Here is a 48,090-nt window from a genome sequence, read left to right as displayed (position 1 = left end):
TGGAAAGCTCCGGGCCTACGCGCGCTGACCCCATGCAACCATAGGGAGGGGTTCCTTTTGGGAGCCGATAAGGGGTCCCGTTACGACGCCGATTGACACCGCAAACGCCAACATCCAGAATACAGAGGCGCAGAAGCGGGTTCAGGAAGCGAATGTGGAAGAGGCCAAGGCTCAGGTCGCGCAGGCCCAAGCCAATCTCGTCTTCGCCCAGCAGCAAAACGACCGCTATCAGGGGCTGGTAAAGAGCGGCTCCGGCACTCTCCAGGAAGCGCAGCAATATACCTCGCAATTGCACCAGCAACAGGCTGCACTGAACACCGATCAAGCCTCGCTGACCGCTGCGCAGCGTCAGCTCGATGCCTATGACTTCCAGATTGCCAACGTTCAGGCCACTCTCAAGCAAGATCAAGCCCAGCTCGACCAGGCCAAGCTCAATTTTTCCTACACGACGATGACAGCAGCTCAGCCCGGTCGAGTAGTGCAGCTGTCGGCCGGCGACGGCGAATATGTGCAGACGGGCACGAATCTGGCGATGTTCGTGCCGGACAAGCTCTGGGTCACGGCCAACTTCAAGGAAACCCAGCTCGATCATATGCGCCCGGGCCAGCCGGTAACGCTGACTATCGACGCTTATGGCGGCCGCACGATCTATGGCCATGTCGCGAGCGTGCAGCCGGGATCGGGAACGGCATTCTCATTGCTTCCGGCAGAAAATGCCACCGGCAACTATGTAAAGATCGTCCAGCGCGTTCCCGTGAAGATCGAGCTTGATGACGTGCCGAGCGATGTCGCATTGGGCCCGGGCATGTCCGTCGTCCCGACGGTCCGCACCGACGCCAGCCCCTCCTTATGGGAAAGCTTGAGGAACGTGTTGTGAGCACGAACGCTGTCGTCAGATCGGTGACAAACCCCTGGATCATTGCGATCGTCGTCGCGCTTGCCAGCTTCATGGAAGTGCTTGACACAACCATCGCCAACGTCGCCCTGAATTATATTTCCGGCGGCCTCGGCGTCAGCCAGGACGAAGCGTCCTGGGTCGTCACCACCTACCTCGTTTCCAACGCCGTGATCGTGACGGCCACAAGCTATCTCGTGCGTCTTCTCGGGCGCCGTACTTTCTTTCTCAGCTGCCTTGCGCTCTTCACCATCAGCTCCGTCATGTGCGGCTTTGCGCCCAATCTGCAATTCCTGCTGCTCGCCCGGATCCTGCAGGGCATCGGTGGCGGCGGCATGGTGCCGGTTGCGCAATCCATTCTGGCCGACAGCTTTCCACCTGAGAAACGAGGGCAGGGCTTTGCCCTGTTCGGCGTCGCCGTCGTCGTTGCTCCTGTGGTCGGGCCGACATTGGGCGGGTGGCTTTCGGATAATTTCTCATGGCACTGGTGCTTTCTGATCAACGGCCCCGTCGGCATCCTGACGCTTGCCGCCGTTGCCATGCTGATCAAGGAACCGGCAGGAGCAGCGCAAGAGCGCGCACAGAAGCGCAGCCACGAGCCCGGCTTCGATTGGATCGGCTTTGGACTCGTCGCCACCTTTCTTGGAATGCTGGAGCTGATGCTCGACCGAGGCTTGGAAGACGATTGGTTCGGCTCCAGCTTCATCGTTGCGGCAGCCGTGATCTGCGCGCTTGCCTCCCTGCTGATGATCCCCTGGGAACTGAAGCACAAGAATCCGGCCGTCGATATCAGGATGCTGGTCAGCCGCCAGTTCGGCACCTGCTTTCTGGTGATGATGGCGACGGGCGCGCTGCTGCTCGCCACGACGCAGTATCTGCCGCAGCTGGTTCAGCAGAATCTCGGCTACACCGCAACCTGGGCGGGGCTGATGCTGTCTCCCGGCGGTGTGGTCACCATGGTGATGATGTTCGTGGTCGGCTTCCTATCATCGAAAGTACAGCCGAAATATCTGATCGCGATCGGTGCCGGCTTCGTCGCTCTATCGATGTATCAGGTGACCAGCGTCTACAGCGCCGTGGGCTTCTGGTATCTCGCCGAGGCCCGCATGTTGCAGGGGATTGGCCTGCCATTCATCTTCCTGCCGATCACCTCGGCTTCCTATGACGGGATTCCTGCCAGCAAGACCGACCAGGCGTCCGCGCTGCTGAACGCCGCTCGCAATACCGGCGGATCAATTGGCGTGTCGCTCATATCGAACGTCATCACCCATCGCGAACAATTCCATCAAAGCCGCCTGGTCGAACATATCATCCCGTCGAACGGCGCCTATCAAGATACCTACGGCCAATTAAGCAACTATTTCATGGCGCAAGGAAGCTCGCTTCCGACTTCACACCAACAGGCGCTTGCCTGGATCAATCAGCAGGTACAGAGCCAGGCTTCGTTTCTCTCTTATGTCGATGCTTTCTGGGTCCTGACGCTGATCTCGCTCGCCGCCATCCCTCTCGCCCTGACGCTGCGCAACGTAACGCTCGGCAAGAAGGCATCCATGGGACATTGACGGACTGACATCGCCGGTCGGAGCTTTCGATACAATGGAAGTTCCGACCCTGAAGGAAGCGCGCGTCCTACGGCAATCCATCCCGCGCTTGCGATGTTCGGATAGAACCTCGCAGACTAAAAACCCTGACAACTGTCAGGCTTTTCGCCTGCGTTTGTGGGAGGGATAGCACGACGTATATTGCCTCTCTGCCAGTCACCGGACGACACAAATCTTCGCAGAGCTCCTCAGCGACATCCGTTACTTGGAAAACCCTGACAGCTGTCAGGGTTTCGCGGCGAACACCGAAAGCAGGCCAGGCTGGCTCCCCTTCCCGATTGGGAAGATCGTCCCATCTTATCCGCAAAGATCGTCACTTGTGGATATCGCCATTGCCGCTGCCTTGCACCCTAAGAACCTCCGACATGTCCGGCGAATTATACGCGGCTTTCATCGCAGCAACGGTAGCCTTCATCCTGATTATTTTCGCATGGCAGGATGTGTAGGTAGCCGACGAATAATAGCTAGCATCAAGGAGAGAAAATGACGACTGCTTCACAGTTTCTCATCGCCGAGAGCGACGAATGGCTTGTGAGCCATCGAGCAAATTCGGCCCTCCCCGGCTATCTCATCATTTCGTCCAAAAGATCCGCCAATGATCTCTTCGATTTACCCGATGGCGCCCTCCGCGAGATCGGTCCATTGCTGGCACTATCTCAAGCAATCTTGAAACAGGAGTTGGGCGCTCCACGTGTTTATCTCGGTCGATATGGTCATATTTCCGGACCTGCCTTTCACTTCCATATCATCCCCATTTACGAATGGGTGGAGAAACTGTTCTGGCAAGATGCCCGGTATCGGATTCTCGAACAATTTGCCGAAGGGGAAGGGGAGACGGACGGTGCGGAACTGACCCTGTTCGTCTGGCGGGAATTCTGCGAACGCCGGCAGCCGCCTCCGATCGAAGGACCGAGCGTACCCGAGACCGTTGAGCTCTTGCGCAAGGCGATGCATTCCCGTCTGCAGCCCATTTGACCGAGCTTGTTGACCGACAATTCTCTTGACTAATCGGTCCGCGTAGCGTGCTATATTGCATGAAACAGACAAAATGCTTTGCTTTTCATGCCCAACTTCGGCGCTGTCTAAATATCGAATATTTCAAGGAAAATTTTTGATTGTGAAGCTATATTGGTATTAGCTTCCACCAGCCGTACAGTGTTGCTGGAGCTTTCGAGCCGGGGGAAAGGCAGCGTTCCGCAAGAGGCGATCTTGCCTTTAGGAACAGGGTGAAGCATCCTCCGGATGAGCGTTTTGATCAGCTTTTCGGATGAGTTTCCCGCCAAGATTTGCCATCACAAGGTATCCCGAGCCAATAAGATCTCCAGGGAGCTTGCGATCGCTCGTAACTACGACCCCTGACTGATGGGTAATGGCGAGAATAGCGCAACAAATGTGCTCGGCTGAGCCGCGCCTGGTCTATCTAGCTCAAGGCCAAGGCTAGCTGCTCTCGCATTTCCCGCGAACGGGCTCTTCAAATGGCAACGATCTCCGAAACGCATTACAAAATTGTAAGGGTGCTATTCATTTTCGGTTAAGTCTCAATCGGTCATCAAAGTCATGCGTAAACACGCAGCATCAACCCCCAATGCTTACGAGGTTTAACATGAAAAGCCTGCTTCTTTCTTCCGTTATCGCCCTTGCTTCGGTTGTCGCCGTCAGCGCTCCCTCTCAGGCAGCTCCCTTCCATCGTCACCATCACGATTGCTTTGTGAAGACCGTGAAGCACAAGGTTCATGGCCACTGGGTCATCCGTAAGGAACGCGTCTGCCGTTAATCCAACGCGCAGGTCACGCCGCCGACAATGTTCGACGGTCAATGGACGGCCATAGCTGAAAGATTGGCTTTGGCCGTATCATTTTATGGAAACAGCATGTCTTGCTGTCTGTTCGTTCGGTAGCGCCTGAGGCTTATTCCAACCGTGTATTCCAGATCGGCGATATCCTGAAAACCAAGGCAATCCCATCATGAAACCCTTAATATGACATCGCTGTCTCCGCCATTCGCTCGAAGTAATGCCATAAGCGCGGGCCCGAGTGAAAATTCACCGCGTTTCGCCTTGGATGTAAGATCTCGCAGATAAGCACCAGCCGAATTGATATGTCCTGATCGCTCGAGAATACAAGCCATCGTCGCGGCAGCGTTTTCCGGCCCCATTATCTCGCAAGCATGCTGATAGGCTGAAGGACTGACGCCCAGCATTGATCGTACGACGACAGCCGCAGACATCAGGTCCCGCCAATTGTTGATAATGCGCGTCGGCCCATAGGAACTTATTTCCGGACATGCCTTCAACACGAGAGCTAACGGGAAGATCTGCATGGGTTCTTTCTGCGACCCACCTCTTTCCGTGGATTTCGTTTCCGGCTTTGTTCGAAAGCTTGGTTCAAGTTCATTAAGGGATTCGGGATTCGAACTCTGTATGTGCTGCTCATTATGGGCATCATTGGTGCTACAATTTTCAATTTTTTGCTGGGTTTCCAGAAGGTTGATGATCTCGCCACGAAGAAGTTTCATCTCTTCGAGAACGGAGATGATGTCGGACATTGTTGGGGAACGAGGAATGCGTGCCACAAGGGCGTCATAGCTGTCTTCGATCAGCGCCCACTTGCCCCCGATGCCTTCCGTGACTGCCGCCGTAATCAATTTGCGGACGTCGCGCCGGCAGATTGTCAGGCTTTCTTTGGCACGGCGGAATGCGATCCGCTCTGCTACGACCTGCTGAGCCATGATTGCAAGCTCTTCAGCACGCAGCAGCAGCGGTGAGACATCGAAGCCGAATGCATGCTCGATCTCGCCGGTCCTGCCTTTTCTCGCGTAGCGCTTGCCGTTAGCGCTATCCTTTCTGACGATCAGGCCAGCCTCGACAAGAAGCGCAAGATGCCTGCGAAGTGTAGCGCCTGCAATGCCGTGAGCACGCAAGGTCAGCTGCGCATTGGACGGAAAGACAACGAGCTGCGCGTCCGGCCGGAGTTCATTTTCGGGATAGAAGCTCAACAGAGCGTCAAGCACAGCAAGGCTACGATCCTGCAATCCGAGCTTTTGCCGTGCTTCGGATGCATCGCGAAAGACCTTCCATTTATCGACCGACTTGTTGGACTCCATCCTGGTCACGGCGATCTGTTGCCGAAGCAGGGCAAGCGTCATCGGCCGCCGCCCAAAAGGCGTCGTTACACTTCCATTCTGCATTTTCCTCACCTTCAAGAGGCAAAAGAAATACGATCACCAAAAACGGTGCCAAAGACTCTTGACTGTGATTCGGGGAAATGCGATTCTTCAGTTGCTACATTGAAGAGAAGGCTTCCACGACGGCAACGTTTGGGGGCCTTTTTTCTTTTGCTAGGTTTCCTTTCCAATCAGAAAACCCTGACAGCTGTCAGGGGTTGCGTTTGTTTCTGGAACGAGTGAAGCGCTCGACAAGATCGGGCAGCTCTTCCTCGATAAATCTTACGAATTCCGTACCCAGTTTGCCCTCGGCAGAGATCCGAACCTCCCGAGGCGACGTCATAAACACACCCAGCCTGGTTCCTGATGTATCGGAAATCGCGATCTGGGTGTTGCGCGCTTCAGGCGGAGGCTTGATTGCCTTCAACGCCACCTGAAAGCGTTGGTCAGAAGTTTCATTGGCCTCATTCGCGTCTGAGAGAGCGGCGCGCACCACTTTAAGAGCATTGGGCGCGGCGGATATTGTCTTCGCTAGGTCCAGCCAACGCGGCCGACCGACCTTCGGAGCCCTGCCGATCGCTTCAATGATATCCGCCGGAATCGTGCGGTAGACGCTCCGCATTCTCGCGAGCTCCGCATCTTCGATAGAAAGAGCCGCATAGATGTGGCGTGCCTTGATGCCCGCATCGTCCATGCGCGAGGCAAACAAGGCCCGTTCAATCCATGTCAGATCTTGACGGCCCGCATTTTCAATACCCTGAGCCAGAACCAGATCGAGATCGGATATCTCGACCTCTATGGCACGGACGGTACGGCCGAGCTCCAGAGCGGCCCGCCATCTGCGATGGCCATAGACAACCTGATACCGATCGCTTGAAGAAGGGTGCCGTCGAACCTGGATCGGAACCTTCTGGCCTTCCTCCTCGATGGAGCGCTTGAATCTCTCGAAATCATGGGGATCGTCGTCGGGCAGGCGATCCGGATAGGGCGACGCATCGATCACATGCGGATCGAGATCCTGAATCCAGCCTTCGCCGGATTCGACAATGGCGCGCAGCCGATCGCGCTCGGCGCGTATGTCGCCGATTGCGCGATGTGCGGCGCCGATCACGCCAGCACCGACGCGTCCTGACTGCGCAGGGGAGGGAGTGGGGGGCGCCGGGTCTGGTTTGTTTTCGCTGCTTTCCAATTCGGCTGATAGCAGGCCGAAACTGGCGACGATGGATTTTCTCGGGCTTTTGCTCATCCACGCCCCCAACTTGTATTGATGAGATGAACGATGGCTTCGTTGACGGCGTCTACCGCCTCGCGGGCGCGCTTGTGTGTGTCTCGGCCGATCTGCCCCATTTCAAGTTCGTAGAGGGAGCGCTTGGCAAGCCCGGCAGCCTCGACCGCGGTGCTCTCAATTGCCGTCGGCAAGAGGACATCAGTGCCGAAGAGATGGCGCAGCATCGCAACGACTTGCGATTGCGGCGCATCGTTCGGGTCGTGGCGCGTGATCAGATAGCGGATGAAATCCTGATCGAGCTGCGCGCCGCTTTCGTCGAGCACGCTGATAAGGTCGCCCATCATGAGCAGGAACTGGCTCATCGATGCCACATCGAGCATGGCCGGATGCACCGTGATGATCATGCTTGTAGCGGCGTAGATGGCGCTAAGGGTCAGAAATCCGAGCGACGGCGGCGTGTCGAGGATGACGATGTCGTAATCCTCTTCGACCTCGGCAAGCGCCAGCTTGAGGCGCTCGAAAAAGATGGCGCCGGAGCCGGATCTTTGGGCAAGAACGCGTGGCGTCTCGTGCTCATACTCCATGACCTCCAGGTTGCCCGGAACGAGATCAATGCCGTCAAAATAGGTTTTACGGATGATTTCGCGGATCGAGCGCCTCTCGGTCGCGTCGTATCTGAGCGCCGCATAAATGGTTTCGTTGGCGCCGACATCGATTTCCGGCTGAGCGCCGAACATGGCCGAAAGCGAGGCCTGCGGATCGAGATCGAGTGCGAGCACGCGATAGCCATGCAGCGCAAGATAATGTGCGAGGTGAACGCAAGTAGTCGTCTTGGCGCTGCCACCCTTGAAGTTGGCGATCGCCATCACCTGCAGATGTTCCCCCGGTCGCCGGCGAGGCAGGAAGCGAAGGGCTTCCGCTGGCTTCTGCTTGGCAAACAGCTCGCGCAATTCGTTGATCTGGGCAAGCGTGTAGACGCGATGGTTGTTTTCCAATCGGCTGGGAACTGGGCCGCGGCCTTCGCTCGACATCAGCTTCAGGGTCGAATCCGGGATCGAAGTCAGCTTGGACACTTCGTTGGTCAGGAACTGGCGCAGCATCTTCTCGGATTTCGGCGGATACATGCGCGTTCTGAGCTGCTGGAGCTGACCAGACAGCACCGTTGCATGGCGCGCAATTTTGCTGGCTGCATTTTCCTTTGAAGGAGCTAAAGTCTCCGTGCGGTTCGCTATCGCCATTTGTCCCTCTTGGCGGCCTGTCGCCGGTTTGCCGACCTTTGCCCGCCAGAAGATAGAACACGATTCTGTCAGGCCGTCCAGAGATTAACGGTTAATGACCGGTTAACGTGTGACAGCCAAGACTCTGTCCTTCGCCACTTAATAAGCTGCTTTTCCTATATTTTCTGCAGTAAGTCGCCGAAGATGGCCGCAGCGATGACTCACACCTTTTGATAGCAAGTGCGATTACCATCGATCGCCCGACGCCTATCCGGCTAAGATTAGCGACGATCGTCGCGATGAGAATCACTATATCGGTCCGGGTGAGTCGACCCACTACGGGGGATCTCCCGCGAAATCTCAAGCCTTCCTTCTCGGCCGATGCAGGTGAAACGCATGGTGAAGAATCGCGTGGTTCGGCATCAGGGAAGCTCCGGCGCAGCAGTCTCTCTTTCTGGACCAACGGTTTCTCCCAACGGTTTCCCTGGCTATCAGATGGTTTCGACATCGCCTTAGTCGACGTATCGCGGAAATATCCGTTGTGGACGAATCATCACCATCCCTTGCCGAAAGGCGGGTCGGCTCTAGTTTGCGAATCATTAATGATTTGCGAGGGTTAGTGATTTTGAGTTATGATTGGAGCGGCGTCAGGACACGACGCATCAAAGCGATCAAGATGGCAGTTTCGGTGATGATTGCCGTGGCAATTCTCGGCACCCCAACAATGCTTTGGCTGCACGGTTCGTTTTGACCATCAAGTGGCTTGGATCGTCCGCCGATAGCGTCGGGCAGGTTCATTTTTAGTGCCTTTCGGACAATGGGGTTGGAATGCATAACCCCATTGCCGGCGATGAGAGCGATCGCTTGCATCGCAGAACGCCGATGCGTCAGGCCTTTATCTCGATTGCCACTCGGCCTGCGAGCGGTCGAATTCCAGATTCTTCGATACATGATCGATGAAGCGGGCCAGCAGGGGGCTCGCATGTTTGCGGTGCCAGCAGATTCCAACCGGCCATCTTGATTCTGGTCCTGAGAGAGACTGCTTGTGGCTGGATCCTGCCAATGCCTGCACGCCACGCCACGGCAGGAATGCGGCGCCGAGGCCGGCAGAAACGATAGCATGCACCGTCAGTATATCGTCGGCATATTGAACGATGCGAGGCTCGAAATCGGCAAACGAACACCAGCGTCTAATCTGATCATCCAGTCCCGGTCCGCGCGAGGGCGAAAGTGCCACAAAGCCGAGTTCATTCAGCTCCGTCAGCCGATCCTGGGTCGGCATTGCCATCCCACTCGGGAGTACAAGGGCCAGATGCTCTTCGAGCACGGGCATGAACGCCAGACCGCTATCGTCTTCCGGCGCCCGGCAGAAGCCGATATCAAGCCGGCCGTCGAGCAGGCGCTGATGCTGTTCCCGCGATGGCAGGTCGTTGAGCGTGATGCTGCAATCCGGCGTCGCCGCACGAAAGCCGGCAATCAGCTGCGGCGCGACGACGAGGGTCGATATTCCAAACCCGATATCGAGGTATCCGGTAAGGCCGGCCATCGCGCGATGCATCTTCCGGTCGACATCGTCGTTCAATTGAAGAAGCGGGCGTGCTTCGCGCTGCAGGAGCTCTCCTAGCGGCGTCAGCTTCGCACCATGACGACCACGTTCGAACAAGGCTCCGCCCATTGCGACTTCCAAAGCTTGAATCTGCTTGGTCAGGGTCGATTGGGTGACGAACAGTTTTGCCGAAGCCTTGCCGTAGTGGCCGGTGTCGATCAATTGAACGAAGGATCGGAGGAGCTTTATTTCCATTCTATCCAGGAATAGTTTCAATCGATAAAGTCATTTTACGAAAGAGAAGTCGCATGGTCAAATTGCTTCATGGCGAAAGGAGCAATCGACATGGCGCTCAAAATTTCATCCGTGCAGTTTCAGCATCGGGCCAATGACAAGGCCTACAATCTCTCGCGTATAGAGCATTTCACGGAAGAAGCCGTTCAGGCTGATAATCAGCTCGTCGTCTTTCCCGAAATGTGCATCTGCGGATATTGGCATGTTCCCAAGCTCGATGGTCCCGCGCTGCAGGCGCTGGCGGAGCCGCTCTCGGGGCCTTCGATCAATCGGGTCGTCGCCCTGGCGCGGGGGAAGGGCATCGCGATCGGTGCCGGTTTCCTAGAGTTGGGTGAAAACGGAAAGCTCTATAACAGTTACGCGGTCTGCATGCCGGATGGGAGCGTCCATTGTCATCGCAAACTGCATGCCTGGGAGCATCGCCTCATCTCCAGCGGCGATGCCTTCACGGTCTTCGATACACCTTGGGGAATTCGTGCTGGCATCCTGATCTGCTGGGACAATAACCTGGTCGAGAATGCGCGCGCCACCGCATTGCTCGGCGCCGAATTGCTGATCGCGCCGCATCAGGCCGGCGGCGGGCATTCGGTTAGTCCGCACGGGCTGAAGCGAATACCGGTCGAAAAATGGATCAATCGCCACGAAGATCCAGAGGCGATCGAGGCCGAATTTCGAGGTCCGAACGGCCGGGAGTGGTTCATGCGCTGGCTGCCGTCGCGCGCCCATGACAACGGAATGTTCCTCGTCTTCAGCAATGGTGTCGGCCAGGATGAAGACGAGGTGCGCACCGGTAATGCCATGATCCTCGATCCCTATGGTCGGATCCTGGCCGAAACCTGGGCGGCCGCCGATGCGAGGGTGAGCGCTGAAATCGACCTGGCCTTGCTCGACAAGTGTACCGGCCAGCGCTGGATAAGAGGCCGCCGCCCCGAACTCTATGGTATCCTGACACAACCCAACGCCAACGGCCTCGCGCCCATGGACGCGCGTTACTCGGAAGCGTCTACCCGCACCAGCGGGTAGGGCAGATTCCATGTGACTTCCTGGCCGCGGACTATTTCGCCGTCGTTCCTTCGAGATCGGCATAGACCAGATAGCGGAGCGGCCCCGAGGTCACGGCGTCGAAGGGAAAGCATGTCGCCAGCACGAGATGGATGCCGCGCGCATCGGGGTCGATTTCCGCTTCATCCCAGCGGGCAACGGCCATGTGGGTCACGCGGAAAGTGAAGGCCCTGCCATCGCGGCGTGTAATGCGGATGCGGTCGTTCTCCTTTATGTCTCTCAGGAAGGTAAAATGGGTATCGCGGTGTGCCGCATAGACCGCTGTACCCTCTTCGCCGGCCTGCGGCGTGTTGTCGAGATGGCCGGGGCCGAAGGCAAGCGCCTGACCGCTTGCACTCTTCAGAGCGATAGCTGAAACGCCAAGGCGCGGAACTTCGATACGTGCCACCGGCCATGTGTCGGCCCAGCTCCATGGCTTGACCGGTGCGCCTGATATTACACTCTCGGCAAAGGCGCGTTCCAGCAGGACTTGCGCCAAAGCCGCCTTGGCGTAGATCCATCCTCCCTGTGCGGCGAGGAAGAGACCGGCGGCGATGAAAATGCCGGCCGCAAAAGTCAGAAGGGAGCGCGCTGGCGCGCTCCCCATGGTATGGAGGCGAGTGGCGGCGATCATGCTCGGCTCCTTCGCGATGCGAAGGCCAGCAGCGAAGCCCCACACAGAAGAGTAAGCAATCCCTGGAGAATGAGAAGCATTCCGGGTGTTGCGGTCTGCGGCAGCGGAACGCTGGCCTGAGCCGGTGCGGAGATGGGTTCAAGCTCAGAATCGCCATCGGCACCCTGCAACTTATCAGCTGTCTGCTGATGTTTGCTGTCGGCTTTCGCATCCCGCGTTGCACCGATGCCGAGGAGCTTGTTGTAATCCCAGCCCGCGGGAAGCTGCAATGGAATGTCGGCCTGCGTTAGCGGCGCGTTTGTCGGTCGCAGGCGCTTGGTGTCGACTGCGACGAGACTTGTGAGGCGTGTGACCAGATGATGGTCGAGAGCCAATTGCAGGATGCGCTTGTCGGCATCGGCCTGCGAGATCTTGCCAAGCGTGAGATTGACCTCGGCATCCTCGATCTGGCGCCGTGCCCAGATCTTCGAGATACCCTTGGCATTGCTTGCCTGATCGAGCGGCAGGGAGATCGTCCACGGACGGTCACCGATCTTGCCGCTGACGGTCAGGGTTCCGGCTGCTTTTCCCATCCGGGCCGCCAGAACGAGCGGTTCGCCATGGTAGATGTCGGGCAGGAGGTTGGGTGACAGGCTGACATTCTTCTCCGAAAAGGCAGCGGCGAGATCGATGACGGCCGGGTTCTCCAGCTTGTCGAAGAGGGCGCGCATGCGCTCGTTCACCTCGGCGACCGAACCGATGTGGGTGAAGCTGCCACGGCCAAGTTCGGCGGCGCGGCTCATCAGGTACGTGTTCGGCGCCGAGCCGATGCCGACCATGAAGATGCGAGAGCGTCCACGCGACTTCGCGATCGCATCGAGAAGCTGCTGCTCGTTGCTGACTTCGCCGTCGGTCAGGAACACGACTTGGCGCAATCCGTTGGCCTGGTGGCTGTCGTCGAGTGCTGCTTGAAGCGGCGGCAGCATTTCCGTTCCGCCGGCAGCTTCCAGGCCCGTGACGAAGCGGCGGGCCGAGGCGGTATTTTCAGCCGTCGCCATGACCGAATCCGGGAAGAATTTGGTCATCGTGTTGTCGAAGCGGATGACGTTGAAGCGATCGTTCGGCTCGAGCCGGGACAGGGCATAATCGAGGCTCGCCCTTGCCTGCTCGATCGAGGTGCCGCCCATGGAGCCGGAATTGTCGATAACGAGGACCACTTCGCGACCCGCCTTCTGCGGCGTTGCCACCGCCGGCGGCATCACATAGGCAAGCATATAGTCATCCTTGCCGACATGCTCGCGGAAGAGACCGACGCTCGGCATGTTGCTTGCGACCGCGCTCCATTCGAGCACGAAGTCGCGATCGGCAGTCGCGTCGCCGTCGAGGGTGATCCGGCGCTCAGTGTCGCTGACTTTGTCGATCTTGACCGCGTGATAGAGGCTTTTTACGTCATCGAGAGGAAAGCCGGCGTTGAGATTGACCTTGAGAGTGACGGGGTTGGTGCGTCCGCCGCCAGAGGCCATCAGGGGCGCGGAGACAGGCTGTTCGCTGCCCTTGTTGCGCGATGGGCTCTGTTTGGACTGACCCCAGCCGGCTTTCAGATCGGCCTGCTGGGTGATGGGCGACGCGTCCTGCGGGCTGTAGCGCGGCGCGACGACCAGCGGCACCCGCAGGGAGAAGCGGCCGTCCGCCAGGCGGACCGACTGCTGATATTCGATCTGAACGACGATCTTTTCATGCGGGCCAATGTTTGCGACCGCATTGGTAAAGACATTCGGGCGCTGCTGTTCGACGAGGGACGCCTTTTTTCCTTCCCTGCGCGCTTTCTCGTAGATGGCGCGCGCGGCCTGCTTCTCCTTGATATCGGCGACAACGACCCGGTTGCCGACGATCATCTTCAGGGAATAGACGGCGCTGTCTTCCGGAAGAGGAAATACGTAGAGGGCTTCGACCCACTTGTCGGTCGTGTTCTCGAAGGCTTGCGTGAGGACTGCGCGTGCCGTCGGTCCATTGACGTCGAGATCGACATCGGTCGCAAGGCGGGGCGCCTCGATATATTTTCCGTCTTCCTTGGTCTGAAGAAGAAGGCTGCCGGTGCCCATTTCGTTCGGCGTGACGAAGGCTGTTGGTTGCGCGTGCGATTCCAGGGGATGCAGCAGTGCGAAAATGACGGCAAGCACCGGCAGCAGGATGGCATTGCTGAACCAGAGCAACAGGCCGAATCTGATGAGGAAATTTTGCCGCTTCTGGTAGCGCGAGACGTTTGGCGAGGCTGACATGACAGGCTCCTTATTCGCTGGTGGAATGACTGAAGCCATTGTGAACAAAGGCTATTTTCTCGCCAGCGTAAGCTTTGCCCTGTTTCGTCCGCATCTTGCCGCGAACGGTCTTGCCGGTTACGGCCATGTGTGGAATTGTGAAGAAAATTACGCAAACAGGAAACGAAGGAATGGTCCAGGGCGACCCCTATCTATCCGACAGCCAGAACAGCGCCGTGGCAGCGCGGGTTCGCGAAGAGATCGCCCGGCGGCGCATTTCCAGGCAGCGCCTGGCCAATGACGCGCGCATCAGCCTTTCGACCTTGGAGAAGGCTCTCTCGGGCCACCGGCCCTTCACTCTCGCGACCCTTATTCGCCTGGAGCAGGCGTTGGGCGTCGTCCTGCGGGAACCGAGCGGAACGCAAGCACCTGTCGTCAACGACAAGCCCGGCCATGCTCCTGAAGAACTCGGTGCCTATTCCCGCGCGTCGGTTTCCTGGCTGGAAGGTACCTACCTGACGCTTCGTCCGTCCTTCGGTGATGCGAAGGCGATTTTCGCCTATTGCACCGAGATCGCCTGGGATGGAGAACGGACCTGTCTGAGCTTCCGGGAACGCGAGCGCAGCGATGCCTCTTTTTCACAGCAGGGCTCGGTGTCGGTGCCGCACCTGTCGGGGCATATCTATCTGGTGACGAATTCCTCCGGGCAATATCGCATGGCGATATTGTCGAAGCCTAGTATCACCGGCGAAATGTTCGGTCTGCTGACGACATTGCGCGCGGGGCAGGGCTCACATCTCACACCCGTTTCGACGCCGCTCGCCCTCCTGCCTATGTCGGCTTTCGCGCAGCCGTCGCTGGGGCGTGTCCTGGCGGGCGACCAGAATCATGAGGCATACTCGGCCATCATGCACAGAATTACCGGAGAAAATTACGCCGGCTTCGTCGGATAGCGGCGCCCTTGGAGCAATTCCAGGAAAAGTGCGAAGCGGTTTTCCGTCCGGAATTGCGTAAAAACAAAGAGCTAGAGCGTTTTCGCGATTCGAAGAAAAGCCGAATTGCTCTAGCGGGCGTCGTGAAAGATGATGCCGGCGGTGTGGCGCATGCCTGAGCGGACCCGGCTTACCCCGTGCCTGAGGTTGACACGGTAGCTCCCTTTCGTTCCGCGCACGGGCCGATTATGGACCGCGAAGGCGACGGCATCGCCCTGTCGAAGCGGCACGACTTCCACACGGCTTTGCATGCGCGGCCGCTGCTCGGTCAGGACAAACTCGCCGCCGGTGAAATCCCGTCCCGGCTCGGAAAGCAGAATGGCCACCTGGATCGGAAACGCGAGCTCGCCGTAGAGGTCCTGATGCAGGCAATTGTAGTCTCCCGGCACATATTGCAGCAGCAGCGGCGTCGGGCGTCTTTGACCGAGCTCATGGCATTGCCTCAGGAAGGCTGCATGTTCATCGGGATAGCGTTCCTCGACGCCCATGCGTTCGTTCCACCGGTTTGCGATATCGGCGAGATGAGGATAAAGCGCGGTGCGCAATCCACCGAGAAGCCCCGGCAGCGGATAGTTGAAATAGCGGTATTCGCCTCTTCCGAAACCGTGGCGCGCCATGATGATGTGGCTACGGAAATGACGTTCCTCGGAGTAGAGCCCGGAGACCGCAGCGCATTCATCGGGTGCCAGAAGCTTCGGAAGGACGGCGCAGCCGAAGCCGTCAAGCTCTCTTGCCAGCGACGGCCAATCATAGGCGTCGATCCGAGCCTCTATAGAGTTTTCCGTGAAAGCCGGTGCGGAAGTGGAGATCGATGTGTTCATGTCGGGTCCTCGGAAGCCGTGATAAGCTGAAGCCTAGCGTCCGAACCGGAGCGGTAGCCACCCGATTTCCAATGAGCAGCTCACACGAATGGGTTTCCCTGGCTACATTGCGATACAATCGAGCCGTTTCCTGAAATTTAGCGGATACAATTCCCGGCGATCTTCTGCGGGATCATCCGTCAGGCAGGAGTCTAAAATGAAACTCGCATTCCTTGGCGCATTTGCCGTCTCAAGCCTTGCCGTCGGCATCGCCGCGTCTCAATCGGCAGGTTCCGCAACGCCGCCGGAAAATGCCTCGCCAATTTACGGCGTGACCATACCGGAAGGCTATCGGGACTGGAAATTCATTGCGCCGGCGCAGGAGGCTCCGCCGCTCGACGAGCTTCGCGCCGTGCTCGGCAACGATATCGCTGTCGACGCCTATAAGAAGGGCACCCTGCCTTTTCCCGACGGCTCGGTCCTCGTCAAACTGGCCTATAAGCGCAAGCAATCGACGGAGTTCGCGCCGGCAACCGTGTCGGGTGCGCCGACCACGGTGCAGGTCATGGTGAAGGATTCCAAGAAATATCCCGATAGTCACGGCTGGGGCTTCGGGCGGTTCGTCGATGGCAAGCCGGTCGATATTGCTCAACATGAAACCTGTCTCAGCTGCCATGTCGGCAACGTCAGGGATCACGACTACGTCTTTACGCGCTATGCGCCGTAAGGCGCTGCAACGCGATTAAGTGAAATTTGCCGGCCTTATCTCATCATATCGCGGCCGGCCGGCTATCCATGGTTTCTCCTCCCGCCAGGATAGCCGCCCCTATTTTACCCATAGACGAGCGCTGCTCGGAGCAGGTAGCCATCGGGCCGCAGGGCTTGGCAGCCCCGCATTGCCTCATCTCGCACCCCAAGATTCTCCAAAAATTCTTCTTCACTGGCTACTCGGCCAAGTTCCATATTTTTCGGGTGCATTTTGCCGCTGCCAAAGTCAAAGCGCGGAGTTCTATATTCTATTGTAGCCTCGGTCGATCCGGACACGGAAGGATACAATTTGGCTGGGTTGAGGACACAACCGGGATACACGCCGAAAGCAAAACTTCGCGGCATTCAACAAACCTCCCAAACATTTGGAGATTCTGATGTCGCCTTTATCCTTCTCAATGAACAGACGCGCCTTTGTGACTGCGGCCGCTGTCGCTGGAGCGGCCTCGCTCTTGAAGCCTGCCATGTCCTTTGCCGCATCGGACACCTTGCCCGACGGTGTGAAGCCGTTCAAGGTCCATATTCCCGACAGCGCGATTGCCGAGTTGAAGCACAGGCTTGCGACGGCACGCTGGCCGCTCAAGGAAAATGTCGCTGATGACTCCCAGGGCGTGCAACTCGAACGCCTGCGCGATCTCGTTGGATATTGGGCCGACGGCTATGATTGGCGAAAGGTAGAACAGAAGCTCAATTCTCTGCCGATGTTCATGACCGAAATCGATGGGCTGGATATTCACTTCATTCACGTGCGCTCCCCACACGAAAACGCAATGCCGCTGATCATGACCCATGGTTGGCCGGGCTCGATTCTGGAGATGCTCAAGGTCATCGATCCCTTGACGAATCCCACCGCTCATGGCGGCAAGGCCGAAGACGCCTTTCATCTCGTGGTGCCATCGATCCCCGGTTTCGGCTTCTCCGGCAAGCCGACGACGCAGGGCTGGGGTTCGGATCATATCGGTCGGGCATGGGGCACGCTGATGAATCGGCTCGGATATGAGAAGTTCGTCTCGCAAGGTGGTGATTGCGGCTCGGTCATCTCCGAGCGCATGGCGCATCAAAAGGTGCCGGGATTGCTGGGCATTCATCTCAACATGCCTGCGATCGTTCCAAAAGAAATCGTGCCGATTTTGGCTGCAGGTGCCCCGGCGCCCGCAGGTCTCACTGCGGACGAACGGGCTTGCTTCGACAAGCTCGCGATTTTCTACCGAGACAGCGCTGCCTACGCGCAAATGATGGTTACGCGTCCGCAGACGATCGGTTACTCGCTCGTCGATTCAGCGATCGGAATGGCCGCGTGGATGTACGACAAGTTTGCCGAGTGGACGTATAGCAACAAGCAGCCGGAAAAGGTTCTCACTCGGGACGAGATGTTGGATGACATTTCTCTCTATTGGTTCACGGAGACCGGTACCTCGGCAGCCCAGATCTATTGGGAAGACCACACCAACAATTTCAACGCTCTCGAAAGGATCCCTTCCGTGCCGGTCGCGGTTAGTGTCTTTCCGGGAGAAATCTATCAGGCACCCAAGTCGTGGACGGAGCGTGCCTTCGGCAATCTGATCTACTTCAACAAAACCGAGAACGGCGGGCATTTTGCGGCCTGGGAGCAGCCGGCGATTTTCACCAACGAAGTCAGGGCGGCATTCCGCTCGCTGCGTTAAGCGAGCCAAGGCTTCTGACTCGGTGAAAGCACTGCAGGCGAGCGATGCCCCACGCTCGACTGCGGAAGAGGGGGAAGCGTACAGCATTCCCCCTCACAACGAATAAGGGATCCCGGCGAATTTAATGCAGGAGACTTTTGCCGGATCGCAGAGTCCTTACGCGAAGGCGCTGCGACGGGCCGAAAGCGACCCGATGCCCATCACGGCGGCGAGGATGACCGGGATGCAGACAAGGTAGGCCGTGCGAATCCCCGCATGTTCGGCAACGAATCCCAGCAGCGGCGGAGCCAGGAAGAAGACGACGAAGGACATTTGTCCAAGTGCTGCAACATTGACATGGGCCGGACGGTCGGTGCGTTGGGCGGCCGCCGAAACCGCCAGCGGATAGACCGCGCTGCAGCCGGCGCCCATGAAGGCGAAGCCGAGTAGCGCCACATTGGGGTGCGGCGCCAGCCAGACGGCGCAGAGACCGGCAGCTGAAAGAAGCAGTAGGGAGAGTGCAACGGAGCGGGAGCCGAAGTGATCGACGAACCGGTCCGCAAACAATCTTGCCAGCGCCATGAAGAAGGTGAACAGCGTCAATCCGAGCCCGCCGACGAACGGTTCGACGTGAAAGACGTCGCGCATATAGATCGCCGACCAGTCGATGCCCGCGCCCTCGACCAGGAAGGCAGCAATGCCAATGATACAGAGAGGCAGCAGGCCGAGTGTCGGCAGCGCGACATGCCCGGCCTCCGGATGATCCTGTGCCGGGCGGGCGGGCGCATTGCGCATGCCGGCAATGACAAGCGAACCCACGATCAGCACGAAGGTAAATGTCAGGGCAAGGTGCAGCTGCATCGAAATGCCGGCCTGGCGGATGGCCGAAGAGGCGAGGGCGGTGACGAAAAAGCCGAGGCTCCAGAAACCATGGGCGCGGTTCATCACGCCCCGGCCAAGCTGCGCCTCGATGCGATCGATCTCGACGTTGAGATTGATTTCAAGCGCTCCGGCCAGCAGACCTTCACAAAGCAGGATGGCAAAGACAAGCGGAGCAACGCCCATCCAGGGCACGAGCGCCAGGGAGGCTGACGTTCCGAGCACGGTGATGAATGCCGTCTTGCGCGCGCCCAGACGTGCGACGATCGGGGAGGCGAAGGTGAGCGATATCAGCGCGCCGATAGCTGCGCCGATCAGTGTTAGACCGAGCTCCGATTTGTCGATCTGCAAGGCGTCCTGCAGATCGGGAAGGCGCGACAGCATTGCGCCCATCGATACCGCAAAGAGGAAGAAGCAGACATAAATTCGCTGCTGCGGTTCAAGACGCATTTTTATGCTCCGGAGAATCTGAACACAGATGAGATGGAGAGGGTCTATCCGAAAGCAACTAGTGCTGGCAATACGAGCCCATGTCAAATGATCAGACGGTTAGGGCCAAAAGCCGATTTTGTCAGCCTGGTCCCACGCCACCGGAAACAAAATCGACCGTCTGGACAAATAAGTTCGCCGACCTAACTCCCCCGGTTGGACACGCATAAATCGTATCGCCCGCTGCCTTTCAGCGGCATGGCAATTTGGGAATTTCATCCTTCGTCAACGGATCAGGAAACGGCAGATAAGATATGGGATTAGCACCGCTCACAAGGCCGACGGGCCAGACGCCGCAAACGGATTTGAACAGCTACAGGCTGATACCGCTCTCCAGCTGCCCCATCCTCGGGAGTAGTGCGGCATCGGGACTGCCGTCCGGCGTGCTTTTTTCCGGCCGGTCCTTCGAAGCGGTGAGCGACAACGCACTGTCCTGCTGCGGTCGCTATAATCTGAGGAACAGCCTGCATCAGGGCGTAGCCGCAATTGGCGATGACGGGCATCTGATCTTTGCCGTCAATAGCTGGGTGAGTGGCCAGCGCTGCACGGTCATGGGTGCCTTCGACCCGATGGGCAAGCCCGTTGCGCCGACCAAGCCTCAGCAGGATTTGCTTGGAAAATACTTCCAGTCGCCCGAGCGTCCGATCGTTCTCGATTCAAAGGCGAAGAGCGACATCGGCTTCAAGACGAATGGGCTCAATCCGAACGTCGGCGTCTATGTCGGCAACAAGACGATCATTTTCGACGTCAACGCACGGTCGTCCGATGGTAATATCGAAGGCAGCGCCACGATAACTACCGATTTCAACGGCAAGGTTCAGGATCAGCTCTATAAATTGTCGACCAAGGATAAAAATTCCTCGCTGAGCGGCAGCTATGAGCGCAAGGGCACCGAGACAACCGAAACCGGGGCGGCGTCATGGGAAAAATGGTCCTTGGCGGGCAAGCATTCCCGGGATGGTGCAAGCAGGAGCCGCGAGCTTGATCTTTCCTATCGCGCCACCGACAAAATAACGATCAAGGCGTCCTGGAGACCGGACGTGAAGCCGCCATCCACGCCTCCGCGCATAGCCGATTATTCAATCTTCTCGGCCACTAGCCCTAACCTCCCGCCGGCCCCGCCCAATTACAGCAACTATATGATCACGCTTGAAATCAAGCTGCCTTGAGCATGGTTTCAATTGGATCGAGCCGTCTGCGGCGATGGACGACGGTAGACGGCTCGATCTCTGTTGATAGGGCATCTGGAAACCCTGACGCCTTTAGGGGCCGCCGGCGGATTGATCAGGCACTGCAATTTGCCGGCAGCGACGATGATCTGCGCGTGCCGATCAACACCAGTACCAAGCCGGCGGCGGCGAGCAGCCCTCCGGCGATCGCAACCGCTGCATAGCCGAAGCCAAGGCTGATCACGGCGGCACCGGCTGCGGCACCCAAGGCATTGCCGAGGTTGAACGCCCCGACATTGATGGAGGAGGCAAGACCAGGCGCTTCGGCTGCCGCTTCCATGACGCGCATCTGTACCGGCGGAACGATCGCAAACGCTGCGCCGCCCCAGACGAGAAGACCGATGGCCGCCCCGATGTGGCTGGTCATTGCCAGCGGCAGCACGAACATGATCGCGGCAAGCAGGCCAAGGAAGATCTTGGTTGCGCCATCAAGCGACCAGTCGGCCAGACGGCCGCCCAGCCAGTTGCCGATTGTGAAGCCGACGCCGATCAACACCAGTCCCAACGTTACGAAGCTGTTGGAGGCGCCTGTCAGTTCGGTGAGCGCCGGAGCGACATAGGTATAGAGTGCAAACATCGCGCCTGCGCCCATGACGGTTGTTGCCATTGCGAGCAGTACCGTCGGATGGGTAAGCACGGCGAGTTCCCGCCTGACATCAGGCATTGCGCCGCGCTCGCCTTTCGGTAGGGCGAACCATAGCGCTGCAATGGCGGCAATACCGATCAGCGCCGTTCCTGCGAAAGCCATGCGCCAGCCGATCGCCTGACCAACCCAGGTGGCGGCCGGCACGCCGCCGATATTGGCGATCGTCAGCCCCATGAACATGGCGGCAACGGCGCTTGCCTGCTTTTCCTTCGGCACCACGCTTGCCGCCACGACGGCGCCCAGACCGAAGAAGGCGCCGTGGTTAAGGCTGGTAACGAGTCGGGCGAGCAGCAACGTGAAGTAGCCTGGGGCCATGGCCGACATGAGATTGCCGACGGTGAAGACGCTCATCAGCAGCATCAGCGCCGTGCGCTTGCCGAAGCGGCTGAAGGCGAGCGTCATGAAGGGCGCGCCGACCATGACGCCGATCGCATAAGCGCTAATCAGGAGGCCGGCGGTCGGGATCGAGACGTCGACCCCCTTGGCGATGACCGGGAGAAGTCCCATCGGCGAAAACTCGGTCGTGCCGATACCGAAGGCTCCGATCGCCAGGGCGAGAAGCGCCCACCGTGCGTGAGAAGATGTTTGGGCCTTTTCGGCCGTCGAGATCCTGGTGTCCATGTTGAAACTCCTTAGGTGTCCCATTCGGGCGCGAGGCCGGGCGGGCTGACGATCCGGCCATCCGGGCGAGCGAGAGTGGCGATGGCGGCCATATCCGCCTCGTCGAGATTGAAGTCGAAGATCGCGATGTTCTCCTTGACGCGCTCCGGATTGGCCGTCTTGGACAAAGCGATGTGGCCTTGCTGGATCAACCAGCGAAGACCGACCTGCGCGGCGCTCTTGCCGTATCTGGCGCCGATCCGCTGCAGCACCGAATCCTTCGGCACCGCACCGTCGGCCATGCCGTAATAGGCGGTGATTGCAACATCATTCGCTTTCGCCGCTGCGGTAAGGGCACGTTGGGGCAGATAGGGATGGATCTCGACCTGATTGGTCACGATCGGCGTGCTGGAAAGTCTGGCCGATTCCCGCATCTGCGCGATATTCTGGTTGCTGACGCCGACGAAGCGGGTCTTGCCGGCGGCCTTGACGGCATCCAGCATTTCGATTTGCTCCACGACCGGCACCTTATCGCCCGGCCAATGCAGCAAGAGAAGATCGACGCGGTCGGTCTTCAGCTTGTCGAGGCTTTCGTCGACCGAAGCTGCGAACTTCTCGTTGCTGTAATTGTCGACCCAAACCTTGGTGGTCAAGAACAGCTCGTCCCGTCGCGCGCCAGCCTTTTGCAAGGCCCTGCCGAGCGCTGCCTCGTTCTGATAGATCTGTGCGGTGTCGAAATGACGGAAGCCGGCTTCGAGTGCGGCGGGTATGACGCGTTCGACTTCCGCGTCCGACATGCGGAAGACGCCGAAGCCGAGCGCCGGAATCGCAGCGCCATGGGCAGTAGCGGTAAGCATCGAAAACTCCTTTTGAAAAATCTCGGCAGCTTTGGCCGCCTTGAATGGATCGAGCGCCGGATGTGGAGGCGCAATCTCTTCGGCCTATGAAATAGAGGGAGCATACGCACTTGATAATTGGGTGAGTTTTCACATTATTTGTGAAACTAAATCAAAAATTGGTGCTCCATGGACAATCGGGTTGGCGAGATGCAGGTATTTCTTCGCGTGGTGGAAGCAGGCAGCTTTTCCGAAGCAGCGCGCCTGCTGCGCATGACGCCCTCCACCGTCAGCAAGCTGATCTCACGCATCGAATCCCGGCTCGGCGTGCGGCTTGTCGAACGCTCGACACGACGGCTGTCGCTGACCCTGGAGGGCCGGATCTACTATGAGCGCAGCCAGGCCCTGCTGCATGATCTCGACGAGGTCGAACAGGAACTGGCACAGGGTGCGACGACGACAGGCGGCACGGTCCGAGTCAATATTTCCGTTGCCCTGGGCGTACTCGGCCTCGAACCTCTCTTGCCGGAATTTTGGCGGACCTATCCCAATGTCGTCGTCGATCTGTCGCTGTCCGATGAAATCGTCGATCTTTATCTCGACCGCACCGACGTTGCTTTTCGGGTTGGGGCTTTGCCGGCTTCAGGCATGATCGCACGCCGCATCGGCATCGCCCGCCGCAAGATCGTCGCCGCGCCCAGCTATCTCGATCGCCATGGAATACCGCTGAGTGTTGATGACCTCTCCCGGCACAATTGCCTGGGATTCAATTTCCGCCGTCTTGCACCGGTCTGGCCGGTGAGGGAGAGCGGCCGCATCGTCGATCGCGCCATGACGAGTTCGCTGCTTGCCAATAATGGCGAAACCGTGCGGCGCATGGCGCTGGCAGGTGTGGGGCTTGCGCGTATGGGTGATTATCACGTCCGTGCCGACCTTGCAGCGGGTCGTCTCATCGAGGTGCTTGCCGATGTCGTCGAGCCGGATGAGGAGCAGATTCATGCGGTTTTTCTCGGCGGCGCGCGCATGCCACAGCGCGTGCGCGTGTTCCTCGATTTTGTCGTGCCGCGCCTCAGGCAATTTCTGGATGGCGAAGCCTGAGCCGATTGCCTCGATCAGGTGGGGAATAGGGAAATTGCGGGGCTGGACGATCAGTATCTTGTCCGATGGACGCTGCCGTCCATATACAACTTATGTTTGATCGCCTCGTTCTTCCGTTTCGCCGCCTTGCTCTTCACCGCTTCATCGCAGAGCATACGCCATCGCGGCAGGTTTCCCGAGCTGACAGCGAGCTCGTCGCCGCCTATGAAGGCATTCTTCCCGCCAGCCTTCTCGAATTGTGGCGTCGCAAGGGGCTTGGGTTCTATGGCGAAATGCAACTGGCCCTGATCGACCCGCGACCATGGCAGGCCGTGCTTAACCGATGGATCATTTCGCCGCCGGATGACGTGCGGCGCATCCCGATTGCACTGACGTCATTCGGCGTCCTTCTCTATTACCGCAAGTTGACGGCAACCGACGAGGATGTCGTCTTCATCGATCCCGTATCGAAAAGGACGAGCGACCTGGCTTGGAGCCTTGATGCATTCTTCAATCGCTTCCTTTGCGACAGGCAGTCGCTTGAATCCCTCATTTCGCCGGCATTAGTGCGGTCGGCGCGTGAGGAATGCGGAGCACTCTCGTCGGGCGAGGTCTACGAGATCGACCAGATGCTGTTTTCGATGCAAATGCTGCGGATCGCGAAGGTCGATGCCTTCGAGATGCATCGGCGTCTTCGCGACGCTGTCGATCCGCCCAGGCCGACGACCGAGAAGCCAACGACGGTAGCCGACGCCTTGCCCGTCGAATATCGCCCCGGCTTCGAGGATGTTGCAAACGGCCAGGGTCTGACCGGCCTGTACTTGTCTTCCTATATCGACTGGCATAGGCTCCTGGCGCTTCGGGCCGATGGTCGTTACAACCTGTTGTTCTGGCGTATCCATCATCGGACTTTGGAACGCGTCGAAGTGCGTTTCTACAGCGGGGCTTATGAAACCTCCCGCAACGCTCAAGGCGATGAGATCGTTGAGCTCGATATCCGCTTGCGCACCGATTCCCTCGGCGGCGACGACAATGACGACCGTCTCGTGGTGATGCATTCGGGCGGAACCGGCTTCCTCCTGCGTGTGCACGATCTGGACGATATCGCAACGGCGATCGGCGGCTGGGACGAAATGGGGCGCAGCGAATACTATTTCCGCCGGGTCACGCTGGATGAGGCTTTCGACGAAGAGCCGAGCGACGGTCGTGCGGCACCGCCCTTTGCCGATCTTCCGCATGCCCTGCAGGCCCTCGTGCATGTCGAGCCGCTTCGCACCACGATTACGCATGTGGCGGACCCCAACCTTGACGAAGAGGACGACGGCGAAGGCACGGTCATGTGCACGCTCGATCTTGGCGAGGACGACGGACTGCGGTTCAACATGCCACTCTACTCGCCCCCCGACACCGGCCGCCATCTCAAGGGCTGGATCTGGGAAATGGCCCCTCATGCCTGCAAGGTCGGCGTCCAATATCGGCGCGGCGAAGACGGCACGATTGAACATGGCCCGGCGATCGGCGATATATTGACGACCCGCGCACCAGACAAGTCGCTGAGCGGATGAACCGGTGAGCGGAGATCACAGCAAGGGCCGCGATATCGCGCCGGGTCGAGGCTGGATCGGCAGATTTTCGTCTTCCTGATCGGTCTCGAGCCGCTGCAGGATCGGGCAATGCGGACGATGGTCGCCCTGACAGGAATTAACGAGCATGCTTAGCGTGTGCTCCATGTCCTGCAGGTCGGCGATCTTTTTCTTCAGTGCCGCGATGTGACCCTGAGCGAGGCGCTTGACCTCGGCGCTCTGGCGGCTTTCGTCGCGCCAGAGTTCCAAAAGCTCGCTGATTTCCGCAACGGCAAAGCCGAGATCGCGCGCTCGGCGGATGAAGCGCAGCATGTGCACGTCGGTATCCGAATAGTCGCGATAACCCGATGCCGTTCTGCCGGCTGCCGGAATGAGGCCGGTCTCTTCGTAATAGCGGATCATCTTGGCCGAAACGCCCGATGCCTTTGCTGCCTGTCCGATATTCATGAATGTTCTCCTGACAGGCACCGCCTGATGTTGCCGATGGAAGATGGGCCTTCCAACCATGGGAAGGTCAATAGCATATTTTTGGCTGTAGGACACTTGACCTTACCATGGTTGGAACCTCCACCTTAAGCATCATGAGATCAAAACAGATGAGAGTTCTCCTGGAGCTGAGACTTGAAAACATGACCTGCGGCTGCTGCTTGAGATCCGTCACCAAAGCAATCCAATCCGTCGATCCAGACGCCGGGATCGAGACCAGTCCGGATGCGCGCACGGTGGTGAGCGGCCTTAATGAGGATATCGCTCAGCAAGAGGAAGCAATCGATGTACAGACGTAATTTTCTTGCGGGGCTGGCGGGCCTTGCGATTTCCGGGCCTGCCTCGGCCCAGATGATGCACGATATGGGCAGCATGAATGGCGCTCACAATATGATGCCCGTGGCAGGCAACAAGCCCGTCCTGCCGGAAGGGCAGCCTCTGCGCGAGTTGCCGCGCTTGATGAACGAGGCCGGCGAAGCCGGTTTGTTCAAGGCAAGACTTACCGCAGAGCAGGGGCTAGCTCGCTTCGCCGAAGGGCTCGATACGCCCGTGCTCCTCTATAACAGCGGAAATCCCGTGATCGAGGCGCATGAGGGTGACAGGATCGAGATCAGCTTCAGGAACGGCATTCCCGGCGAACCGACGACGGTCCATTGGCATGGGATGCCGGTGCCGGCCGATCAGGATGGCAGCCCCATGGAACCCGTCGCTTCGGGCAGCGAGCGCCTCTATGCTTTCGATCTGCCGCAAGGCAGCGCCGCATCCTATTGGTTCCATCCCCATCCGCATGGTCTCACCGCCGCACAGGTTTATCGCGGGCTCGCAGGCATCTTTCTCGTGAAACCCAAGGATGATCCGATCCCTGCCGAATATGGCGATACGGTCCTGATGTTCACCGATCTTCGGATCGCCGAAGATGGAAGCATGCCGGCGAGCAACATGATCGATCTGATGAACGGGCGTGTCGGCGATCATATTCTGGTCAATGGTCAGAAGAATCCGGTCCTGGCCGTCGCGAAAGGGGAAAAGCGTCGTGTGCGCCTCTTCAATGCGACCAATGCGCGATTCCTGCGGTTGACGTTCGAGAATGCCGCCATGGTGCTCGTCGGAACGGATGGCGGCCTTATCGAGGCTCCCGTCGGCATCGACGAGTTGCTGCTTGCACCTGCCGAGCGCGTCGAACTCATCATCTCCTTCGACAGGCCGGGAGCGGCAAAGCTCGTCACACTCGCTTATGAGCGCGGATGGATGGGGCCGGGCAAGCCCGATGAAGCCGGCATGACCTTGCTGACGGCAAGTATTTCAGAGGAAGCTGCACCTATTGCGCCTCCGCTTCCCGCGAAGCTGCGCACCATTGACAGCCTCGGAGAGCCGTCAGTCACGCGTCGCTTTGTCCTGACCGAATCCATGGACGGCATGGAGATGAAGTTCCTCATCAACGGCGCGAGTTTCGATATGAAACGCATTGACGAGATCTCGAAGGTCGGGCAGGTCGAGTTATGGGAGATCGTCAATCAGGCGGATATGGACCATCCGTTTCACGTGCATGGGACGCAGTTCCAGCTTGTCGAACGGGAAAAGGATGGCGCGGTCACCAAGCCATCCTACCGGGCCTGGAAAGACACTGTGAACGTTGCCGCCGGCGAGACGGTACGCATCCTGCTGCGGCAGGATTTACCGGGGCGGCGCATGTATCACTGCCACATCCTCGAGCATGAAGATCTCGGCATGATGGGCACGGTCGACGTCAAGGCCTGACGAGCTCCATCATCAATCGCAGCCGTGGAAGGAGAATTGATAGTGTCCTTCCCTTTATCCTCGAGTCTCGAAGCTTGTGCTCTATGAGTTGCGGCGTCGATGCCGATTCGAGGGTTGAGGCCGATTTCGCTTTTGCCGGTGTGAGCATGATGTTCGGGTCTTGCGCAAACAGCAGGTTAGGCGCTTTTATGTAAGTGCGTCCTACTGCAGCGAAGGCGTTCGCAGCAGCCTCGGAGGAGGGCTGTATGCGATCACGCAGTGGATGCCAAATTGTGCTGACGGTGGCATTCAAGGGGAGGACTCGATGGCCGCTAATCATCAGACGCAATACCGCGAACGCGTGCGCTCTGCCCATGAGGCCGTTGCCTTGATACCATCCGGCGCGAAGATCGCCATGCCGATCGCTGCAGGCCAGCCGCCTGCAATCCTTGCGGCATTGGCCGAACGCGCGCGGGCCGGGGCGGTGGACAACGTTCGGCTTTATTACCTGCTCTGCACGGGTGTCGCCGGCTCCAGCGTGCTCGACTTCGATCTGCGCGACCGTATCGTTCCCATGAGCTATTTTCATGGAGCGGTGGATCGTGCCTTGGATAAACGGCGAATGGCGGAGATGCTGCCCGCCGCCGAGATCGTGCCGTGCCATTTCAGTCAGGTGCCGCGCTCGCTGGTGGAGCATGTCGGCGTCGATACATTGATCGCTACCGTCTCGCCCATGGATGCGGACGGGAATTTCAGCCTTGGCGCCAGTACCGATTATGCCCTGGCGGTTGCCCGCAAGCCCGGCGCTCGCCTCATCCTCGAAGTCAATCCCAGCATGCCCTATGTGCGGGGCAATTGCATGATCCCGGTCTCGAGCGTTACGGCTGTTGTCGAGAATGACGCAAGCCTACCGGCGCTCGCGGCGGCGCCTCGCTCAGAAGTCGATGATGTGATCGGCGCCATCGTCGCGGGGCTTGTGGATGATGGCGATTGCCTGCAGATGGGCATCGGTGCGCTGCCTGACGCTGTTTGCGCCGGTCTCTCACAGCACCGCCACCTGGGCATTCATACAGAAATGATGACATCGGGACTTGCCGCTCTGGTCAGGGCTGGCGTGGTCGACAATAGCCGCAAACAGATACATCTCGGGCGCACCATCTTCACCTTTGCGCTGGGAGACAAGCCGCTTTACGACTTCCTGAACGATAATCCCGATGTCGAAGCGCATCCCGTTGACTATGTGAACAATCCGTTCGTTATCGCGCAGAATGACCGGATGGTGTCGGTCAATGCGACGCTGCAGATCGATCTCAATGGCGCGTGCAATTCCGAATTCGTCAATGGACGGCAGTTCAGCGGCTCGGGCGGGCAGGTGGATTTCGTCCGTGGCGCCTATGGCTCACGCGGCGGCCGCTCGATCATCGCCTGTCATGCGACGGCGGCCAAAGGAACGCTTTCGCGTATCGTTCCGACGCTGACAGGTCCAGTAACGACGTCGCGTAACGATATCCATATCGTTGTTACGGAATATGGCTGGGTGAACCTCAAGGGCAAATCGGTGGCGGAGCGGGCAAAGGCGATGATTGCGCTTGCCCATCCCGATTTCCGGGAGGAGCTGGATCGGGCTGCCCACCAGGCGGGATTCTACGCGCCGGATTGACGTAATCATCGTTGATCTTGCAGGGGGATAAGAAGGACCCGGAGGGAAATCGGATCCTTCCGGTTTCGATCGGAGGTCAACCGATCGCTTTGAGAAGCCTGATGGATCGATACATCAGGCTTCCCGTACCTGGCCCCAGGAGACCAGGTAAGCACTATCAGAAGCTACGCTGGAAGCGCAGGATACCAGCCCACTGATCCTAGGCGAGCTGGAGGTTCCACTTCAGCTTTTCGTTGATCGGAACGCCAACGCCGCCCCAGACAGCCCAGTCACCCCAGCCGCACTTCGATGCATCGTTAGCCGGGCAAGAAGAACGAGCCAGGTTGGTGCCGGCATACTTGTTCAGGTTATCGCCATCGGTGTTCCAGCCGCCCATCAAGAAAGCCGAGAAGACGCCGAAGTCGGCATCGACACGAGCCTTGATGGCGCCTTCCGACTTGATGGAGTCGTAACCGCCGACGACCTTGAAGCCCCATGCGCCAGACTTGAAGCCAGCACCGGCAACGACGTCAGGAGCGTAGTGGTTCGCCTTGTCGTCGCTTGCCCAGCTCGCGCCATAACCAGCGCCCGAGCCGCTGGAGTTGCTGTCTTCGAGCGAGACGACAGCCGTGAAGCCGTTGCCGGCATCGTAGCTGTAGGTCAACTGGTTGAGTTCATACGGGCCGTCATAGATCACGTCGTCGTTGATGACGTCGCCGGCATAACCGATGTAGTAGTTATACTGCGAGTCAGCCTTACCGACGAGGAAGCCGCCGAGGCTGATGTTGGCGAACAGCAGCTTGGAGGAAGTGGAGTTGCCTTCCTGCCAATCCCAACGGATGACCGTGTTGGTCTTCAGCGGGCCGTATTCGGTGTCGGTCGCGGTGTCGAGGCTCAGCTGAGCGCGGGTGTGCCAGAGCGTGCCGTTGTGGCTGTTGGCATTGTACGCATCGTACCACTTGCCTTCGGTACGGACCATGCCGCCGACTTTAAGGCAGGTTTCGGTACCGGGAATGAAGAAGTAGCCTGCACCATATGCGTCGCAGATGCGAACGTATTCCAGCGGCTCCGGCTCAGCAGCGACGATCGCGTCTGCTGCATGAGCACCGGATACTGCTGCCAGCGCAGCAGCGGAGCCGAGAAGAAGGCTCTTGATGTTCATTGTAAACTCCTTGTCGTAATTATTCTACGTAATCCAAGGAGCGAGCATAATAGGCTATCCTGGAAGGGCTCCCTTGCAAAAGGAAGCTAAACCAGACACTGCATCTGCAATAGACTGCCGGTACTATCCCCACCCCGATGGAGCCTCGTTAGCTGGCGACTGAAACAACACCCCACCAGATCGCAAGCTAATTAGGTCCTGACGACAGGGCTATATACATTCAGATTGTTTGTAAATCCGAACCGGAACCATTCGGAAACGGAAAAACTGGTTGTTGATTTAATGCAACACATGCTTGGCGGGAAATCCGGACAGGAAAGCCCATCCGCGCAATCGACGGATCGACCGAATGCATGGATGGCCCACCTCTCTTGTTTCATCGGCAGCGTCAGCATGCGATCGCAAAAAGCTCCATCGCATTGGCGAAGCCCTTCAGCGGCTGCCGCCCGATCGAGATGGCATCGGTGATATCAGCCTTTTGCTGGAAGGGGCTTGATATCAGGAGCGCTTCGCCGCTCTCGCTGCAGACGCTCTGGATACGGCTGACGATATTGACGTCAGGGCCAATCAAGGTGAAGTCCAGGCGGTTGCCGGAGCCGACATTGCCGTAGCTCACCTCGCCATAGTGCAGCGCGATACCGACCTTGACGCGGATGCCTTCATATTCGAAGCTGCTTATTTCATCGAGGATTGTCTTTGCCGCGGTCAGCGCGGCATCGCAGGCTCCGGTCGCATCGGCGCCCGGAAAGAATGCCAGAACCGCATCGCCCATGAATTTCAGCACTTCTCCGCCTTCGTGGGTGATCGCCGGTATCACCTTGTCAAAATAAGCGTTCAAGAGCCCGAGCACCGTGCCGCCAGGCAGCCGATTGGAAAGCTCGGTGAAACCGCGCAGGTCGCACAGCAGAAGTGCAGCCTCCATCGATTCGATTTCCCCGCGGCGGATGTGTCCGGCAAGGATGCGGCTCGCCGTCATCGGGCCGATATAGGTGTCGAGAAGGCTAAGTTCGCATTGTCTGAGGACGCGAAGTTCACACGTGTTGCGCAATGCTGGCAGAATGCGTTCGATCAGGTCATGCTCGCCGGGTGTGAAGCCGCCTGGCCGCCGCGTGGCGAAGACGGCGCAGCTGATCGGTCCGTCGGCGTTGCAAAGCGGCGCCACGATCAGTTGCACCAGCCCCCGGCCGGAAAATATGTCGATATGTTGCCAGCGCCCGTGCGGACTCTCGCCTGGACCGACGACGAGCGGTTCGCGCATCTCCTGTGCCTTCATGAGCGGCGTATTGGCAAGCGCGAGACGCGAACCATGTTCGCGATCATGGATCTCGACCGGCTCGCCGGGCGCCCAGGCGAAGGTGCGGCCGATGAATTCGGGATGCAGGGTCGTCAGGTGCAGCGTCAATCGATCGATGGGAAGGTCGAGGGCCCGCAGGCGGCGGCCGAGCCCGGCGACGAGGCCGGCCTCGTCGAGAGCGTGGCATTCATCGCCCGTCAGCCATTCGATCAGGCTGAGGGTAGCCGCGGTGTTGACGCCACTATTGCCCGCTCTGGAATTGATGACCGCGGTCTTGGGCATGTCGTGCAGCAGGGTCATGGCTATCTCCTCCTCTTTGAGATGCGGCCCTCAGTGTGCCGCACCGCCGGAAAGGTGGCCGGGTTTCTTCAGAAGCAGGCTCGCGACGAGGGCGATGACCAGCGCGACGCCCAGCAGGAAGAAAGTGTCGCTGAAAGCCATGATGTTGGCCTGCTTGCGAAGGCTGGCGGCGATGGCGACGATCGCCTTGTGCGTGGCAAGCGCCTGGTCGCTGACACCATGGTTCATGAAGTAATTCGTCAGATTGGCAACGCGGGCACGGGTCGCCTCTTCGAATACGGAGACCGAATTCGTGAGGATGTTGGAATGGAACTGCTCGCGCTTGGTGAGAAAGGTCTGCAGCGCAGCAATGCCGACCGCGCCACCGAGATTGCGCATCATGTTGAAGAGCGCCGAAGCGGAGCCGGCATTTTCCTGCTCGATGCCGGCGGTCGCAATTGCGGTCAGCGGCGTGAAGGCGAGTGCCTGGCCGACGGCACGCACGATATTCGGCCAGAAGAGCTGGTCGCTGGCATAGTTGCTCGTCATGTAGATATTCATGAAGTTCGAAGCGGCAAAGAGCGCGAAGCCGACAATGATCAGCAGCCGGGCGTCGACACGCTTCATCAGCCGCGGCACCAGCGGGATCAGGATGAGCTGCGGAATGCCGGTCCAGGCAAGCACCATGCCGATCTGCTCGGAATTATAGCCCTGGATGCGCGTCAGATAGATCGGCAGGATGAAGACCGAACCATAGAGGGCGACGCCCATCAGGAAATTGGCGACGATGCCGAAGCCGAAATTGCGGCGTGCCAGCAGACGCAGATTGAGGAGCGGATGAGCGGCGCGGAGTTCGATAACGAGAAAGAGCGTCAAAGAGACCGCGGCGATGACGGAGAGGCGGACGATGAACGGCGAGCCGAACCAGTCGTCCTTATTGCCTTCTTCAAGCACGGTCTGCAATGCCGCAAGGCCAACCGCCATGGTGATGATGCCGGGCCAGTCGCCCTTGGCGAGCAGCGAAAGGTTCATCGGTGCCCGGTCAAGCGAGGCCCAGAGCATGCCGACCATCAGTATGCCGGGTACGAGATTGACATAGAATATGTATTCCCAGCCCCAGTTTTCCGTGAGGTAGCCGCCGATGGTCGGGCCGATCGCCGGCGCGAAGGTGGCGGAAAGAGCAAAGAGGGCAAGACCCATTGGCTGCTTGGGCTTCGGCAGTAGCGTGATGATGATCGTGAAGGCCATGGGGATCAGCACGCCGCCGGAAAAGCCCTGTATGGCGCGCAGAATGATCATCTGCTGCAGATTGGCAGCAAAGGCGCAGGCGACCGAGAAAAGGAGGAAAAGGATCGCGTTGGTCAGCAGATAGATGCGCACCGAAAAGACGCGGGCAAGCCAGGCGCTAAGGGGAATGACGACAATCTCGGCGATCAGGTAGGAGGTCGAGATCCAGCCGCCATCGTCCGTTCCCGCGCCGATTGCGCCCTGGATGTCGGCAAGCGAGGCATTGACGATCTGGATGTTGAGAACGGCCATGAAGGCGCCAAGTGTCGAACCAACCACGGCGGTCCACATGCGCAGCGGGCTCATGGCCGGCCGGGCAACCGGAGCGGTGGGAGTGCCCTGGGATAAGGCTGAATTGTTGTTTGCGGCGATCTGAAGAGTGGCCACGACGCGTCTCCTTCCGGCTCATGCCGGAATAATCTCATCACGATGCTGAGGTGATAATCGATGAAGATCGGGAAGGATCATCCAGCGTGGCTGGATAATCCCTGTGTGTCGGCTGTCGATGTCTGAGCCGCCTTGGTGTCGATTTCCGGCTCCACCGACATGCCGGAGCGTAGCAGCCCGGCCAGATTATCGTCATCGATGACGATCTTCACCGGTATGCGCTGGACGATCTTGGTGAAATTGCCTGTCGCATTGTCCGGCGGCAGCAGCGAGAATTCGAGCCCGCTTGCCGGCGAGAGGCTGTCGACATGGCCCTTGATGGTGACGTCCGGGAAGCTGTCGACCTTGATTTCGACCGACTGTCCGGGACGTACATAGGTGAGCTGCGTCTCCTTGAAGTTCGCGACGACATAGACCGAGTGCAGCGGCACCACCGCCATCAGCTGCGTGCCCGATGTCACATACTGCCCGACGCGAATCGAGCGGGCGCCGACCGTGCCGTCGACGGCGGCGACAATGTTGGTATAGGAAAGATTGAGCTCGGCCTGCTGAACGGCCGCGGCGGCCCGATCGCGCTGGGCGGCTGCCTGGTCTCGCTGGGTCTGCAGCACCGGCACCTTGTTCTGAGCGGCGACGAGCGCGGCTTGGTCGCGCTCGACGGCGGCGGCGGCCTGCTTTCTGGCCGATTCCGTCTCTTCGGCGCGCGACTGTGTGCCGACGCCGTTGGTGATCAGACGGGCCGAACGCGCAGCATCCGATATCGCATAATCCAGAGAGGCTTGCGTTGCGTCGACCGTTGCCTTGGCCTGCCCGATCAGCGATTGCTGCAGCTGGATCTGCGCATCGATGTTGGAAATTGCCGCGTCAGCGGCCTTGAGGTCCGCCTTCGCCTGGGAAAGTGCGGCTTGGAAATCACGGTCGTCTATGCGGGCGAGCACCTGGCCGGCCTTGACCTTGTCATTGTCGTTGACAAGCACATCCTTGATGTAGCCGGCGACCTTTGGGGCAATCGTGGTGTAATCGGCCTTTACATAGGCATCGTCGGTGGATTCGATGAAGCGGCCTACCGTCCAGTAGCGGTAACCGAAATCCGCCGCGATCGCGACGCCAGCCAGCAGCGCGGCGATCAGCACGCCGCGCTTGATGAGCTTTCTGCCAGCCTTGGGCGTGGCCGAAGCGACAGGCGCTTCGACGGTCACGCTCTGCGGGGCTTCGGTTGCCGGAGACCTGGCGACCTCGTTCGCCGGAGCAGCATCGGCTTGGCTCGCGTTCTTGAACGCTTCGTTGCGGGGGAGTTCCACCATTGTCCGTTTCCTTCAATGCGCCACCCCTTTGCCCGGGGCCATTTTGATGCGATGAAGATGCGTCCGAACCGTCCTTCTGATAATCTCCTCAAATCGGGAAGGATCATCAAGTCACAGTGGATAATCCGAGGACAATATGGATCGGTTGACCAGCCTCACAGTCTTTGGCCGGGTGGTGGAATGTGGCGGCTTTTCCGCCGCCGCCCGCCGCCTCAACATGTCCGTCACCATGGTGGGCAATCACGTACAATCGTTGGAAGACCGCCTCGGCGCGCGGCTCCTGAACCGGACGACGCGCCGGATCAGTTTGACGGAAACCGGCAAATATTATTATGAGCGTTCCTTGCAGATCCTGGCCGATCTCGAAGAGGCCGATCGGGCCGCCGGCGCGCTTAGCACCACGCCGCGAGGCACGCTGAAGCTCTATACCAGCGGCGCCATCGTCCGTTTCCTGCTCCCGGTCGTCAACGAATTCATGACGCAATATCCTGCGATCTCGCTCGATTTCAACGTCGGAGAACGGTCGATCGACATGGTCGAGGAGGGTTACGATCTGATGATACGAACCCTACCCGCGTCCGATTCGACGCTCGTCGCGCGCAAGCTCGCGCCCTGGCGGCACATGCTTGTCTGCTCGCCCGAATATCGTGACACACATCCGATGCCGAGGGTTCCGGCCGATCTCGCGGAGCATAATTGCCTGCAATATACCTATTACCCCTATGGCGACGAATGGCGTTTCGAGGATGCCGATGGCAAGCAGGTGGGGGTCAAGATTTCCGGCAATGTCGTCTCCAACAGCGCGGAGACGCTGCGCTTTCTCCTGGCAAGCGGGCAAGGCATCTTTCTCGCGCCGAGTTTCATCGTCTTCGAAGAGGTCGCCGCCGGCCGTCTCGTGCGTGTCATGCCCGACTATCGGGCCGTGGAATTCACGATCAGCGCGATCTATCCGAACCGTAGCCATCTGCCGACGAAAGTGCGATTGTTCATCGACCTTTTGGCGGAGCGTTTCATAGAGCACCGCAAGTGGATGACCTGAGCAGATAAGGCCTATTCCGCCGGTGACGCAGCAGTGAATGGAGCCATCTCAAAGCCATGGCGAACCGAATAACATGCGAGGCTCATCCGGAGCTGCCCGCGATTCAAATGCAGAACGGATTGACCGACGTCTTCATGGAAGTTCTCGCCATTGCTGCGTCGGCGTTGGCGCAAACGAGGTCAGAGCAAGCGTTTGCATCATGGATCGCATCGCGAGATCAGGCGGTCTTGGGACTTGGAGCGGTGGGCTTCGACATCGCCGAAATGCCCTGGCATGTTGCAACATTTGCCGAGGATCGGAATTTTCTAATTCGGTCGATTACCGCCGCAGAATCGAAAATCGGTTGGGAGAAGCTGGGCTATGAGCCGAAAGAAGACTGGCTTATGCCGTGCCTGATGCGTTTGCGAATGCTCGTGTCGGTATTTGGATCACACGATATCAGGGCAATCCATTCGACCTTTTCCGAGAGCGCCCTCAGCCGCTGCGAAACGCATGGGATCATCATGCATGCTGACGGATGCCCCGTCTGCAACAGGTCGATGCCCTCCTGAAATCCATGGGCATGGCATCGTGTTACCGATCGTACATGACACCTCTCGGGTCGATCCCGTCATGACTGCGGTTGTTCGGCGGGCTGGCGGGTCTCCGCCTGGCGTGCGGCAGAAACGAGGCGCCGTTGCGCCCGGATAGCGCTCCATTGCTGGTCGATCAAGACGCCTATCAGGATGACGCCGCCCATGACGGCGAAGTTGAGCGAGGAAGGGATACCCAAAAGGTTGACGAGGTTCTGCAATTCCTGCAGCAGGATCGTGCCCAGCACCACGCCGATCAGCGATCCTTCACCACCGCGCAGCGAAAAGCCGCCAAGAACCGCCGCCGCGATCGCGTAGAGCTCATAGAACTGCCCGTGGCTCGCCGGCGAGATGGAGCGGGTGTACATGGCAAAATAGATCGCCGAAAGCGCCGTCAGCACGCCGCAGATGATGTAGGCGACCGTTACCATCTTCGTGGTGCGGATGCCGGAATATTTTGCCGCCTCCTCATTCTTGCCGATGGCGTAGAGATAGCGGCCATAGACGGAGCGATGCAGAACGATCCACATGACGGCGGCAATGATCACGAGCGCGATGAAGGTATTCGGCACCCCATAGAAGCGGCCGGCAGTCAGGAATTCGAGGGTCGGAAAGTTCTGGCCGAAGGCGAAGCCGGCCGTCCCGTCTGCCGTGTAGAAGCGCGCAGCACCACGATAGATCAGGAGGCCGCAGAGTGTCACGACGAAGGGCTGGAGGTTGAGCCGAGTAATCAGCCAGCCATGGATCGCGCCCAAGACGCCGCCAAGGATCAGGATCAAGGGCAGGGCAATCGCCCAGGGCATGTTCTGGACGGCGATAAAATCGATGAACAGGACGCCGAGCAGGGCAACCAGCGAGCCTACCGACAGTTCGATGCCGCCGGTGATAATGACGAAAGCCTGGCCGATCGACAATATCCCGAAAAGGCCGATGAGGTTCGACGTATTGGCGAGGTTGATCGGCAGAAGGAAGCGCGGATTGATGATCGTCACGACAATGCCGACGACGATGATCAATAGAAGCAGGCCCAGATCTTTCTTACTCATCGATATCAATTCCCAGTGACCGCAGCCGTTAGAGCAATTCTATGGAAAGCGCCAAGCGTCTTTCGTTGGAAATTGCGTAAAAACAATGAGATAGGGCGGTTCAAGATTCCATGAACTGCTCTAGTGTAGCGTCTTGCCGACAGCCAGCAAAAGCACGTTTTCCTGACTGAACCGATCCTTATCAAGGATGCCGGAGATCCGGCCTTCATGCATGACCGCGATCCGGTCGGAGACCCCGATCACTTCTTCCATGTCGCTCGAGATCATCAGGATCGCCACGCCGGCATCCGCAAGCTTGCGCATCAGGCCGTAGATTTCGCTCTTCGCGCCAATATCGATGCCGCGGGTAGGCTCGTCGAAGATCAGCACCTTCGGGTGCATCGCCAGCCATTTGGCGAGCACGACTTTCTGCTGGTTGCCGCCCGAAAGCGTGCCGGTGCGGGTTACGACTGATGGCGTCTTGATGGCGAGCTGCCTGCGCTGCGTTTCGGCAGTGGCATTTTCTCGCTCAGGCGACACCATGGAGCGGCGCGCAAAGGCCGGAAGGTTGGGCAATGATATGTTCTGCGAGATGGGCATATCGAGCAGGATGCCATTCAGCTTGCGATCCTCAGGCACGAGAAAAATGCCATTGGCGACGGCATCTCTGGCGGATCGCAATTTCAGGTCCTGTCCTCCGAGGGCGATGTTGCCGCCATAGCTGTGGTCGACCCCGAACAGGACGCGGGCAAGCTCCGTCCGGCCTGAGCCGACGAGGCCGGCAAGGCCCAGGATTTCACCGTAACGGATATCCAGGTTGACGGGCTGCGTTGGATAGGCCGCGGTACGAACGGCTGCGACCTTCAGCGCGATGTCGCCCGGCGGACGTGCCGCTTCCACGGAGCGCGCGGCCAATGCCCGCCCGATCATCAGCTTCACCATGCGATCGTGGTCGATCGCGTCTTTCGGCAATGTGCCGACGAGCGTGCCGTCGCGCAGAACGATGACGCGGTCGGCGACACGCTCAACCTCATGCAGGCGGTGCGAAATGAAGATGACGCTGATGCCTTCGGCTTTCAGCGAGGATATGACGGCCAGCAATTTTTCCGTTTCAGCAAGCGGCAGGCTTGAGGTCGGTTCGTCGAGAATGACGAGGCGGGCATTGATGGACAATGCCTTGGCGATTTCGACCATCTGCTGCTGAGCGAGCGATAGTGATGCTACCGGCGTATCCGGCGAGAAATTGGCGCCGACGCGCTTCAAAAGAGGAGCGACCATCTCACGCAGGCGGGCGCGGTCGACCAGTTTCAGGGCACCGCCGCGCAGCGGTTCGCGGCCGAGGAAAATATTGGCCGCAACGTCAAGATTTTCAAACAGGTTGAGCTCTTGATGGACAAAGGCAATCCCGGACGCGATGCTGCTTTCGACGGTGAAGGCGCCGTGCTCGGCTCCATCGAGCCGAATGCTGCCATGATCCGGCCTGACGACGCCACCAAGGATTTTCATGAGCGTCGATTTGCCGGCGCCGTTCTCGCCGACAAGACCGATCACCTCGCCGGGGCTGACATCCATCGAAAAATTATCGAGCGCTACCACGCCCGGGTAGGTCTTGCCGATTCCCGAAAGGCTGAGAAAGGGCATCGTGGTTTCAGTCGATGCCAATGTATCCGAACGCTGGTTCATAACGAATATCATGCCTGTGCGATGTGGCTTCGAGAGCCGCGGCGACGTGAGCAATTGCATTCGAGCAACGCCGGTCCTCGCAACCGGCGCTGCTGGCTGGCCTCAATTGCCAGCCATAGCCTTCAGATTGGCCGCATAGGCATCGACATCGTCCTTGCCGATGATTTTCGTCGGGATGATGATCAGCTTGCCAGCGGGAATGCCCGATTTGTCGCCCTTCAGATAGGCGGCCATCAGCTTCATTCCCTGATAGGCCCAGAGATAGGGCTGCTGCACGACTGTGGCAGCGATCGTTCCTTCCTTGACGCCGCCGAGCGTGATCGGATCGTCATCGAAACCGACGACGGTGATCTGGCCGAGTTTGCCGGCTTCGCGCAGTGCTTCATAGATGCGCGGCGTGTTGTAGGAGTAGAAGCCCACCATGCAGGTGACGTCAGGGCTTGCAACGAGCGCATCTTCGACATTTTTCTTCGCTCTCGTCTGGTCGATGTCGTCGCCGCGCACGTCGGTCAATTCGATCTTCGTGCCCGCCAGGCCTTCCTTCATGCCCTGAATGCGCTCCTTGGCATTGTCGGCGCCGAGAAGTCCCACGAAGCCGATGCATTTGCCCCCGTTCGGCATGGCTTTCTTGGCGATTTCGGCGGCCTGTTTGCCGGCATCGATGTTCGATGAGCCGATATAGGCGACGCGGTTCGTATCCGGTGCGTCGCTATCGGTGGTAAACAGCGCGGTTTCCGAACCGATCTTGTTCAGCCCCTCTGTCGAGGTCTTGGGATCGACGGCGGAAACCATGATGCCCTTGACGCCGGCCGCCACGAGATCTTCCATCAGTCGCTGTTGGATCGCGACCGATGATTGTTCAGGATATTTCAATTCCATATTGAAGTCCGGCAGTTCGGCCTGAGCCTTCTTGACGCCGGCTTCGGCCGCCTTCCAGAAGTCGGATGCGCCGTTGACCACAAATGCGAGAGTGGGCTTGTCGGCGGCGTAGGTCGCCGTCGCATAGCTCAGCAGCAACCCTGCCGCAAAGGCGGCAGCGCCCCGTGTTAGGTACTTCATGATCATCCTCCCATAGATCCGCTTGCGAGATCTAGTTGCAACTCGCGGCAGGCCGGCCCTGAACCCCCTCCTAGGGTTTTCTCGCTAAGCGAGATACGGCACGTCCAACCACGCGAGCGACGGTATACGACTAATTTCAATTAGTAAATAGTATTAGTAATACAGTTGCGCGTGTGCGAAGTGGGGGAGTCTCGAAAATCTGGCTATTTATTTCAATTGCCAGCAATCTTGGGTTCGAAGATGTGGGTGGTGAATCTATGCGTGCCTGCACCGGTTGCCCAGATCGTGCAGTTAATGATAATAAATATTAGCGCATGAAAACGGCCGTGGGGATTGTAGGCCGATTTCGCTTCAGGGGAGATGAGACGCAGTTATGAAGAAGATATCGGCCGCAAACGGCGATCGCACAGCCGTCGACAACAGGATATCCAAGCGAAGTGGCCGTCGGTCCGGCAGCAGGGTCACGATGACCGATATTGCCAAGGCGGCCGGATGTTCGCAGAGCGCAGTATCCTTCGTCCTGAACAATACGCCCGGCATGCGCCTGTCGCAGCAGACCCGCGAGAGGGTCATCGAGGCAGCTCGCCAGCTTGGCTATGTCGCGCCGGTGCTCGCCATACCGCCGGCACTTCTGTCTCCCTCGAAGCTCGATGGCGTCATCGGCTTTGCCGTCGACCAGCTCGCCACCAGTCCGGAAGCCGTCGTTGCGATCGAGGGGGCTCGCGAGGCATGCTGGAACGCCGGAAACGTTCTGCTCGTCGCGCAGACCATGAGCGATCCCATTATGGAGCCGAGAGCGATCAAGGCGCTCAGCAACAGCGGCATCTCGGCGCTCATCTACATGACGATCTTCACGCGCGAGGTGGAGGTGCCGGATTATCTCTACGATCTCAATATCCCGATCATTCTTCTGAATTGCTATACGTCCGACTATGCCTTTCCGGCCGTTGTTCCGAGCGAAATAGCCGGTGGGCAGACCGCGACGCGGCATTTGATCTCGCATGGTCACCATCGCATTGCGACGATCACGGGCGAACCTTGGATGCAGGCCGCCCAGGATCGGTTGACCGGCTATCGTCGCGCTTTGGCGACAGCCGACATTCCATTCGACCCGGAGCTTGTCATCGAGGGTGACTGGTCGGCGAGCGCCGGCTATGCCGGCACCATGAAACTGCTTTCGCTGCCGGAGCGCCCGACGGCGATCTTCTGCCAGAACGACCGTACCGCCATTGGCTGCTACGAAGCGTTGAAGGAGGCTGGCCTCCACATTCCGGAGGACATGTCGGTCATGGGCTACGACGACGAGGACATCTGCCGTCATCTCGTGCCGCCTTTGACGACCTCGGTCCTGCCTCACATGGCAATGGGCCAATGGGCGATCGAGCATCTCGAAACGACCGTCTTGCCGCGAGAGCGCCGCTACCAGATCACCAAGCTCGAATGCTCGCTTGTCAAACGTGCGTCGGTTGCCGCACCCGCGGGCATCAGAACCGGGCGCAAGGTGCGAAAGGTTTGATGGATCCCGCGGGCAGCCGCAGGCGATCCGTTCGCTTGGTAGGTTGAGCGGCGTCTTGGCGACTGGCGGTTCGATTGCTACTATATGCGCCATGACGGTTCTCTCCCAGGATACCCGCCCGCCGCTCCGGCTTCTGTTCCGGCTGCCATCGCTCACTCTGCAACTGCTGTGGCGTTTCTGGCCGCAGCTGATGGCGCTGTGGCTGCTCGGATTGATTGGAAATTCACTTCTCAACGAACTTGCCGTCATGATCGGCCGGCTGAATGCACTGGCCGGGCTTTCTACTCTGGCCCTTGTCGTACTCCTGAAGCTTGTCATCATCGTCGCGCTGTTCGAGACCGTGCGACCTGGGCTACCGTCGCTTGACGCCGCTTCGCGCGTTGCGGCTGCCCGGCCGGAAACCGATACCGGCGATGGCGCCGCGGCGCCTGGCTTCACGTCGATACTCGCGCTGACGCTCGTGCCATTCTTCGCCTACTACGCCGCCTGGGGCTTTCTCGGCGATACGGTGAGGGAGTATTCCAGGCTATCGCTCGACCTGATGCTGTTCGGAGAAAGTTACAATCCTCTGAAATTCGGCAGCAGTGCCTGGCTCCTCGTGTCGGTTGCCGTCGCCTGGGCAGTCAGGCGCTTCGCCAAATTCATGCATGCGCGTTCGAAAGCGCCGATCTGGGCTGTTATCATCGTTGTGTGCGAGGCGAATTGGGCCTTCATCGGTCTCTTTGTCATTTCGACCTGGGAAGGCGACATCCGTTCCTGGGTCGCCAAGCTTCCCGAAACGATCGGGCATTTTTTCGGCTTTCTGAACCCGGTCGGCGATGCCGCAGCGGCCACCATCTTTCCGCCGACGGCGGAGGACGCCTCGTTTTCCTTTTCCAGGCAAATACTCGGTCTCTTCTTCTATGCTCTTTATCCCGTCGTCTGGCTGACCCTTGCCGCCTTGGTCTATGGCTACGACATCAATGGCGAGCGCCCGCTGATGGAAGGCCGGTTGGCGCGCGCGATTTCGCGCTGGCAGTCGCTGCCAAAGGTGATCCGTGATTTCATTTCGCATTTCATCGCAGGCACGGCAAAACGCTATCGCGCATTGGCCGAGGGCGTTGGCCTGACCCTTGGTTCCGGTCTCGAGCTGATGCTATCGGTCATTCTGCTGTACCGGCTGCTGGATTGGGGCTCGGCTTGGGCCTGGTATGGCATCTCAAGGCTCATCGGTCCGCACGATCTGCCCTTGTGGCAGGTGATTGCGCAGGCCATTTCGCTCGTCTTCGGCAGTCCCAGTGCGCCGGGCGACGGCGTTCTCATCATGCCGATCAAGATTTGCCTGCTTGCCGCAGCTCTGGAAATCGGCTTCGCGCAGGGGCGGGAATGGCGCCGCGGCGGAAGCTGATGCCTGAAGCGGCTTAGCTTTTACCGAGTTGCCTCAGTTCAGCCGCAGCGGGAAGGATATGGCGTCCGGTCTCGTTGAGGCGAAGCTCAGCTGCGCCGATAAAGAGGGGATTGCGTCGGCCGGCACGACGAATTTTTCCTCCATGAGCGTGTTTGCGCCCTTGGCGAGCGGTTCGCGCGATACGGTATCGCAGCCCTCGATCGGGGTCGCCTGTGGATCGAGGTCGCGGCTGAGATCCTTGGAAAGAATGAAATTGAGGGGCTGCCAGCGACGCCCCTTCGGATCGGTCAGGGTCAGGCTGCATTGAGCCCAGGACTGCCCGATATCGTCTTCGGCTTTCGCAGCCAGCCTTACGACCACCAGGCGCATCTGGCCGGGGAAGGTAATTTTCCCGTCACGCCCATCGCCGATCACCCTTGCCGGATTGAGCGTCCAGGAGGCCTTGGCATAGGTCTGTCCGCTGACATTGCCGCTTATGCGCAGCTCGTTTCGCTTGATGTAATCCTCGGCATTGCGCCAGGCGTTAATGGTGTAATTGCCCGCCAGCAAGAAGGGCAGGCTTAGCAGGGATGCCAACCACAGCCGTCTCTCCCGTCTAGACGCCATTATTGCCGATCTCCACGCGGTCGCGCGTTTCGACGCTTCCGCCGTCGAGCTTGACGCGAATTTCCGAATCCAGCTGAGGGGACGGCTGCCTGGAAAGCACCAGTGTCATATTGCTCGTTTCATCTTCCGGCAGCTCGAAGATGAAGATGCCCGTCGTCGGCAGCCCCGGCTGCAAATCCTTAGATGGCAGAAGGCGAGGAGCACCATCGGCACGATGAGTCTGCCGGTAGGAGCGGCCCGAAGCTCCTTCAATCGCTGCGGCCTGGATGGTCATGGTATCATATTTCGACTGCAGTTCGACACTGACGATCAGCCAGACCCCTTCGGTCTGCCGCTCGACTGGCTTGCCATAAGATGTAAACGCGATCGTCTTCGCGCGCAGAAGCTTGGCGACCTTGACGCTGAACGTCTTGCTCGACACGGTGTCCTTCTGCAGTCCCGATGTTTCTATGGGGCCGGTCAGGATGGCATAGCTCGGTGTCGTTGATTGCAGGAAAGCCAAGAGTAGGGCGGTCACGCCGACGAGCAACACGGAAAGCAAAAGGCGTATCAAGGATTTGCTCCTTGTCCCACCGAAAGCGGCAAGCCGACGCGCGCCACGTCGTTCGGGTTGAACCAGCCCGGTGCCGCGTAGAGATTGTCCTTCGGCTTATAAGTGGTTCCGACGATCGCGACGTTCAGGACTTTCGGGAGCGTTTGTGTCGCAGGCAATTGCCAGACGACCTTGACCTTTTCCGGCATCATCGGCTGGAGGTCCCAAAGCAAATCATTGTCCCGAACAAGATAGAATTGCGGAGCCGGTGGATTCGCAAGATTTTCGAGCTTCAGCGTATCCCGATACAAGTTCGAGCTTTCCGCTGTCATGTTCTCAAGGGTCAGATCGAGTGTCAGCGCTTTCTTGCCATCGGGAAGGCGTCGGCCATCCGGCGTTTCGGTAGCGACGCTGCCGGAATTGAGAATAACCATCCATTGACCCGCGTCGACGGGTTTGCCGGGTGGCACCTGCGCCACCTCTGTTCCCGTGCGGGTTTCGTAGATCGACAGCCCGAGAGACAGTGCGCCCGCCAGAAGCCCGCCGATACCGGCGATGATCCGTGTATAGAGCGCCTTGTTCGCTTTGCTGATGGCAGACTGGTTCATTGCCTGGTGCGATCGGGTGGTGACTTTCGCCGCCTACATCCGAAGGACGAGCGGCAATCTCTATTTGGTTCAGAGGGTCGATACGGCAAGGGTGGGTGGTGCCTGAGCACAGGAATTATGTGCTGACACTGTCGGAAACATATGTTGTAAATCGATTTGCAAAAGCATTTGCAAATCGATTTACAATGCCGTAGCCTGCGCAAATGACCACAATCGCCAAAGTTGCCAAGCGTGCCGGAGTGTCGCCGACCACTGTGTCGCATGTGCTCAATCATGCCGATCGCGTTTCGGCGGACTTGCGCAAGCGCGTTCAGGAAGCGATCACGGAGCTTGGTTATGTGCCGAACCCGCTCGCTCAAAGCCTCAGGACCGGCCGTACCAATCTCGTTGCCATGCTGATCCCGGATATCCGAAACCCCTTCTATCCGGAAATGGTGCAGGCGGCGCAGTCCGATCTCGAGGCGATGGGGATCGATCTCCTGATCTTCAATACCGATGTTCCCGGCGGTCATTCACAGGAGCATGGCAAGCACTACCTCCGCCAGATCCGCAGCCGGCGTATCGATGGCCTCATCGTCGGCGATTTCGCGCTCCACGGCATGCATGACGCGCTGCTCGAAATCGATCTTCCCACAGTGTTTATCGGCGACCTGCCGAACAAGGCGGTCGACAGCGTCAAGATCGACGATTTTGGTGGCGGCCATCAGATGGGAACCTATCTGGCCCAGAAGGGCCATCGCCGGATCGCGCATCTGACCGGCCCTTCCTTCTTCGCCGAAGCCATGGCGCGCGCCACTGGATTCGAGCAGGGCCTGCGTGACAACGGCGTCGAGCCGATTGCCGAACTGCGGCGGGAAGGAAGCTATCTTGGTCCGTCAGGGGAAGAGGCGGTCGATTGGCTCCTGGCGAACTATGGCGACAACCTGCCCTCGGTGATCTTCTTTGGAAACTACCTGATGGCCGCGGGAGCGCTTGCCGCCTTCTTCGACCGCGGCATCAATGTTCCGAAGGATATCGGCATTGCCGTCTTCGGCGATCAGCCGCAGCTCGAATATATCAGGCCGCGGATTACAAGGGTCGGCAACACGCCGTCGCTGCTGGCCCATCGCGCAACCGAGATGCTGCTGGAGAGGCTTTCGGGAGCTTATGCCGGACCTGCGCGTTCGGACGTGATCCCCTGCAATCTACACGCCTTCGATACCGCATGAATTGAAGCTCCGTCACCCGGGAGGAGAGTGGTGGCGGTAACGCAAAATGGGAGGAAGTCATGACTGGTAAGGATAAGTTCATCACCCCCGCAACCCGTCGCGGCGTGCTCAAGGGCGGCGCGATCCTCGCCGCCGGCGCGGCTGCCGGGTTGAGCGGTTTTCCCTATATATCGCGTATGGCCGTCCGTGCGCAAAGTGCGCCGTTGAAGTTCTGGCAGTTCTACGCGCCAGGCGGCCCGGTCCAGAGCCAGGTCGACTGGTTCGAAAAAGCGGTCGCGGCCTGGAACGACAGTCATCCGCAAAAGGTCGAACTCGAATATGTACCGAACGCGGAATATATCAACGGACCGAAGCTCGCGACCGCTTTTGCCTCCGGCGAAGGGCCGGACATCTTCCTGATCTCGCCGGGCGATTTCCTGCGTTATTACAATGGCGGCGTCCTGCAGGACCTCACGCCCCATATCGATGCCAAGGAGGATTTTCCGGAGAGTGTGATCGCCAACCGCATGGTCGATGGCAAGATCTACGGCATTCCGATGGAAGTCGAGCCGATGGCAATGTACTACTCGGTCAAGGCTTTCGAAGAGGCGAAGCTGAACGAGAACGACGTTCCGAAGACCTGGGACGAGCTGCTTGAGCTCGCCAAGAAGCTGACGACGCCGAAACGCTTCGGCGTGTTGTTCGAGACCCAGCCGGGCTACTATCAGAATTTCACCTGGTATCCTTTCCTCTGGCAGGGCGGCGGCGAATTTCAGGGCAAGGACGGCAAGAGCGCGTTCGATTCTCCCGCCACGGTGCAGGCTCTGAAGTTCTGGCAGGATGCCGTCAATTCGGGAGCGGCACCCCGCCAGGTCATGGGCAGCGGCGCGAATGACACTGTCGCCAACCTGGCATCGGGTTACTGTGCCATCCAGAATGTCGGCATCTGGGGCATCTCGCAATTGCAGAGCAATGCGAAGGATTTCAAATATGGCGTCTTCCGCCTGCCGACACCGCCAAACGGCAAATACGTGACCGTCGGCGGCGGCTGGGCTTTCGTCGCCAATGCCAAGGGCAAGAATCCAGATGCGGCGGCGCAATTCTGCGCCTGGGCGCTGGCTTCCAAGGACAAAGGTTCCGTACAGCGCGTCGCCGACTGGTGCACCAAGGGCAAGTCGGACATGCCACCGCGCGAAAGCGCGCTTGCGGCCGGCGGAGATGCTTTCAAGACCGGCATGATCGGCAAATTCGCCTCCGATGTCTATCCGGGCGCCCGGGCCGAACCGCGTGTGCCGCCGGAGGTCTACAAGATCATCTCCGATGCGATCCAGCAGACGCAGCTTGGCGGCGCCGATCCCCAGGCGACGGCAACCTCGGCCTCGCAGCAGCTCGACGCGTTCCTTGGTTCCTATAGCGGCGCGCCGATCCTTTAAAAAGAAACGTCGGCCGCTGCGGCAATCAGCCAAGCGGCCGTCTCTCTTTCCGGGACGAGATCATGACGACAATTGCAGATGCGACGACAAGCCATGCGAATGGCAGACGCAAAGGCCTTTCCGCCCGGCATCGCGAGTGGATCGCGGGCTACCTCTTCGTATTGCCCGATGCGCTCGGCCTCTTTCTGTTTCTCGGTGTGCCGATGCTTCTGTCGCTCGCCCTGAGCGTTTATGAAGTCAATGGCTTCGGCGGCTACAATTTCGTCGGCGCCAAGAATTATATGCGCATGTGGCATGATCCCCTGTTCTGGAAAGGGGCGAGAGTAACCGCGCTTTATGCCGTCATGCTCGTGCCGTCGCTCTATGTCACGGGCCTGGGGCTGGCGCTTCTCGTACAGCAGACCAATCGCTTCAATGCGGTCGTCCGTTCGATGTTCTTTGCACCGAATATGGTGAGCCTCGTCGTCGTCG

At 59.0% G+C, this 48,090-nt stretch carries 43 protein-coding genes (1 of these 43 cut by a window edge); 21 read left to right on the top strand and 22 right to left on the bottom strand.

The window, feature by feature from the left end; translation table 11 throughout:
* Positions 1-154 precede the first annotated feature (154 nt).
* The 4 genes from PH562_RS27430 (at position 155) to PH562_RS27415 (ending at position 4,270) form a co-directional block, all read left to right on the top strand.
* Complete coding sequence (locus PH562_RS27430) at positions 155-877, top strand: HlyD family secretion protein (protein WP_350223789.1); 723 nt, start codon at positions 155-157, stop codon at positions 875-877.
* Positions 874-2,457, top strand: a complete 1,584-nt coding sequence (locus tag PH562_RS27425) for a DHA2 family efflux MFS transporter permease subunit (protein ID WP_285176858.1) — start codon at positions 874-876, stop codon at positions 2,455-2,457. The genes PH562_RS27430 and PH562_RS27425 overlap by 4 nt, the downstream gene beginning before the upstream one ends.
* Before the next feature lie 522 nt (positions 2,458-2,979).
* Entirely contained in the window at positions 2,980-3,471 is a 492-nt protein-coding gene (locus PH562_RS27420; RefSeq protein ID WP_285176857.1) for an HIT family protein, read from the top strand.
* 628 nt (positions 3,472-4,099) lie between these two features.
* Positions 4,100-4,270, top strand: a complete 171-nt coding sequence (locus PH562_RS27415; RefSeq protein ID WP_173004651.1) for a hypothetical protein — start codon at positions 4,100-4,102, stop codon at positions 4,268-4,270.
* A gap of 188 nt (positions 4,271-4,458) precedes the next feature.
* Here the strand turns inward: PH562_RS27415 and repC are convergent, their stop codons facing one another.
* The 5 genes from repC to PH562_RS27390 form a co-directional block, all read right to left on the bottom strand.
* Positions 4,459-5,682 carry a plasmid replication protein RepC gene (gene repC, locus PH562_RS27410; protein WP_285176854.1) on the bottom strand — a complete coding sequence of 408 codons (1,224 nt, stop codon included), beginning with the start codon at positions 5,680-5,682 and terminating at the stop codon, positions 4,459-4,461.
* A 187-nt stretch (positions 5,683-5,869) separates the two neighbouring features.
* On the bottom strand, positions 5,870-6,904 hold the full coding sequence (repB, locus tag PH562_RS27405; protein WP_285176853.1) for a plasmid partitioning protein RepB: 1,035 nt from the start codon (positions 6,902-6,904) through the stop codon (positions 5,870-5,872).
* The gene (gene repA / locus PH562_RS27400) at positions 6,901-8,124 is read right to left on the bottom strand and encodes a plasmid partitioning protein RepA (RefSeq protein ID WP_113232272.1); all 1,224 of its coding nucleotides are present in this window, start codon (positions 8,122-8,124) and stop codon (positions 6,901-6,903) included. The genes repB and repA overlap by 4 nt, the downstream gene beginning before the upstream one ends.
* 609 nt (positions 8,125-8,733) lie before the next feature.
* Complete coding sequence (locus PH562_RS27395; RefSeq protein WP_285176852.1) at positions 8,734-8,973, bottom strand: hypothetical protein; 240 nt, start codon at positions 8,971-8,973, stop codon at positions 8,734-8,736.
* Positions 8,974-8,998: 25 nt separating this feature from the next.
* The gene (locus PH562_RS27390; protein ID WP_285176851.1) at positions 8,999-9,904 is read right to left on the bottom strand and encodes a LysR family transcriptional regulator; all 906 of its coding nucleotides are present in this window, start codon (positions 9,902-9,904) and stop codon (positions 8,999-9,001) included.
* 90 nt (positions 9,905-9,994) lie between these two features.
* Here PH562_RS27390 and PH562_RS27385 point away from each other — a divergent pair, with 90 nt between their 5' ends.
* The gene (locus PH562_RS27385) at positions 9,995-10,966 is read left to right on the top strand and encodes a nitrilase family protein (RefSeq protein WP_285176849.1); all 972 of its coding nucleotides are present in this window, start codon (positions 9,995-9,997) and stop codon (positions 10,964-10,966) included.
* Between the two features lie 31 nt (positions 10,967-10,997).
* Here the strand turns inward: PH562_RS27385 and PH562_RS27380 are convergent, their stop codons facing one another.
* Complete coding sequence (locus PH562_RS27380) at positions 10,998-11,618, bottom strand: class GN sortase (protein WP_285176848.1); 621 nt, start codon at positions 11,616-11,618, stop codon at positions 10,998-11,000.
* Positions 11,615-13,876: a marine proteobacterial sortase target protein gene (locus PH562_RS27375; protein ID WP_285176846.1), complete on the bottom strand. Its 2,262-nt coding sequence runs from the start codon at positions 13,874-13,876 to the stop codon at positions 11,615-11,617. The genes PH562_RS27380 and PH562_RS27375 overlap by 4 nt, the downstream gene beginning before the upstream one ends.
* A gap of 170 nt (positions 13,877-14,046) precedes the next feature.
* Here PH562_RS27375 and PH562_RS27370 point away from each other — a divergent pair, with 170 nt between their 5' ends.
* Positions 14,047-14,808 (top strand): helix-turn-helix domain-containing protein, encoded by a 762-nt coding sequence (locus tag PH562_RS27370; RefSeq protein ID WP_285176845.1) that lies wholly within the window; start codon positions 14,047-14,049, stop codon positions 14,806-14,808.
* Positions 14,809-14,918: 110 nt separating this feature from the next.
* On the opposite strand, the gene PH562_RS27365 is transcribed toward PH562_RS27370, so the two are convergent.
* Positions 14,919-15,668: a 2OG-Fe(II) oxygenase gene (locus tag PH562_RS27365; RefSeq protein WP_285176843.1), complete on the bottom strand. Its 750-nt coding sequence runs from the start codon at positions 15,666-15,668 to the stop codon at positions 14,919-14,921.
* Positions 15,669-15,864: 196 nt separating this feature from the next.
* Here PH562_RS27365 and PH562_RS27360 point away from each other — a divergent pair, with 196 nt between their 5' ends.
* Both PH562_RS27360 and PH562_RS27355 read left to right on the top strand, forming a co-directional pair.
* On the top strand, positions 15,865-16,374 hold the full coding sequence (locus tag PH562_RS27360; RefSeq protein ID WP_285176842.1) for a cytochrome P460 family protein: 510 nt from the start codon (positions 15,865-15,867) through the stop codon (positions 16,372-16,374).
* Positions 16,375-16,792: 418 nt separating this feature from the next.
* Complete coding sequence (locus PH562_RS27355; protein ID WP_285176841.1) at positions 16,793-18,079, top strand: epoxide hydrolase family protein; 1,287 nt, start codon at positions 16,793-16,795, stop codon at positions 18,077-18,079.
* Between the two features lie 156 nt (positions 18,080-18,235).
* Here the strand turns inward: PH562_RS27355 and PH562_RS27350 are convergent, their stop codons facing one another.
* Positions 18,236-19,387, bottom strand: a complete 1,152-nt coding sequence (locus PH562_RS27350) for an MFS transporter (RefSeq protein ID WP_285176840.1) — start codon at positions 19,385-19,387, stop codon at positions 18,236-18,238.
* Between the two features lie 293 nt (positions 19,388-19,680).
* On the opposite strand from PH562_RS27350, the gene PH562_RS27345 reads away from it, so the two are divergent.
* Positions 19,681-20,595, top strand: coding sequence for a hypothetical protein (locus PH562_RS27345; protein ID WP_285176839.1), 915 nt, complete (start codon positions 19,681-19,683; stop codon positions 20,593-20,595).
* Positions 20,596-20,710: 115 nt separating this feature from the next.
* Here the strand turns inward: PH562_RS27345 and PH562_RS27340 are convergent, their stop codons facing one another.
* Together PH562_RS27340 and PH562_RS27335 are read right to left on the bottom strand one after the other, a co-directional pair.
* On the bottom strand, positions 20,711-21,922 hold the full coding sequence (locus PH562_RS27340; protein ID WP_285176838.1) for an MFS transporter: 1,212 nt from the start codon (positions 21,920-21,922) through the stop codon (positions 20,711-20,713).
* A gap of 11 nt (positions 21,923-21,933) precedes the next feature.
* A complete protein-coding gene (locus PH562_RS27335; protein WP_285176837.1) occupies positions 21,934-22,758 on the bottom strand; it encodes an aldo/keto reductase in 825 nt (274 codons plus the stop codon).
* Between the two features lie 168 nt (positions 22,759-22,926).
* Here PH562_RS27335 and PH562_RS27330 point away from each other — a divergent pair, with 168 nt between their 5' ends.
* Together PH562_RS27330 and PH562_RS27325 are read left to right on the top strand one after the other, a co-directional pair.
* Complete coding sequence (locus PH562_RS27330) at positions 22,927-23,835, top strand: LysR family transcriptional regulator (RefSeq protein WP_285176836.1); 909 nt, start codon at positions 22,927-22,929, stop codon at positions 23,833-23,835.
* Positions 23,836-23,927: 92 nt separating this feature from the next.
* Entirely contained in the window at positions 23,928-25,379 is a 1,452-nt protein-coding gene (locus PH562_RS27325) for a GAD-like domain-containing protein (RefSeq protein WP_285176835.1), read from the top strand.
* Positions 25,380-25,394: 15 nt separating this feature from the next.
* Here PH562_RS27325 and cueR read toward each other — a convergent pair whose 3' ends face one another.
* Positions 25,395-25,844, bottom strand: coding sequence for a Cu(I)-responsive transcriptional regulator (cueR, locus tag PH562_RS27320; protein ID WP_113232259.1), 450 nt, complete (start codon positions 25,842-25,844; stop codon positions 25,395-25,397).
* A 149-nt stretch (positions 25,845-25,993) separates the two neighbouring features.
* Between cueR and PH562_RS27315 the strand changes: the two genes are divergently transcribed.
* The 3 genes from PH562_RS27315 (at position 25,994) to PH562_RS27305 (ending at position 29,280) form a co-directional block, all read left to right on the top strand.
* A complete protein-coding gene (locus PH562_RS27315) occupies positions 25,994-26,182 on the top strand; it encodes a heavy-metal-associated domain-containing protein (RefSeq protein ID WP_483315389.1) in 189 nt (62 codons plus the stop codon).
* Entirely contained in the window at positions 26,169-27,641 is a 1,473-nt protein-coding gene (locus PH562_RS27310) for a multicopper oxidase family protein (protein WP_285176834.1), read from the top strand. Before PH562_RS27315 ends, PH562_RS27310 begins: the two co-directional genes overlap by 14 nt.
* Before the next feature lie 304 nt (positions 27,642-27,945).
* Positions 27,946-29,280: an acetyl-CoA hydrolase/transferase family protein gene (locus PH562_RS27305; RefSeq protein ID WP_113232257.1), complete on the top strand. Its 1,335-nt coding sequence runs from the start codon at positions 27,946-27,948 to the stop codon at positions 29,278-29,280.
* Between the two features lie 199 nt (positions 29,281-29,479).
* On the opposite strand, the gene PH562_RS27300 is transcribed toward PH562_RS27305, so the two are convergent.
* The 4 genes from PH562_RS27300 to PH562_RS27285 form a co-directional block, all read right to left on the bottom strand.
* Entirely contained in the window at positions 29,480-30,421 is a 942-nt protein-coding gene (locus tag PH562_RS27300) for a porin (RefSeq protein ID WP_285176831.1), read from the bottom strand.
* 388 nt (positions 30,422-30,809) lie between these two features.
* Complete coding sequence (locus PH562_RS27295) at positions 30,810-31,997, bottom strand: adenylate/guanylate cyclase domain-containing protein (protein ID WP_440479765.1); 1,188 nt, start codon at positions 31,995-31,997, stop codon at positions 30,810-30,812.
* 48 nt (positions 31,998-32,045) lie between these two features.
* On the bottom strand, positions 32,046-33,668 hold the full coding sequence (locus PH562_RS27290) for an MDR family MFS transporter (RefSeq protein WP_113232254.1): 1,623 nt from the start codon (positions 33,666-33,668) through the stop codon (positions 32,046-32,048).
* A gap of 77 nt (positions 33,669-33,745) precedes the next feature.
* The gene (locus tag PH562_RS27285; protein WP_285176830.1) at positions 33,746-34,972 is read right to left on the bottom strand and encodes an HlyD family secretion protein; all 1,227 of its coding nucleotides are present in this window, start codon (positions 34,970-34,972) and stop codon (positions 33,746-33,748) included.
* Between the two features lie 136 nt (positions 34,973-35,108).
* Here PH562_RS27285 and PH562_RS27280 point away from each other — a divergent pair, with 136 nt between their 5' ends.
* Together PH562_RS27280 and PH562_RS27275 are read left to right on the top strand one after the other, a co-directional pair.
* Positions 35,109-36,011, top strand: coding sequence for a LysR family transcriptional regulator (locus PH562_RS27280; protein WP_285176829.1), 903 nt, complete (start codon positions 35,109-35,111; stop codon positions 36,009-36,011).
* A gap of 119 nt (positions 36,012-36,130) precedes the next feature.
* Positions 36,131-36,562, top strand: a complete 432-nt coding sequence (locus PH562_RS27275; protein WP_285176828.1) for a hypothetical protein — start codon at positions 36,131-36,133, stop codon at positions 36,560-36,562.
* A 59-nt stretch (positions 36,563-36,621) separates the two neighbouring features.
* Here the strand turns inward: PH562_RS27275 and PH562_RS27270 are convergent, their stop codons facing one another.
* The 3 genes from PH562_RS27270 to PH562_RS27260 all read right to left on the bottom strand — a co-directional run bounded on the left by PH562_RS27270 (position 36,622) and on the right by PH562_RS27260 (position 40,350).
* Positions 36,622-37,629 carry an ABC transporter permease gene (locus PH562_RS27270; protein ID WP_092716868.1) on the bottom strand — a complete coding sequence of 336 codons (1,008 nt, stop codon included), beginning with the start codon at positions 37,627-37,629 and terminating at the stop codon, positions 36,622-36,624.
* A 120-nt stretch (positions 37,630-37,749) separates the two neighbouring features.
* Complete coding sequence (locus PH562_RS27265) at positions 37,750-39,291, bottom strand: sugar ABC transporter ATP-binding protein (RefSeq protein WP_285176826.1); 1,542 nt, start codon at positions 39,289-39,291, stop codon at positions 37,750-37,752.
* 102 nt (positions 39,292-39,393) lie between these two features.
* Positions 39,394-40,350 (bottom strand): sugar-binding protein, encoded by a 957-nt coding sequence (locus PH562_RS27260; protein WP_285176825.1) that lies wholly within the window; start codon positions 40,348-40,350, stop codon positions 39,394-39,396.
* A gap of 373 nt (positions 40,351-40,723) precedes the next feature.
* On the opposite strand from PH562_RS27260, the gene PH562_RS27255 reads away from it, so the two are divergent.
* Both PH562_RS27255 and PH562_RS27250 read left to right on the top strand, forming a co-directional pair.
* Positions 40,724-41,866, top strand: coding sequence for a LacI family DNA-binding transcriptional regulator (locus tag PH562_RS27255; protein ID WP_285176824.1), 1,143 nt, complete (start codon positions 40,724-40,726; stop codon positions 41,864-41,866).
* A 91-nt stretch (positions 41,867-41,957) separates the two neighbouring features.
* Entirely contained in the window at positions 41,958-43,253 is a 1,296-nt protein-coding gene (locus PH562_RS27250) for a hypothetical protein (protein ID WP_285176823.1), read from the top strand.
* Between the two features lie 33 nt (positions 43,254-43,286).
* Here the strand turns inward: PH562_RS27250 and PH562_RS27245 are convergent, their stop codons facing one another.
* From PH562_RS27245 to PH562_RS27235, 3 genes are read right to left on the bottom strand one after another with little or no spacing between them, the layout of a single operon-like run.
* Positions 43,287-43,859, bottom strand: a complete 573-nt coding sequence (locus tag PH562_RS27245) for a hypothetical protein (RefSeq protein ID WP_285176822.1) — start codon at positions 43,857-43,859, stop codon at positions 43,287-43,289.
* The gene (locus PH562_RS27240) at positions 43,849-44,412 is read right to left on the bottom strand and encodes a DUF4352 domain-containing protein (protein ID WP_285176821.1); all 564 of its coding nucleotides are present in this window, start codon (positions 44,410-44,412) and stop codon (positions 43,849-43,851) included. The genes PH562_RS27245 and PH562_RS27240 overlap by 11 nt, the downstream gene beginning before the upstream one ends.
* Complete coding sequence (locus PH562_RS27235; protein ID WP_113232247.1) at positions 44,409-44,999, bottom strand: hypothetical protein; 591 nt, start codon at positions 44,997-44,999, stop codon at positions 44,409-44,411. Before PH562_RS27235 ends, PH562_RS27240 begins: the two co-directional genes overlap by 4 nt.
* A 203-nt stretch (positions 45,000-45,202) precedes the next feature.
* Here PH562_RS27235 and PH562_RS27230 point away from each other — a divergent pair, with 203 nt between their 5' ends.
* The 3 genes from PH562_RS27230 to PH562_RS27220 form a co-directional block, all read left to right on the top strand.
* Positions 45,203-46,207, top strand: coding sequence for a LacI family DNA-binding transcriptional regulator (locus PH562_RS27230; RefSeq protein ID WP_285176820.1), 1,005 nt, complete (start codon positions 45,203-45,205; stop codon positions 46,205-46,207).
* Between the two features lie 59 nt (positions 46,208-46,266).
* The gene (locus PH562_RS27225) at positions 46,267-47,619 is read left to right on the top strand and encodes an ABC transporter substrate-binding protein (RefSeq protein WP_285176818.1); all 1,353 of its coding nucleotides are present in this window, start codon (positions 46,267-46,269) and stop codon (positions 47,617-47,619) included.
* Between the two features lie 62 nt (positions 47,620-47,681).
* A protein-coding gene (locus tag PH562_RS27220; protein WP_285176817.1) for a carbohydrate ABC transporter permease crosses the window boundary here: on the top strand, positions 47,682-48,090 show its beginning. 536 nt of this gene lie beyond the right edge of the window; only the first 409 of its 945 coding nucleotides appear in the window; the start codon lies at positions 47,682-47,684; its stop codon lies off the right edge, out of view.

It is taken from the genome of Rhizobium centroccidentale (assembly GCF_030182565.1).
Lineage (GTDB): Bacteria > Pseudomonadota > Alphaproteobacteria > Rhizobiales > Rhizobiaceae > Rhizobium.
This window is presented reverse-complemented; position numbering and strand designations above follow the sequence as displayed.

Excerpts from the sequence above, each read along its gene's own strand:
- PH562_RS27330 (WP_285176836.1), top strand. The coding sequence starts at position 22,927 with ATGGACAATCGGGTTGGCGAGATGCAGGTATTTCTTCGCGTGGTGGAA.
- PH562_RS27345 (WP_285176839.1), top strand. The coding sequence starts at position 19,681 with ATGGGATTAGCACCGCTCACAAGGCCGACGGGCCAGACGCCGCAAACG.
- PH562_RS27365 (WP_285176843.1), bottom strand. The coding sequence starts at position 15,668 with ATGAACACATCGATCTCCACTTCCGCACCGGCTTTCACGGAAAACTCT.
- PH562_RS27305 (WP_113232257.1), top strand. The coding sequence starts at position 27,946 with ATGGCCGCTAATCATCAGACGCAATACCGCGAACGCGTGCGCTCTGCC.
- PH562_RS27370 (WP_285176845.1), top strand. The coding sequence starts at position 14,047 with ATGGTCCAGGGCGACCCCTATCTATCCGACAGCCAGAACAGCGCCGTG.
- PH562_RS27325 (WP_285176835.1), top strand. The coding sequence starts at position 23,928 with ATGTTTGATCGCCTCGTTCTTCCGTTTCGCCGCCTTGCTCTTCACCGC.
- PH562_RS27375 (WP_285176846.1), bottom strand. The coding sequence starts at position 13,876 with ATGTCAGCCTCGCCAAACGTCTCGCGCTACCAGAAGCGGCAAAATTTC.
- PH562_RS27335 (WP_285176837.1), bottom strand. The coding sequence starts at position 22,758 with ATGCTTACCGCTACTGCCCATGGCGCTGCGATTCCGGCGCTCGGCTTC.
- PH562_RS27380 (WP_285176848.1), bottom strand. The coding sequence starts at position 11,618 with ATGATCGCCGCCACTCGCCTCCATACCATGGGGAGCGCGCCAGCGCGC.
- PH562_RS27235 (WP_113232247.1), bottom strand. The coding sequence starts at position 44,999 with ATGAACCAGTCTGCCATCAGCAAAGCGAACAAGGCGCTCTATACACGG.
- PH562_RS27245 (WP_285176822.1), bottom strand. The coding sequence starts at position 43,859 with ATGGCGTCTAGACGGGAGAGACGGCTGTGGTTGGCATCCCTGCTAAGC.
- repA (WP_113232272.1), bottom strand. The coding sequence starts at position 8,124 with ATGGCGATAGCGAACCGCACGGAGACTTTAGCTCCTTCAAAGGAAAAT.
- PH562_RS27250 (WP_285176823.1), top strand. The coding sequence starts at position 41,958 with ATGACGGTTCTCTCCCAGGATACCCGCCCGCCGCTCCGGCTTCTGTTC.
- PH562_RS27295 (WP_440479765.1), bottom strand. The coding sequence starts at position 31,997 with ATGCCCAAGACCGCGGTCATCAATTCCAGAGCGGGCAATAGTGGCGTC.
- PH562_RS27395 (WP_285176852.1), bottom strand. The coding sequence starts at position 8,973 with ATGCAAGCGATCGCTCTCATCGCCGGCAATGGGGTTATGCATTCCAAC.
- PH562_RS27225 (WP_285176818.1), top strand. The coding sequence starts at position 46,267 with ATGACTGGTAAGGATAAGTTCATCACCCCCGCAACCCGTCGCGGCGTG.
- PH562_RS27300 (WP_285176831.1), bottom strand. The coding sequence starts at position 30,421 with ATGAACATCAAGAGCCTTCTTCTCGGCTCCGCTGCTGCGCTGGCAGCA.
- PH562_RS27420 (WP_285176857.1), top strand. The coding sequence starts at position 2,980 with ATGACGACTGCTTCACAGTTTCTCATCGCCGAGAGCGACGAATGGCTT.
- repC (WP_285176854.1), bottom strand. The coding sequence starts at position 5,682 with ATGCAGAATGGAAGTGTAACGACGCCTTTTGGGCGGCGGCCGATGACG.
- PH562_RS27255 (WP_285176824.1), top strand. The coding sequence starts at position 40,724 with ATGAAGAAGATATCGGCCGCAAACGGCGATCGCACAGCCGTCGACAAC.
- PH562_RS27385 (WP_285176849.1), top strand. The coding sequence starts at position 9,995 with ATGGCGCTCAAAATTTCATCCGTGCAGTTTCAGCATCGGGCCAATGAC.
- PH562_RS27315 (WP_483315389.1), top strand. The coding sequence starts at position 25,994 with ATGAGAGTTCTCCTGGAGCTGAGACTTGAAAACATGACCTGCGGCTGC.
- PH562_RS27355 (WP_285176841.1), top strand. The coding sequence starts at position 16,793 with ATGTCGCCTTTATCCTTCTCAATGAACAGACGCGCCTTTGTGACTGCG.
- PH562_RS27360 (WP_285176842.1), top strand. The coding sequence starts at position 15,865 with ATGAAACTCGCATTCCTTGGCGCATTTGCCGTCTCAAGCCTTGCCGTC.
- PH562_RS27260 (WP_285176825.1), bottom strand. The coding sequence starts at position 40,350 with ATGAAGTACCTAACACGGGGCGCTGCCGCCTTTGCGGCAGGGTTGCTG.
- PH562_RS27350 (WP_285176840.1), bottom strand. The coding sequence starts at position 19,387 with ATGCGTCTTGAACCGCAGCAGCGAATTTATGTCTGCTTCTTCCTCTTT.
- PH562_RS27280 (WP_285176829.1), top strand. The coding sequence starts at position 35,109 with ATGGATCGGTTGACCAGCCTCACAGTCTTTGGCCGGGTGGTGGAATGT.
- PH562_RS27340 (WP_285176838.1), bottom strand. The coding sequence starts at position 21,922 with ATGGACACCAGGATCTCGACGGCCGAAAAGGCCCAAACATCTTCTCAC.
- PH562_RS27390 (WP_285176851.1), bottom strand. The coding sequence starts at position 9,904 with ATGGAAATAAAGCTCCTCCGATCCTTCGTTCAATTGATCGACACCGGC.
- PH562_RS27265 (WP_285176826.1), bottom strand. The coding sequence starts at position 39,291 with ATGAACCAGCGTTCGGATACATTGGCATCGACTGAAACCACGATGCCC.
- PH562_RS27310 (WP_285176834.1), top strand. The coding sequence starts at position 26,169 with ATGTACAGACGTAATTTTCTTGCGGGGCTGGCGGGCCTTGCGATTTCC.
- PH562_RS27270 (WP_092716868.1), bottom strand. The coding sequence starts at position 37,629 with ATGAGTAAGAAAGATCTGGGCCTGCTTCTATTGATCATCGTCGTCGGC.
- cueR (WP_113232259.1), bottom strand. The coding sequence starts at position 25,844 with ATGAATATCGGACAGGCAGCAAAGGCATCGGGCGTTTCGGCCAAGATG.
- PH562_RS27230 (WP_285176820.1), top strand. The coding sequence starts at position 45,203 with ATGACCACAATCGCCAAAGTTGCCAAGCGTGCCGGAGTGTCGCCGACC.
- repB (WP_285176853.1), bottom strand. The coding sequence starts at position 6,904 with ATGAGCAAAAGCCCGAGAAAATCCATCGTCGCCAGTTTCGGCCTGCTA.
- PH562_RS27285 (WP_285176830.1), bottom strand. The coding sequence starts at position 34,972 with ATGGTGGAACTCCCCCGCAACGAAGCGTTCAAGAACGCGAGCCAAGCC.
- PH562_RS27415 (WP_173004651.1), top strand. The coding sequence starts at position 4,100 with ATGAAAAGCCTGCTTCTTTCTTCCGTTATCGCCCTTGCTTCGGTTGTC.